Annotated in this window: 55 protein-coding genes and 4 pseudogenes (1 of these 59 cut by a window edge); 37 read left to right on the top strand and 22 right to left on the bottom strand. The window is 33.3% G+C overall.

Translation table 11 applies throughout. The features are described from left to right. A partial coding sequence (locus tag ADIWIN_RS04045; RefSeq protein ID WP_051155400.1) for a phosphatase PAP2 family protein occupies window positions 1-894 on the top strand: 894 nt, incomplete at its 5' end. Between the two features lie 197 nt (window positions 895-1,091). Here ADIWIN_RS04045 and ADIWIN_RS04040 read toward each other — a convergent pair. The 6 genes from ADIWIN_RS04040 to xrtF all read right to left on the bottom strand — a co-directional run bounded on the left by ADIWIN_RS04040 (window position 1,092) and on the right by xrtF (window position 6,029). Beyond that, complete coding sequence (locus ADIWIN_RS04040) at window positions 1,092-1,418, bottom strand: DMT family transporter (RefSeq protein WP_020895395.1); 327 nt, start codon at window positions 1,416-1,418, stop codon at window positions 1,092-1,094. Window positions 1,419-1,806: 388 nt separating this feature from the next. Then, window positions 1,807-2,178 carry a heavy-metal-associated domain-containing protein gene (locus tag ADIWIN_RS04035; protein ID WP_020895394.1) on the bottom strand — a complete coding sequence of 124 codons (372 nt, stop codon included), beginning with the start codon at window positions 2,176-2,178 and terminating at the stop codon, window positions 1,807-1,809. Window positions 2,179-2,283: 105 nt separating this feature from the next. Beyond that, window positions 2,284-4,521, bottom strand: a complete 2,238-nt coding sequence (locus ADIWIN_RS04030) for a TonB-dependent receptor (RefSeq protein ID WP_020895393.1) — start codon at window positions 4,519-4,521, stop codon at window positions 2,284-2,286. 72 nt (window positions 4,522-4,593) lie between these two features. Further along, on the bottom strand, window positions 4,594-5,007 hold the full coding sequence (locus ADIWIN_RS04025; RefSeq protein WP_051155399.1) for an HYC_CC_PP family protein: 414 nt from the start codon (window positions 5,005-5,007) through the stop codon (window positions 4,594-4,596). A gap of 49 nt (window positions 5,008-5,056) precedes the next feature. Continuing rightward, the gene (locus ADIWIN_RS04020; RefSeq protein WP_040756481.1) at window positions 5,057-5,485 is read right to left on the bottom strand and encodes an exosortase F system-associated membrane protein; all 429 of its coding nucleotides are present in this window, start codon (window positions 5,483-5,485) and stop codon (window positions 5,057-5,059) included. Continuing rightward, complete coding sequence (gene xrtF, locus ADIWIN_RS04015) at window positions 5,478-6,029, bottom strand: exosortase family protein XrtF (protein WP_020895391.1); 552 nt, start codon at window positions 6,027-6,029, stop codon at window positions 5,478-5,480. The genes ADIWIN_RS04020 and xrtF overlap by 8 nt, the downstream gene beginning before the upstream one ends. Window positions 6,030-6,121: 92 nt before the next feature. On the opposite strand from xrtF, the gene ADIWIN_RS04010 reads away from it, so the two are divergent. Next, window positions 6,122-6,580: an XrtF-associated fRMsr-like GAF protein gene (locus ADIWIN_RS04010; RefSeq protein ID WP_020895390.1), complete on the top strand. Its 459-nt coding sequence runs from the start codon at window positions 6,122-6,124 to the stop codon at window positions 6,578-6,580. A gap of 89 nt (window positions 6,581-6,669) precedes the next feature. Here ADIWIN_RS04010 and ADIWIN_RS04005 read toward each other — a convergent pair whose 3' ends face one another. Beyond that, window positions 6,670-7,923 (bottom strand): ABC transporter permease, encoded by a 1,254-nt coding sequence (locus tag ADIWIN_RS04005; RefSeq protein ID WP_040756505.1) that lies wholly within the window; start codon window positions 7,921-7,923, stop codon window positions 6,670-6,672. 144 nt (window positions 7,924-8,067) lie between these two features. Here ADIWIN_RS04005 and purH point away from each other — a divergent pair, with 144 nt between their 5' ends. The 6 genes from purH (at window position 8,068) to rodA (ending at window position 15,418) form a co-directional block, all read left to right on the top strand. Further along, window positions 8,068-9,597, top strand: coding sequence for a bifunctional phosphoribosylaminoimidazolecarboxamide formyltransferase/IMP cyclohydrolase (gene purH / locus ADIWIN_RS04000; RefSeq protein ID WP_020895388.1), 1,530 nt, complete (start codon window positions 8,068-8,070; stop codon window positions 9,595-9,597). A 225-nt stretch (window positions 9,598-9,822) separates the two neighbouring features. After that, window positions 9,823-10,851, top strand: coding sequence for a rod shape-determining protein (locus ADIWIN_RS03995; RefSeq protein ID WP_020895387.1), 1,029 nt, complete (start codon window positions 9,823-9,825; stop codon window positions 10,849-10,851). Window positions 10,852-10,861: 10 nt separating this feature from the next. Next, entirely contained in the window at window positions 10,862-11,683 is an 822-nt protein-coding gene (gene mreC, locus ADIWIN_RS03990; protein WP_020895386.1) for a rod shape-determining protein MreC, read from the top strand. Then, window positions 11,676-12,182: a rod shape-determining protein MreD gene (mreD, locus tag ADIWIN_RS03985; RefSeq protein WP_020895385.1), complete on the top strand. Its 507-nt coding sequence runs from the start codon at window positions 11,676-11,678 to the stop codon at window positions 12,180-12,182. Before mreC ends, mreD begins: the two co-directional genes overlap by 8 nt. Next, window positions 12,179-14,131, top strand: coding sequence for a penicillin-binding protein 2 (gene mrdA / locus ADIWIN_RS03980; RefSeq protein ID WP_020895384.1), 1,953 nt, complete (start codon window positions 12,179-12,181; stop codon window positions 14,129-14,131). Before mreD ends, mrdA begins: the two co-directional genes overlap by 4 nt. Window positions 14,132-14,137: 6 nt before the next feature. After that, complete coding sequence (gene rodA, locus ADIWIN_RS03975; protein ID WP_020895383.1) at window positions 14,138-15,418, top strand: rod shape-determining protein RodA; 1,281 nt, start codon at window positions 14,138-14,140, stop codon at window positions 15,416-15,418. 91 nt (window positions 15,419-15,509) lie between these two features. Here rodA and ADIWIN_RS03970 read toward each other — a convergent pair. After that, window positions 15,510-18,142, bottom strand: a pseudogene (locus ADIWIN_RS03970) (valine--tRNA ligase). A 187-nt stretch (window positions 18,143-18,329) separates the two neighbouring features. Between ADIWIN_RS03970 and ADIWIN_RS03965 the strand changes: the two are divergent. From ADIWIN_RS03965 to ADIWIN_RS03945, 5 genes are all read left to right on the top strand, one after another. Then, entirely contained in the window at window positions 18,330-18,755 is a 426-nt protein-coding gene (locus tag ADIWIN_RS03965) for a DUF1573 domain-containing protein (RefSeq protein WP_020895381.1), read from the top strand. Window positions 18,756-18,876: 121 nt separating this feature from the next. Then, a complete protein-coding gene (locus ADIWIN_RS03960) occupies window positions 18,877-20,067 on the top strand; it encodes a pyridoxal phosphate-dependent aminotransferase (protein ID WP_020895380.1) in 1,191 nt (396 codons plus the stop codon). Further along, window positions 20,067-21,080: a UDP-N-acetylmuramate dehydrogenase gene (murB, locus tag ADIWIN_RS03955; RefSeq protein ID WP_020895379.1), complete on the top strand. Its 1,014-nt coding sequence runs from the start codon at window positions 20,067-20,069 to the stop codon at window positions 21,078-21,080. Before ADIWIN_RS03960 ends, murB begins: the two co-directional genes overlap by 1 nt. A gap of 199 nt (window positions 21,081-21,279) precedes the next feature. Continuing rightward, window positions 21,280-21,813, top strand: coding sequence for an RNA polymerase sigma factor (locus tag ADIWIN_RS03950; protein ID WP_020895378.1), 534 nt, complete (start codon window positions 21,280-21,282; stop codon window positions 21,811-21,813). A gap of 11 nt (window positions 21,814-21,824) precedes the next feature. Then, window positions 21,825-22,631: an anti-sigma factor gene (locus ADIWIN_RS03945; protein ID WP_020895377.1), complete on the top strand. Its 807-nt coding sequence runs from the start codon at window positions 21,825-21,827 to the stop codon at window positions 22,629-22,631. Window positions 22,632-22,703: 72 nt separating this feature from the next. Here ADIWIN_RS03945 and aqpZ read toward each other — a convergent pair whose 3' ends face one another. After that, the gene (aqpZ, locus tag ADIWIN_RS03940) at window positions 22,704-23,390 is read right to left on the bottom strand and encodes an aquaporin Z (RefSeq protein ID WP_020895376.1); all 687 of its coding nucleotides are present in this window, start codon (window positions 23,388-23,390) and stop codon (window positions 22,704-22,706) included. Window positions 23,391-23,612: 222 nt separating this feature from the next. Here aqpZ and ADIWIN_RS03935 point away from each other — a divergent pair, with 222 nt between their 5' ends. The 7 genes and pseudogenes from ADIWIN_RS03935 (at window position 23,613) to ADIWIN_RS22105 (ending at window position 29,768) form a co-directional block, all read left to right on the top strand. Then, window positions 23,613-23,816 carry a hypothetical protein gene (locus tag ADIWIN_RS03935; protein ID WP_020895375.1) on the top strand — a complete coding sequence of 68 codons (204 nt, stop codon included), beginning with the start codon at window positions 23,613-23,615 and terminating at the stop codon, window positions 23,814-23,816. A 185-nt stretch (window positions 23,817-24,001) separates the two neighbouring features. Further along, window positions 24,002-24,934: a glycosyltransferase gene (locus ADIWIN_RS03930; protein WP_316929623.1), complete on the top strand. Its 933-nt coding sequence runs from the start codon at window positions 24,002-24,004 to the stop codon at window positions 24,932-24,934. Further along, a complete protein-coding gene (locus ADIWIN_RS03925; RefSeq protein ID WP_020895373.1) occupies window positions 24,925-25,470 on the top strand; it encodes an RNA polymerase sigma factor in 546 nt (181 codons plus the stop codon). The genes ADIWIN_RS03930 and ADIWIN_RS03925 overlap by 10 nt, the downstream gene beginning before the upstream one ends. A 140-nt stretch (window positions 25,471-25,610) precedes the next feature. Next, entirely contained in the window at window positions 25,611-26,483 is an 873-nt protein-coding gene (gene lipA, locus ADIWIN_RS03920) for a lipoyl synthase (RefSeq protein WP_020895372.1), read from the top strand. Further along, window positions 26,483-27,478 (top strand): type I glyceraldehyde-3-phosphate dehydrogenase, encoded by a 996-nt coding sequence (gene gap, locus ADIWIN_RS03915; protein WP_020895371.1) that lies wholly within the window; start codon window positions 26,483-26,485, stop codon window positions 27,476-27,478. Before lipA ends, gap begins: the two co-directional genes overlap by 1 nt. Window positions 27,479-27,528: 50 nt before the next feature. Beyond that, window positions 27,529-29,246: pseudogene (locus tag ADIWIN_RS03910) on the top strand (tetratricopeptide repeat-containing sensor histidine kinase); the annotation flags it as partial. A 114-nt stretch (window positions 29,247-29,360) separates the two neighbouring features. Then, the gene (locus ADIWIN_RS22105; RefSeq protein WP_020895369.1) at window positions 29,361-29,768 is read left to right on the top strand and encodes a response regulator; all 408 of its coding nucleotides are present in this window, start codon (window positions 29,361-29,363) and stop codon (window positions 29,766-29,768) included. Here ADIWIN_RS22105 and lpxK read toward each other — a convergent pair. After that, window positions 29,761-30,759: a tetraacyldisaccharide 4'-kinase gene (gene lpxK, locus ADIWIN_RS03905; protein ID WP_040756478.1), complete on the bottom strand. Its 999-nt coding sequence runs from the start codon at window positions 30,757-30,759 to the stop codon at window positions 29,761-29,763. The genes ADIWIN_RS22105 and lpxK overlap by 8 nt on opposite strands. 40 nt (window positions 30,760-30,799) lie before the next feature. Between lpxK and ADIWIN_RS03900 the strand changes: the two are divergent. The 3 genes and pseudogenes from ADIWIN_RS03900 to msrA all read left to right on the top strand — a co-directional run bounded on the left by ADIWIN_RS03900 (window position 30,800) and on the right by msrA (window position 33,498). Then, window positions 30,800-31,893, top strand: a pseudogene (locus ADIWIN_RS03900) (Nif3-like dinuclear metal center hexameric protein). 2 nt (window positions 31,894-31,895) lie between these two features. Continuing rightward, entirely contained in the window at window positions 31,896-32,681 is a 786-nt protein-coding gene (locus tag ADIWIN_RS03895; RefSeq protein ID WP_020895365.1) for a zinc ribbon domain-containing protein, read from the top strand. Window positions 32,682-32,835: 154 nt separating this feature from the next. Then, window positions 32,836-33,498 (top strand): peptide-methionine (S)-S-oxide reductase MsrA, encoded by a 663-nt coding sequence (gene msrA, locus ADIWIN_RS03890; protein ID WP_020895364.1) that lies wholly within the window; start codon window positions 32,836-32,838, stop codon window positions 33,496-33,498. Between the two features lie 59 nt (window positions 33,499-33,557). Here the strand turns inward: msrA and ADIWIN_RS03885 are convergent, their stop codons facing one another. The 3 genes from ADIWIN_RS03885 to ADIWIN_RS03875 all read right to left on the bottom strand — a co-directional run bounded on the left by ADIWIN_RS03885 (window position 33,558) and on the right by ADIWIN_RS03875 (window position 35,311). Further along, entirely contained in the window at window positions 33,558-33,770 is a 213-nt protein-coding gene (locus tag ADIWIN_RS03885) for a hypothetical protein (protein WP_040756476.1), read from the bottom strand. A gap of 41 nt (window positions 33,771-33,811) precedes the next feature. After that, a complete protein-coding gene (locus ADIWIN_RS03880) occupies window positions 33,812-34,447 on the bottom strand; it encodes a carboxypeptidase-like regulatory domain-containing protein (RefSeq protein WP_020895362.1) in 636 nt (211 codons plus the stop codon). A 63-nt stretch (window positions 34,448-34,510) separates the two neighbouring features. After that, window positions 34,511-35,311 (bottom strand): class I SAM-dependent methyltransferase, encoded by an 801-nt coding sequence (locus ADIWIN_RS03875; RefSeq protein WP_020895361.1) that lies wholly within the window; start codon window positions 35,309-35,311, stop codon window positions 34,511-34,513. A gap of 40 nt (window positions 35,312-35,351) precedes the next feature. Between ADIWIN_RS03875 and ADIWIN_RS03870 the strand changes: the two genes are divergently transcribed. Continuing rightward, window positions 35,352-36,041 (top strand): hypothetical protein, encoded by a 690-nt coding sequence (locus tag ADIWIN_RS03870; protein WP_020895360.1) that lies wholly within the window; start codon window positions 35,352-35,354, stop codon window positions 36,039-36,041. 166 nt (window positions 36,042-36,207) lie between these two features. Here ADIWIN_RS03870 and ADIWIN_RS19375 read toward each other — a convergent pair whose 3' ends face one another. After that, window positions 36,208-37,590 (bottom strand): sensor histidine kinase, encoded by a 1,383-nt coding sequence (locus tag ADIWIN_RS19375; protein WP_051155398.1) that lies wholly within the window; start codon window positions 37,588-37,590, stop codon window positions 36,208-36,210. Window positions 37,591-37,743: 153 nt separating this feature from the next. Between ADIWIN_RS19375 and kynU the strand changes: the two genes are divergently transcribed. The 12 genes from kynU to ADIWIN_RS03805 all read left to right on the top strand — a co-directional run bounded on the left by kynU (window position 37,744) and on the right by ADIWIN_RS03805 (window position 48,234). Beyond that, entirely contained in the window at window positions 37,744-39,021 is a 1,278-nt protein-coding gene (gene kynU, locus ADIWIN_RS03860) for a kynureninase (protein ID WP_040756502.1), read from the top strand. Between the two features lie 299 nt (window positions 39,022-39,320). Then, a complete protein-coding gene (locus ADIWIN_RS03855) occupies window positions 39,321-40,721 on the top strand; it encodes an FAD-dependent oxidoreductase (protein WP_020895357.1) in 1,401 nt (466 codons plus the stop codon). Between the two features lie 421 nt (window positions 40,722-41,142). Next, complete coding sequence (locus ADIWIN_RS03850; protein ID WP_020895356.1) at window positions 41,143-41,580, top strand: RidA family protein; 438 nt, start codon at window positions 41,143-41,145, stop codon at window positions 41,578-41,580. A gap of 72 nt (window positions 41,581-41,652) precedes the next feature. After that, on the top strand, window positions 41,653-43,092 hold the full coding sequence (locus tag ADIWIN_RS03845) for an aldehyde dehydrogenase (protein WP_020895355.1): 1,440 nt from the start codon (window positions 41,653-41,655) through the stop codon (window positions 43,090-43,092). Window positions 43,093-43,128: 36 nt separating this feature from the next. Further along, complete coding sequence (locus tag ADIWIN_RS03840) at window positions 43,129-43,446, top strand: GIY-YIG nuclease family protein (RefSeq protein ID WP_020895354.1); 318 nt, start codon at window positions 43,129-43,131, stop codon at window positions 43,444-43,446. 35 nt (window positions 43,447-43,481) lie between these two features. Beyond that, complete coding sequence (locus tag ADIWIN_RS03835) at window positions 43,482-44,264, top strand: SDR family oxidoreductase (RefSeq protein ID WP_020895353.1); 783 nt, start codon at window positions 43,482-43,484, stop codon at window positions 44,262-44,264. A 99-nt stretch (window positions 44,265-44,363) separates the two neighbouring features. Next, window positions 44,364-44,900 (top strand): 3-hydroxyanthranilate 3,4-dioxygenase, encoded by a 537-nt coding sequence (locus ADIWIN_RS03830; protein WP_020895352.1) that lies wholly within the window; start codon window positions 44,364-44,366, stop codon window positions 44,898-44,900. Between the two features lie 151 nt (window positions 44,901-45,051). Further along, a complete protein-coding gene (locus ADIWIN_RS03825; protein WP_040756474.1) occupies window positions 45,052-46,140 on the top strand; it encodes an amidohydrolase family protein in 1,089 nt (362 codons plus the stop codon). Between the two features lie 36 nt (window positions 46,141-46,176). After that, window positions 46,177-46,389: a hypothetical protein gene (locus ADIWIN_RS03820; protein ID WP_040756473.1), complete on the top strand. Its 213-nt coding sequence runs from the start codon at window positions 46,177-46,179 to the stop codon at window positions 46,387-46,389. Window positions 46,390-46,420: 31 nt separating this feature from the next. Then, window positions 46,421-47,062, top strand: coding sequence for an O-methyltransferase (locus ADIWIN_RS03815; RefSeq protein WP_020895349.1), 642 nt, complete (start codon window positions 46,421-46,423; stop codon window positions 47,060-47,062). 10 nt (window positions 47,063-47,072) lie between these two features. Beyond that, window positions 47,073-47,852, top strand: a complete 780-nt coding sequence (locus ADIWIN_RS03810) for a HipA family kinase (RefSeq protein WP_020895348.1) — start codon at window positions 47,073-47,075, stop codon at window positions 47,850-47,852. After that, the gene (locus ADIWIN_RS03805) at window positions 47,842-48,234 is read left to right on the top strand and encodes a DUF3037 domain-containing protein (RefSeq protein WP_020895347.1); all 393 of its coding nucleotides are present in this window, start codon (window positions 47,842-47,844) and stop codon (window positions 48,232-48,234) included. Before ADIWIN_RS03810 ends, ADIWIN_RS03805 begins: the two co-directional genes overlap by 11 nt. Here the strand turns inward: ADIWIN_RS03805 and ADIWIN_RS21165 are convergent. The 7 genes and pseudogenes from ADIWIN_RS21165 to ADIWIN_RS19360 all read right to left on the bottom strand — a co-directional run bounded on the left by ADIWIN_RS21165 (window position 48,231) and on the right by ADIWIN_RS19360 (window position 54,828). After that, window positions 48,231-49,223, bottom strand: a complete 993-nt coding sequence (locus tag ADIWIN_RS21165) for a S8 family peptidase (protein WP_020895346.1) — start codon at window positions 49,221-49,223, stop codon at window positions 48,231-48,233. The two genes, ADIWIN_RS03805 and ADIWIN_RS21165, sit on opposite strands and share 4 nt — an antisense overlap. 197 nt (window positions 49,224-49,420) lie before the next feature. Then, on the bottom strand, window positions 49,421-49,804 hold the full coding sequence (locus ADIWIN_RS21160) for a hypothetical protein (RefSeq protein WP_051155397.1): 384 nt from the start codon (window positions 49,802-49,804) through the stop codon (window positions 49,421-49,423). A 115-nt stretch (window positions 49,805-49,919) separates the two neighbouring features. Further along, window positions 49,920-50,195 (bottom strand): Sec-independent protein translocase subunit TatA/TatB, encoded by a 276-nt coding sequence (locus tag ADIWIN_RS03795; RefSeq protein WP_200859784.1) that lies wholly within the window; start codon window positions 50,193-50,195, stop codon window positions 49,920-49,922. Window positions 50,196-50,312: 117 nt separating this feature from the next. Further along, window positions 50,313-52,609, bottom strand: a pseudogene (locus ADIWIN_RS03790) (M1 family metallopeptidase). Between the two features lie 62 nt (window positions 52,610-52,671). Next, on the bottom strand, window positions 52,672-53,178 hold the full coding sequence (locus ADIWIN_RS03785; RefSeq protein WP_040756472.1) for a DUF6702 family protein: 507 nt from the start codon (window positions 53,176-53,178) through the stop codon (window positions 52,672-52,674). Between the two features lie 47 nt (window positions 53,179-53,225). Then, window positions 53,226-54,023: a peptidase associated/transthyretin-like domain-containing protein gene (locus ADIWIN_RS03780; RefSeq protein WP_020895340.1), complete on the bottom strand. Its 798-nt coding sequence runs from the start codon at window positions 54,021-54,023 to the stop codon at window positions 53,226-53,228. Then, complete coding sequence (locus tag ADIWIN_RS19360) at window positions 54,010-54,828, bottom strand: peptidase associated/transthyretin-like domain-containing protein (protein ID WP_020895339.1); 819 nt, start codon at window positions 54,826-54,828, stop codon at window positions 54,010-54,012. Before ADIWIN_RS19360 ends, ADIWIN_RS03780 begins: the two co-directional genes overlap by 14 nt. A 232-nt stretch (window positions 54,829-55,060) precedes the next feature. Here ADIWIN_RS19360 and pepE point away from each other — a divergent pair, with 232 nt between their 5' ends. Then, a complete protein-coding gene (pepE, locus tag ADIWIN_RS03770; protein ID WP_020895338.1) occupies window positions 55,061-55,768 on the top strand; it encodes a dipeptidase PepE in 708 nt (235 codons plus the stop codon). A gap of 116 nt (window positions 55,769-55,884) precedes the next feature. Here pepE and ADIWIN_RS03765 read toward each other — a convergent pair whose 3' ends face one another. Further along, window positions 55,885-55,989: the 3' portion of an ankyrin repeat domain-containing protein gene (locus tag ADIWIN_RS03765; RefSeq protein ID WP_020895337.1), read on the bottom strand. The gene runs 291 nt beyond the window's last position; 105 of the gene's 396 nt are visible here — the last part of the coding sequence; the start codon falls outside the window, past its right edge — the gene reads right to left on this strand; its stop codon occupies window positions 55,885-55,887.

Raw genomic sequence — 55,989 nt, 5'->3', positions numbered from 1 at the left:
GCCTTTGATGAAAATCAAAGGCTTTATTATGTATTACATTTAAATTCTACAGCTTTTCAAATGAAAAACATCATAATTCTCTATTTACTATCATTAGTATCGATCCCCACTTTTTCTCAAACAGACTCCACCTCAACCCAAGTTAATAACACTTGGAGTAATTTTAAGTCTGATATTAGCGTTACACTTAAGAGTGTTGGGCATTCTTTTACAAGTCCACTACATTGGAAAAGCGATGATTTCTTAACTGCTGGAGGTGTTTTTGCAGGAACTGGTTTATTGTATTTAAGTGACCAAGAAGCTAATGGTATCTTTTTAAAACAAGGAAGTGGTGCCCCAAAGGTTTTCAAAGACTTTGGTCGTTATTTTGGAAGCCCTCAAAACTTCTTTTTAGTATCCACTGGTATTTATGGTTTTGGGCTATTTACCGATAATGAAAAAGTACGCCATACAGGCATATTGATATTTTCTTCAGCGATAACAACTGGAGTCATTCAATCGATATCTAAAACCGTTGTAGGAAGAGCAAGACCTAACAGTGGTAACCATAACAAATTTGAGCCATTTAGTAAAGAAGCTGGTTTTCACTCATTTCCTTCTGGTCATAGTGTTTTATCTTTCACCATGGCACACGCTGTAGCTAAGCAATTTGAGGATTTTTGGGCTAAAGCTAGCATTTATACAATTGGTGCCATTGCTCCTATTTCAAGATTATGGGCAAACGCGCATTGGTTGAGCGATGTTGGATTAGGGATGGCTCTAAGTGTAGTCGTTGTAGACGGTATTGACAATTTTATGAATAAAAATAAATTTTATACTGATTCTAAACCTAAAACTATAAGCTGGCGTATAAGCGCAGGCTTAGGTACTATTGGTATGGTAGGTACATTTTAAAAACCTTGACAGCGCTTAATTAAACATTTAATGATAAGAAAGATACCACAAATCATGGATAAAAAGTTGTGACATTACTCATTATTGAGATTGATTCAGTTTTAAAATAAATTTAAAACATAGCGTCATTAATTCTAAAAAAATCTTTTAGTAAGCTTTTAGTAAAATATCATCAGTAAGAATTCATATTTATACGTTTAATGCGAAACTACCTTCAGACCAACAATTGAGGCAATTAATGTTGTAATGAAAAATAGCCGCCATAGTGTTGCTGGTTCTTTAAAAACCAAAATACCAACCAATACAGTTCCGACCGCACCGATACCCGTCCAAACCGCATATGCTGTACCAATAGGCAATACTTGTGTCACTTTTATAAGAAGCAACATACTTACGACTAAACAAACTAAGAAACCGATATACCAATAGGTTGATTCAGTTCCTGTTGCCTCTTTAGCTTTTCCTAAACAAGCTGCAAAGGCCACTTCAAAAAGTCCTGCAATTATTAATAGTATCCAATTCATTCTTGATTTTTTTTAAATGTTTTTACAGCTAAATCCAACTTTAAATGTCCCGGTTTAAAAAAATATTATTAAAGGTCAAATATCTTAAACAATTTAAAGAGATCGTTTAATTAATGATAAAAATGACATTTAGTTTCAATTATCGACGCTTTTATTAAGTGTTTCGATTTAATTGTTAGGGGGTAAATATCATCAATAATTTGGTCTATTTCCATATAGCAATACTCTATTCTTAATAATTCAAAAATAGTTAATTCTAACCTTACAAGAACTTCACGAATTTCGTTGGAAATTTCTAAACTATCGAATGACCATAAAAGATTTTTCATTTTTATAAGAATAAAAAAAGAACATAAAAAAAGCCTGAATCTAAATTCAGGCTTCTATTTTATTTTCCGTCTTCTTTTCCTTTTTCATGGTCTTTCTTAACATCTTCATCTCGGTAAAGACAGCAAGCATGCACAGAATGATATTGTTCATCAGTTGCTTTAATTTCCTTGGTATCATGGCCAACAGTAGCTACACTTTTAGAAATGGTTTTCACATCTGTTTTACGCTCATCGAAGATCAATTTTAACTCGTGTGTATCAACATTCCATACTGCAGATTTTACACCTTTGGTTCTAATGGCTGCTTTTTCTATGCGTTCTTTGCACATACCACACACACCATCTACTTCTATGCTTGCTTTTTTGTTTTTGTCTTGTGCAAAAGCTAATGTCATTACTAATAATGTAAATATTAAAATTACTTTTTTCATCTTGTTTTGTTTTTTGTCATTCCTGCAGAAGCAGGAATCTATTCATATTAAATTTAATTTCTATTTATAATCCCGAATTTTCAGGGACACTTCTTCTGCAATTCGCTACTGTATTCTAAATCGTAAGCCTGCATAATATAGACTTCCAAAAATTGGACCATACACAAAATTACTATCAAAATTTGAACCAAATGGATTATCTGGACTTACAATAGGGTCGTCTTGTCTCACATTGGTTACATTTTCCCCTCCTAAATATACTTCAAATTTTGGAGAAAACACTTTGGTGACTTGCAAGTTTAACGTTCCTACAGTTGGTGTTTCATCAGCCAGTTGAAATTGAGGAGTGCTTAATTGCGTATTTGGAAAACGCTGCGCACTTAACCAATTATAGGTGGCGTCAAATTTCCAATGTGCACCGTTAGTTTTGACTTCAGTCTCGTAAGACGTATTTGCAAATAAACGATGCTTTGGCACTAAAGGCTTTTCTAATTTACCAGAAGTATAATCCGTTTGAATATCATAATACTTGTAAGCCATTCGTAAATCGAAATGTTCAAAAACATTATAATTAAATTCAAATTGAAAACTATTAGCATAACTATCTCCTTCTAAATTATAAAAATTGACTTCATACTGATTCTCCCAATCTACAACAACTTGGTTTTGAAAATCAGTTCTATAAAAATCAAAAGTTACATCTGCCTTTCTATCAAACAGATTAAAACCTTGTAAATAGCTTACACCATAATTCCATGCAATTTCTGGATCTAATCCATAAATTTTCCCACCTGAATTTAAAATGTTGATTTGTCTCGAGCTCGCAAACATATTTTGGTTTTCAGCGAAAATATTAGCACTTCGCTTCCCTCTTCCTATTGAGAATCTTAAGGCTGACTTTTCCCAAGGCGTATATCGTAAATGAAAACGCGGTGTTACAAAAAAGCCTAATCTATTGTGCTGATCCACACGCACACCAGCCGTCATGGTTAGTTTATCTAAATTATCGTATGCATACTCAAAGAAACCTCCAACAGAGTTCTCTACTCTTTCAAAATTAGTAGTGTTTACAAGCTCATCAAAATGATCATAGGTAAAACTTAATCCTGTTTTTACCTTGTGACGAGAATCTCCAATAATGGAACTATAAATTAAATTGGAATAAAAACTATTATGTTCAATATCATAAAGATTCAACCCAAAATATGAGTCTTGATTATGGTGGCTAAATGCCATTTGAAGCCCAAGATTTTGATACGGAATTTCAGGATTCACGTAACCTAATTTTGTAGTTACCTCAAAGCGTTCTGAATTAATTTCACTTCCCCAGAAATTAGTTGTTCCGCGATCTGTTTCAGGATTAAAATTGACTTGACCAGCTTGTTTTTCATCATTTAAGTATTTCAAATTAATAAAAGAAACGAAGCCTTTTTCAGGATTGGTGTATTGCCAACGGTTCATTATATTAATCTGGTTATAGATTGGCATATCCATAAAACCATCATCATTAACATCGTGCTTTTTTTGATGTGTATTTCCGTGTAAATACAACCCTGTACTCCACTTCTCAGATACTTTGGTGTTGAAATGTGTGTTAAGTTCTAAGCGTTCGTTAGAACCACCATAAAGATTCACAAATAAGTTATCATCTGTTGTAGGTTTAACGAGCTCTGCATTTATTTGTCCTGCAATACTTTCAAAACCATTAACGACACTACCTGTACCTTTGGTAATTTGAATACTTTCTACCCAAGTCCCAGGAATAAAACTTAAACCATAAGCTTGAGATGCTCCTCTAATAGCCGGAATGTTCTCGGTTGCAATTAGTATGTAAGGTGAGGTCAAACCCAACATTTTTATTTGTCGAGTCCCAGTAACAGCATCGGCAAAGTTAACGTCGATTGACGGGTTAGTTTCAAAACTTTCAGCCAAGTTACAACATGCTGCTTTTAATAGTTCATCGCTTGTGACGGTAAACGTATTTGATGCTTGTAAGTACGATTTTCGTGTCGCTTGCTTACGCGATGTAATCTCTACAGCATCTAGCTCATCACTTGCTTGGAGAACATGTTTAATAAACTTGTTTTCATCTACGATTACCGTATCCGTTTTAAACCCCACATAACTAATAACTAATTCGTTATATGAAAACTTATATGGTAAAGTAAAGGTGCCATCTTCAGCAGTAATGGCTCCTATTGACGAATCTAACCAATATACATTTGCGCCAGATAATGGCATTTCTTTTCCGCTGCTTGTTTCTAAAATGACGCCTTTTAATTGCTCTTGCGCAGATAACACTAGCGACAAGAACATAAATTTTATAAATAAATATTTTTTCATTTGTTTGAATTTCAGGTATAACTATTTACACATAAATATGTGCATCCTTTTTTATTAAGGGTTATAACTGAATCAAATAAGGTAAACTTCATCTAAGAGATGAATATCTTCAACTAATGTTGGTGGTAAGTAATCACTATGAGGGATGACCAAGCTTGGCAATCCTTCAAAAAGATTGATGTAAGAATAACTATAGGCAAATAAGACCTGTTGTAAACTAAATTCTAGGTCTTCAAAAGAATTGATAGTTAAATCTGAAGGGCCTTCAATGACATCTATTTCATTTTTACAACAGCTTTTTTCAATGACGTCTGTCTGTTCCGTTTTTGAAATATCCATTCCACAATTTTTACTTTCGGAAAAGATTGCAACATCAATTAAAACATCGCCACAAAAATGCTTATCAATAGTTAATGATAATGTAGAGAACAATACCAAAAATGATAATGCGAAAGAAATTGTTTTATGTAGGTATGAAAATTTCACAGCACGAATTTACGAAAATATTGAATTATAATATGCTATTGATAAATTATTAACGATTCAATTTATAGTAATAGAAAGCCGGAAAAAGTAGAATTAAGCCAATAGGTTGAATTAAAAAACGTCTAATATTGAAGAACAGATAGTAATCTTCCTGATTAGGGTTTATAACAAAATATAAAAATGGAATCAGCAATAAAACATAAGCCACGGCAAAAATCAATACAGAAAACTTGACAATACTTTTATCTTTAAAAATGAGATACAAAATCCCCAAAGAGATTATAGTATTTAAAACATAACGTATAGTTGTAAACAAGACTAGCTTTGCTATTTCTCGTCTTGGACTATCCAAATACAAATAATCATTTTCAAAAAACGTTAAATACGGATCGTAAAATAGCACGTCTTCATAAGCCCTAATTAAGATTAAGAACAGTAGCAATACTCCGACGAAACTATAGGTGATTAATTTACGCATTCGACTTCGCTTTTTTAGAAAATCGATTCACCCAAACCATCCAAAGCAAAAAAACAGTACCATAAATTAACATTGGAAAAATAACGGTATGCAAAATCTCTCTTCTCCAAGGGTAATGATAGAGTCCTACTGATAAAATTACAATTCGAATTAAATTGAAAGCATAAATAATAATACTACCAGCTAACCCATATAATAAAGTGGTTTTAAGCTTGCCTGCAAAAGCGACTATAAAAGATAAAAACAAAATGATAATACTTATAGCGTTACAACCTTCTATAACACGAGCTACGTATTTTCCATTGATAATAATTTTCATTGAAGGTTCATTGGGATGTGGCGTAATACTCGCTTCATAACCCAAACCATTTAATAAAGCATTGGTTTGTTCCGCTACCAAATTGGTTAAATAATCTGGGTAAAACACAGAACCATGAGATACATTTAAGTACACATTATAACCAATAGTCAAAACACCATATACCGCCAAAAAAGTAACGATAAAACGGATTACAGATTTATATTTTACTAAAAGCGCCTTCAAAAATTCCTAATGTTAGTTTGTTGTTAAATTTATAAAAACCGCATTTTAAAACAGTGTATTTTAGATACTTTTGCAAAAAGTTTTTTACACCTATGAATTTACACGACTTAAAACCTGAAATAAAATCGATTGTAGCACAAGACAACCTTAGTGTTGATCAACGCCTATTAAAGATTTGCGAAACTCTCGAAGCAAATATAAGTTATTATAATTGGGTTGGTTTTTACTTTAAAAATGGAGACAAAGACGAATTAAAATTAGGACCATACGTTGGTGAGCCAACAGATCATATCATAATTCCGTTTGGAAAAGGTATTTGTGGGCAAGTGGCTATAAGTAATCAAAATTTTGTGGTTCCAGATGTGACTGCTCAAGATAATTATATCGCTTGTAGTATTACAGTTAAAGCTGAAATTGTGATTCCTATTTTTCTAAATAATGAAAATGTAGGTCAAATAGATATTGACTCTAATACACCAGATCCTTTTACAGAAGCAGACGAGCGCTTTTTAGAGTTTGTTTGTAAAGAAGTTTCTTCTTTATTAAAATAAAACCATAATAACAATAGTTAAACTGAGTAAAGGTTATCCAATAAAGATTCTTTTAGAAATTATATATTAAATATTGAGGTCGTACGAAATTACATTCCAGTTCGTATAGCCTCTACAGGATCTAATCGTGATGCCGTTAATGCAGGTATCACTCCAGAAATCAAACCTATTATAGAAGATATAAAAAATCCAAGTGCCATATTTTGAGGTGAAAGCACAAATTCAAAATCTTCGGTAAGATTACTTCCAATTATAGTTCCTATCCACACTAAAAACAATCCTACCAATCCACCAACTACAGCGAGTATAACCGCTTCAAATAAAAACTGAAATAGTATAAACTTATTCTTAGCACCTAAGGACTTCTGAATACCTATAAGATTAGTACGCTCCTTAACGCTTACAAACATAATATTGGCAATTCCGAAACCTCCAACTAAAAGAGAAAAACCACTAATAACCCACCCGATTAAGTTTAGACTTCCAATAATCGTATCTATAACATCTTGTAAACCAGAAATAACACTTATAAAAAATGTATCTATTTCATCTGGCTTTAAGCCTCTTTTATTACGCATTACTTGAGTAATTTCAGCTTTTACACCTTCAATATCAGCATCTTTTTCTGGCTTAATTATAACGATATACTTCATAAATGGATTATTATCTCCATATCTATTTCTCACATAATTAGCAGGAAGAAAAATAGAAACATCATTACTATCTCCAAATAAGCCTGAGCCTTCTTTTTTAACGACTCCAATAACCGTAAATTTCTGACCATAAAGGCGCACTTTTTTTCCAATAGGCTCAAGTTCTCCAAAAAGTGATTTTGAAATCTCAGAACCAATAACTACAACAGGTCTTCCAGAATTAGATTCGGATTCGTTATAAAAACGGCCTTTTTCAAATTCCATAACCTGAATATCGATAAACTCATGTGATACCACAACCGTATTAACACTACTTACCAATTCCGATTCGTATCTAATATTTTCACGTTTTACAAATAACTGTAAAGCCACATGCTCTGCATCAGCTATAGACAATTTTATAGTTTTGTATTCATTAAAAGACACCTCATCAAAGGTTTCTCTTTGCCAACGTGGCACATCTGTTGGTCCAAAAGACATATTAGCCAAATACATGGTATTACTATCCAACGAACTTAATTGACCTTGAATGGTTTTATCAAGTGAATCTACGGCTGCCAACACAGCTATAATAGAAAATATCCCAACCGTAACTCCTAAAAGCGACAAGAATGTCCTGAGTTTATTAGTACGAAGTGCATTTATAGCGAATGAAAAACTCTCTTTTAGTAAACGTAAATAGACCAGCATGCAAGGTTTGTTTTTAAACATTTTAAAGATAGGACGTTTTCAACACTATATTGTTACAAAAAACTTAAAGAAACTAGTTTTTGCATCGAGATTTTCTTTTTGAATATCCGTACTTTTGCAGCATCTAAACCACAACACAACATTATGAATAACAAAACCATTTCATCAGCACTAATTTCTGTATTTAGTAAAGATGGATTAGCACCAATCGTAAAAAAATTAAACGACCTCAACGTTACGATTTATTCCACAGGAGGCACTGAGAAATTCATTAAAGACTTAGGCATCAACGTCGTACCAGTCGAAGATGTAACATCGTATCCGTCTATACTTGGCGGACGCGTAAAAACATTACATCCTAAAGTTTTTGGAGGTATTTTGAACCGTCAGAACCACGAAGGTGATATTGCTGAATTGAAAGAATTTGATATTCCACAAATCGACGTAGTAATCGTTGATTTATATCCTTTTGAAAAAACAGTTGCTTCTGGAGCGAGCAACCAAGATATTATCGAAAAAATTGATATTGGAGGTATTTCTCTAATTAGAGCAGCAGCTAAAAACTATGCCGATGTTACTTGTGTTTCTTCTGTTGATGACTATGCTGATTTTTTAGAGTTATTAGAAACTAAAAACGGTGAAACATCAGAAGATGATAGAAAACAATTTGCGGCAAAAGCATTTAATGTATCGTCTCACTATGATTCTGCAATTTTCAATTACTTCAATAAAAACCAAGAAATTCCGACTTTAAAAATATCAGAAAATAATGGTAAAGTTTTACGCTATGGTGAAAACCCCCATCAAAAAGGCTTTTTCTTCGGAGATTTTGATGAAATTTTCACAAAATTACATGGAAAGGAATTAAGCTACAATAACCTTTTAGATGTTGATGCGGCCGTAAACTTAATGTTAGAATTTAAAAACGATGCACCAACATTTGCTGTTTTAAAACACAATAACGCTTGTGGTTTAGCTCAACGCGACACCTTACACCAAGCTTATGTAGATGCTTTAGCAGGCGATCCTGTTTCAGCTTTTGGAGGAGTTTTAATTAGTAATTCTGAAATTGATGTAGCCACTGCTGAAGAGATTCATAAATTATTCTGTGAGGTCGTAATCGCGCCTTCATTTGCACCTGAAGCTTTAGAAATATTAAAAGGAAAGAAAAACAGAATCCTTTTAATTTTAAAAGATATAGAGATGCCACAAACCAACGTTAGAAGTTGTTTGAATGGTGTTTTAGTTCAAGATAGAAACAATATTACAGACACACTTGAAGGTTTAAAACCAGTTACAAAAACAACGGCAACTTCAAATGAGTTAGACGATTTAATATTTGCATCAAAAATTTGTAAACACACAAAATCTAATACAATCGTTTTAGTAAAGAACAAACAGTTATGTGCTAGCGGAACAGGTCAGACCAGTCGTGTTGATGCCTTAAACCAAGCGATTCACAAAGCTCAATCCTTTAAATTTGATTTAAAAGGATCGGTAATGGCGAGTGATGCATTTTTCCCGTTTCCAGACTGTGTAGAGATTGCAGATAATGCTGGTATAACTGCAGTAATACAACCAGGAGGTTCTATAAAAGACCAATTAAGTATAGACTACTGCAATGAAAATAACGTAGCTATGGTTATGACAGGAACACGTCATTTTAAACATTAGAAAACTTCATTTTAGAACCCAAAATAGAGATGCAAACCATCTTAATTTTGGGTTCTTTTTTTTTGCCAAAGCCCTTATCTAATTTATTTTATAAGTAAAGTGAAAGAAAAATAAAAAAAGTTTAGCAATAAACATCTTTAAACATATAAATAACGTATATTTTACTACTTTTACAGATAGTCTTTAGAATAAGATACAAATAACCCAAATAATTAAGAATAGCACATGGGATTTTTTGATTTCCTAACGGAAGAAATAGCCATAGATTTAGGAACCGCAAATACACTGATAATCCACAACGATAAAGTTGTTGTTGACAATCCATCGATAGTAGCCAGAGACCGCATAAGCGGAAAAATTATAGCAGTTGGTAAAGAAGCCAACTTAATGCAAGGAAAAACGCACGAAAATATTAAAACTATTCGTCCGTTAAAAGATGGCGTTATTGCAGATTTTGATGCTTCTGAGCAAATGATCAGCATGTTTATTAAAAACATTCCTGCATTAAAGAAGCGCTGGTTTAACCCTGCTTTACGAATGGTTGTTTGTATTCCCTCAGGGATTACTGAAGTAGAAATGCGTGCGGTAAAAGAATCGTGTGAACGTGTAAACGGAAAAGAAGTATACTTAATTCATGAACCAATGGCTGCAGCTATTGGTATTGGTGTAGATATTATGCAACCAAAAGGAAACATGATTGTGGATATAGGTGGTGGTACCACTGAAATTGCAGTTATTGCACTTGGTGGTATTGTATGTGACAAATCTGTAAAAGTTGCAGGTGATGTGTTTACAAACGATATCATCTATTACATGAGAACACAACATAACTTATATGTTGGAGATAGAACTGCTGAAAAAATTAAAATTCAAATTGGTGCAGCAACTGAAGATTTAGAATTACCTCCAGAAGACATGAGTGTTCAAGGACGTGATTTATTAACAGGAAAACCAAAACAAGTTCAGATTTCATTTCGTGAAATTGCAAAAGCTTTAGATAAATCTATTTTACGTATTGAAGATTCTGTTATGGAGACCTTATCTCAAACTCCTCCAGAATTAGCGGCAGATATTTATAATACCGGAATTTATTTAGCAGGTGGAGGATCTATGTTAAGAGGTTTAGACAAGCGATTATCTCAAAAAACAGACTTACCTGTTTATATTGCAGAAGATCCATTAAGAGCTGTAGTAAGAGGTACAGGTATCGTGCTTAAAAACTTACCTAAATACAAAAGCGTATTGATTAAATAAGACGTAAATAATGCAACAAATTTTTAATTTTGTTATAAGAAACAAAACATTTCTGTTGTTTTTATTGCTTTTTAGTATTGCCTTAGCTTTAACCATTCAATCGCATTCTTATCATAGGAGTAAATTCATAAATTCAGCCAATTTTTTAACTGGCGGTGTTTATGGTACCATGAATTCTGTTGACCAATATTTTGATCTGAAAACTAAAAATGATATTCTCGCTGAAGAAAATCAACGTTTAAGAGAGCAATTGCTTAATACGAATACGACTATAGATTCTACATTTATTGACAGTACGTATGCAAAAGAAAAATATAGAGTTACTGTAGCCAATGTTTACAAAAACAGTTATTCCTCAACGAACAACTATCTTACTTTAAACAAAGGTGAAAACGATAGTATAAAACGCGACTTTGGCGTGATTACTTCTAATGGAATTATAGGCATTATAGACAACACATCAAAAAAATATTCCACAGCATTATCTATTCTAAATGTAAAAAGTAAAATTAATGCGAAAATTAAATCCACCAATCACATTGGCTCTTTAACTTGGAATGGTAAATCACCTATTTATGTACAATTAGAAGATGTATCTCAATTTGCACCTGTAAAAGTTGGAGATACGATTCAGACGGGTGGCGAATCTTCAATTTTCCCTAAAGGAATTGGCATAGGAATTATTACTAGTTTTAAAAGTGATATTAGTGGAGATACGTATACGATACAAGTAAAATTATTTAATGACATGACGAACATTGGAACCGTTTATATTTTAGAAAATATAGATCGTACCGAAATTAGTTTATTAGAAGAAAGCAATAATGAATAGTGTTGCAGGCATAAATATCGTTAGATTTATTCTACTACTGTTAGTACAGGTTTTGATATGTAATCATATCGATTTCCTAGGTTACATTAATCCATACATCTACATCATATTTATTTTTCTATTTCCTATACGAGAAGAACGATTAGCACTTTTATTATTCAGTTTTATGTTAGGTATGTTAATAGATCTGTTTTCTGATTCGGGAGGAGTTCACGCGGCAGCAGCTGTTAGTTTAGCATATATAAGACCTATTCTATTAAAAAGCTCATTTGGTATGCTGTACGAGCATCAAAGTATAAAATTTAGCACTACAGATATTGGTAGTTTAATCACTTATATTTCATTAGGTACCGTAATTCATCATTCAATCTTATTCTCATTAGAAATATTTAACATCTCTAGCATACTTTTAGTTTTAGAAAAGACGTTATTCTCTAGTATTTTCACTATAATACTAAGTGTACTGATTATAATTCTTTTTAGCCGAAACCGAAAATGAGAAAACTACTACTTTTAACTACTGTGATCCTTGTTGGTCTCGTTTTCATTGCACGCCTATTTTATCTTCAGGTGTATGATAACACTGCCTACAACATCTTTGAAGACAATGCCATTAGAAAAGTATATAACTATCCTAAACGGGGCTATGTGTACGATAGAAACGGGAAATTATTAGTAGCCAACCAACCATCCTATGATGTTATGGTTATTCCTAGAGAAGTTGCTCCTTTAGACTCTCTACAAATTGAAGAGTTCTGTAATCTTTTAAAAATAACAAGAGAAGATTACGATAACAAATTAGAAAAAGCAACACATTATTCTCCGAGACTGCCATCTCCTTTTGTTCCGCAACTTTCTAAAAAAGATTATGCTGTTCTTCAAGAAAAGATTAGAAAATTCGAAGGCTTCTACATTCTAAAACGTTCACTTCGTTCTTACCAAACAAATATCGGTGCCAATGTTCTGGGTGATCTTGGTGAGGTGAATCGGAAAACTATTGAAAATGACGCTTATTATACATTAGGTGACCTTATCGGAAAACAAGGTATTGAAAAAACCTATGAAGAAACCTTAAGAGGTGTTAAAGGCATAAAGTTTATACAAAAAGACCGATTTAATAAAAACATAGGCCCTTTTAAAGAAGGAACTCTAGACACCTTACCTCAACCAGGAAAAGACGTAACTATTACCATTGATTCAGATTTACAAGCTTATGGAGAGCTATTAATGAAACATAAACGAGGTGGTATTGTTGCTATAGATCCAAGCAGCGGTGAAATACTCGCTATGGTAACAGGTCCAAGTTACAATCCTAATTTATTGGTTGGAAGAGAGCGTAACAAGAATTTTTCAAGTTTATTCTTAGATAAAGTTAACAAACCCACTTTTGATAGGGGTTTACAAGCGCAATATCCTCCTGGATCCCCTTTTAAAGTCATCAACGCTCTAATAGGATTACAAGAAAATGTTGTTACAGTTGACGAAAAGTTCACTTGTAGAATGGGTTATTATTATGGCAGTAGACGCTTAACGGGTTGTCACCACCATAGAAGCCCAATTGCTATGAATGGTGGTATTGCACAATCTTGTAATGCTTATTTTGTAAATGTATACCGTCGTATAGTCGATAAATATGATGATGCTGGAGAAGGCATGAACGTTTGGGCAAATCATGCTAAAAGTTTTGGCTTAGGAAATTTTTTGAATAATGACTTATCCGTAGGGCAACCTGGTCGTATTCCTGATGGTGATTATTACGACAGACAGTATGGAGATAATCGTTGGGGATCTACATACATTGTTTCGAATGCAATTGGACAAGGAGAAGTTGAAGCGACACCAATTCAGTTAGCAAATATGGTCGCTGCTATTGGTAATCGTGGTTATTACTACACGCCACATATCATAAAAAATATTGAAGGAGAAACAATAGACAGTAAATACACTACTCCAAAATACACAACTATTGACAAGAAACATTTTGAACCAGTTGTACAAGGTATGTTTGATGTTTATAACGAAGGTACAGCAAAACACATAAGAATTCCTGGCATTGATATTTGTGGAAAAACGGGTACTGCCGAAAATTTCATAAAAATAGATAGCGTCAAAACACAACTTACAGACCACTCTATATTTGTAGCATTTGCACCTAAAGATAACCCAAAAATTGCGATTGCTGTTTTTGTTGAAAACGGATATTGGGGAGGTCGTTTTGCCGGAAAAATGGCAAGTTTAATGATAGAAAAACATATTAAAGGTCATATTACAAGAACGGATTTGGAAAAGTGGATTTTAACCCACAGTTTAGAGGACGAGTACAAGAAACCATACTCTGGAGAACCTTTCAAAATTAACGGAGAGAGCAGACTTCAGGTCATCGAAAATTATGCTACTGAAGAAAATTATCCTTTAAAAAATCAGAACCAAATCGACGTAAAATTGTAATCCTTCATGTTAAGAGAAAATCAAAGACACTTTAAATTCGATTGGATTACCGTTATTCTATTTTTACTATTACTTGGTTTTGGGTATTTTAATATCATGTCAGCTTCTCATGTTGGCGAAATAACTAGCTATTTCGACACCGATCAACTTTACGGCAAACACCTTATATTTATTGGACTAACCTTCGCTCTTATTGTTATAATCCTTTCGTTTGAAGCTAAGTTCTATGAACAATTTGCTAGTGTCATATATTTGGTCGCCATGCTAGCTTTAATAGGTTTGTTCATTTTTGGAAAAGATGTAAATGGAGCAAGATCCTGGTATGGAATCGGTAGTATGACGATACAACCTAGTGAATTCGCTAAATTCGCTACTGCTTTGGCTGTTGCTAAATATATAAGCGACCTTCAAACCAATATGACGACTATAAAAGACCAGCTTAGGGTTGCTGCTATAATCTTTATTCCGGCTTTATTAATCTTACTTCAAAATGATGCAGGAAGTACCATCGTTTATTTGGCCTTTTTCTTCGTTTTTTATCGTGAAGGCTTACAACAAGTCTATTTAATTATAGCTTTATCGTTAATCATATTGGCTGTTTTAGCATTAAAATTCGGCATTTTAATAACAGCAATTGCGGCGGCTGTTATTATAACTATCGTTTATCTGTTTAGGAAGAAAAAAAGAGGTGCCGTATTACAACATATTATTGTACTCATCTTCACAGTCGCGTTTTCTTATGGAGTAAAGTTATTCTATGAACACGGTTTAAAAGCACATCAGCAAAATAGAATTAGCCTTTGGTTACGATTAGAAAAAGATCCAGCCAAATTAGAGCGCATGAAAAAAGTAGAAGCGTATAATCTTATCCAATCAGAACAAGCCATAAGTTCTGGTGGTATCTCAGGAAAAGGCTTCTTACAAGGCACAAGAACCACGGGGAAATTTGTACCAGAACAACATACCGATTATATTTTTAGTACTGTCGGAGAAGAATGGGGTTTTGTAGGCACTAGCTTTGTTGTCATCTTATTTGTACTTCTTATTGTGAGAGTTTTATATTTAGCCGAAGCTCAAAAATCACAATTTAGTCGTGTGTATGGCTATGGAGTGGCTTCCATTCTTTTTGTACATTTCACCATAAACATAGGTATGGTTATGGGGTTAATTCCAACCGTAGGTATCCCACTACCCTTTTTTAGCTATGGTGGCTCCGGACTTTGGGGCTTTACTATTTTACTATTTATTTTTGTGAAGCTGGATAGTAATAAGATTAATGAGTGGTAACTAAAAAAGACCACCTTTTACAGTCGTCTTTTTTATATAATCTTAAAAACAAAAAACTACAAGGTTTTATAAACCTTGTAGGTTGTAAACATTACTTTAAACTAGCTAAACTAGATTTTATAGTTTCAATCTTAGCCAACGCATCAGCTTCTTTTGTTTTTCGGAAGCGACTACTTGCTCAGGTGCACCAGCAACAAAACGTTCGTTAGATAATTTCTTTTGAACAGATTTTAAAAAGCCCTCTGTATATTTTAATTCTTCTGTCAGCTTTTCAATTTCAGCCTCTATATCAATACTGCCTTCCATTGGAATAAAGTACTCATTCGATTTTACACGATACGTCAACGCACCTTCAACAGCTTCTGTTACATAATCGAAGCTCTCTAGGTTTCCTAATTTTGAAATCACTTCATCAAACGTAGTATTTACATTTTCGTTATTCACTACAGAAAAACCAATCGCATCTTTAAACGCAATATTCTTTTGCTTTCTTATGTTTCTTAATCCAGAAATAACTTCTGAAGCAAATTCAAATTCTGAAATCAACATTTCATTTATTGGTTTCGCTTCTGGCCATTTCGAAATAATTAAGGCTTCTTCTGGAGAACGCTCCTTAATGTAATGCCAGATTTCTTCAGTTAAGAATGGCATAAATGGATGTAAAATCTTTAAAATATCTTCAAAAATAGCATTAACACTTTCTAATGTTTTGGCATCAATCGGTTGTTGATATGCTGGTTTTATAATCTCTAATAACCATGATGCAAAATCATCCCAAATTAACTTATAAGTAGACATTAACGCATCACTTAATCTATACTTACTAAAATGATCTTCAATTTCTAAAAGTGTTTTCTGAAATTTAGACTCAAACCATTCTAAAGCAATTTTGCTCGATTCTGGTTGACTAATAGAATTATCAACCTCCCAACCTTGTACTAATCTGAAAGCATTCCAAATCTTGTTAGCGAACTGCTTTCCTTGCTGACACAAATCTTCATCAAACATTAAATCATTTCCAGCCGCTGAACTTAATAAGAGTCCAACTCTAACTCCATCGGCACCATAATCTTCAATCAATTTTAAAGCATCAGGCGAATTCCCTAAAGACTTCGACATTTTACGTCGTTGTTTATCCCTAACTAACCCTGTTAAGTAAACATTCTCAAAAGGTTTTTCATCTCTATATTCATAACCCGCAATTATCATACGTGCTACCCAGAAAAATAAAATATCCGGACCAGTCACTAAATCGTTTGTTGGATAATAGTACTTTATTTCTTCGTTTTCAGGATTTCTAATACCATCAAACACGCTCATTGGCCAAAGCCATGATGAGAACCATGTGTCTAGTGCATCGGTATCTTGCTTTAAGTCATTAGTTGTTAGTTGTTGGTTGCTAGTTTTCTTTTTTGCTAAAACTAAAGCGTCATCCAAGCTTTCAGCCACTACAAAATCTTCCTTTCCATCTCCATAGAAATACGCAGGAATTTGTTGTCCCCAAAGTAGCTGACGTGAAATATTCCAATCGCGAATATTCTCCATCCAATGACGATACGTATTCTCAAATTTCTTAGGAAATAATTTCACATCTCCAGTTTTTAAAACCGCATCAATAGCAGGCTGTGCTAAATCTTCCATTTTTAAGAACCATTGATCACTCAATCTTGGTTCGATCACCGCTTTAGTACGTTCTGATGTTCCTACTTTATTGATATGGTTTTCAGTTTTCACTAAAATACCAGCCTCTTCCAATTCTTTAGTAATCGCTTTTCTAACTACAAAACGATCTTGACCTTCGTAATGCATACCAAAGCTATTTAAACTCGCATCCGCATTAAAAATATCTACAACTTCTAATTGATGCTTATCCCCTAAAACTTTATCATTCTCATCGTGCGCAGGTGTTACTTTTAAACATCCTGTACCAAATTCAACATCAACATACGCATCTTCAATAATAGGAATGACACGTCCACAAATAGGAACAATAGCTTTCTTACCTTTTAAATGTGTAAAACGCTCATCATTTGGATTGATACAAATAGCAGTATCTCCAAAAATAGTTTCTGGTCGTGTGGTTGCAATGGTTAATTTTTCGTCACTACCTTCAACTTTATATTCTAAATAATAAAGTAAACCTTGTTTTTCAAAATGAATGACTTCTTCATCAGATAAGGTGGTTTTTGCTTCCGGATCCCAATTCACCATTCGGTAACCTCTATAAATAAGACCTTTATTGTATAAATCAACAAATACTTTAATTACAGCTTCAGACATATCGTCATCCATTGTAAATTTAGTTCTGTCCCAATCGCAAGAACAACCTAATTTTTTAAGTTGCTCTAAGATGACTCCACCGTATTCTTCGGTCCACTCCCAAGCATGCTCTAAAAACTCTTCACGCGATAAATCATTTTTATCAATGCCTTGCTCCTTTAGTTTGGCAACAACCTTAGCTTCTGTTGCTATTGAGGCATGGTCTGTACCAGGCACCCAACACGCATTTTTACCTAATAAACGTGCACGACGAATTAAGACATCTTGAATCGTATTATTCAACATATGTCCCATGTGTAATATCCCCGTAACGTTTGGTGGAGGAATTACAATGGTATAAGGTTCTCTTTCGTCTGGTTTAGAATGAAAGTACTTGTGCTCCATCCAGTAGTCGTACCACTTATTCTCTATTGAAGACGCATTATATTTAGAAGGAATTTCCATGTTTGGTATTGTTTTTGTAATATAACTGCCAAAAGTACTTATAATTCCTTTTTCGAAAAATTATTAGTGTAAGAATATAGGTTTTAAAGCCAAAAATTCTGTTAAATGAAGTGTATTACATCTAATAAATTTTGTTACAAGGGAAAAAGTAACTAGTTTTGACTAATCAATTTTAAAATTAAAAATGATGAAAAATTTAATAGCAGTATTATTTGTCGGATTAATGAGTCTAGGTTCTTTTGCTCAAGAAAAAGTAGCAAAAATTGAATTTAAGACCGACGTTATAGATTATGGTACCATTGAAAAAGGTGCAGACGGAGTAAGAGTATTTGAGTTTACAAATACAGGAGATGCTCCATTGGTAATTTCTAATGTAAAATCGACTTGCGGTTGTACAGTACCTAAAAAACCTAAAGGACCTATAATGCCAGGCGAAACAGGTGAGATAGAAGTAAAATATGATACAAAAAGAGTAAACCCAATTAGAAAGACCATTACTGTTTTTTCTAATGCGGAAACTCCAACAGTAGCATTAAAAATAAAAGGACTAGTCGTAGATTCTAATAAGACTAGCGTTTTAGAAAAGAAAAGTAAAAGTATGCTTGAGCAATAATTGAGCATCCTCATATAAATTTAAAGAAATGAGCTTTCAATTTGAAGGCTCTTTTTTTTATACTTTTTTACCTTTAAACTTTAAGAATTTTCAGAACTTAGCATTTTAAAACCGAGACACAATGCCATCAATATCAAATAAAGGCATCCACATGCCAGAATCGCCAATTAGAAAATTGGTTCCTTATGCTGAAGAAGCTCAAAAGAAAGGAAAAAATATTTACTACCTAAATATTGGTCAGCCCGATATAAAAACGCCACAAGTAGCATTAGATGCTATAAAAAATAACACACTAGAAACTATAGCCTATAGCAGATCTGAAGGTGCGGAGAGCTATAGAATAAAAATTGCCGACTATTACAAACGAAATTCAATAGAGGTTTCACACAATGACATTATTGTTACCACAGGAGGAAGTGAAGCGCTTTTATTTGCTTTTGGTAGCATTATGGATGAAGGTGATGAAATTATCATTCCGGAGCCATTTTATGCTAATTACAACGGCTTTTCAACAGCTTCTGGCGTGAATGTAGTCCCTGTTATTTCCAAAATTGAAGATAATTTCGCATTACCTCCAATTGAAGAGTTTGAAAAATTAATTACACCAAAGACTAAAGCTATATTAATTTGCAATCCAGGTAATCCTACAGGTTACTTATATTCAAAAGAAGAAATAAAACAACTTGCAGCCATTGTAAAAAAACACGATTTATTTTTAATCGCTGATGAAGTGTATAGAGAATTTGTTTACGATGGTGTAGAACATTATTCAATTTTACAAGAACCAGGTTTAGAGGAACACGCTATTATTATTGATTCTGTTTCTAAACGCTACAGCATGTGTGGTGCACGAATTGGCTATTTAGTATCAAAAAATAAAGACTTTATAAAAACGGCTTTAAAATTTGCGCAAGCACGATTGAGTCCACCTACTCTAGCACAAATAGCAAGTGAAGCTGCATTAGACACTCCACAAAGTTATTTCGATGATGTAAAAGAAGAATACGTAAAGCGTAGAAATACTCTAATTTCAGCATTAGAAAAAATCGAAGGTGTAAAAGTTGCAAAACCTAATGGAGCATTTTATTGTATTGCCGAGTTACCGGTAAAAAACTCTGATCATTTTGCAAAATGGCTCTTAGAATCTTTTGATTACAATAACGACACTGTAATGGTAGCACCTGCGGCTGGTTTTTATTCGACTCCTGGCGTTGGCTTAAACCAAATCCGTATTGCTTATGTTTTAAATAGCGAAAGTTTAAAAATTGCTGTTAAAATTTTAGAAGAAGCATTAAAAGTATATAAAGACTAATGACGATTATCAGCAATGCTTCTTTAAAACTATTTAATACCTTTGGTATCGCTGCTAAAGCACAATCCTATTGTGATATTAGCTCTATAGAAGACCTTAGTACTGTTTTAATAAATAATGATAAAACTCCTTTATTTATTTTAGGTGGAGGAAGCAATATGTTGTTAACAAAAGATATTGAAGCCTTAGTGCTTCATATTAATTTAAAAGGCATTGAAGTTCTTAGTGAAACTGAAAATTCAGTAATTATTAAAGCAATGGCTGGTGAAAACTGGCACAATTTTGTGCTATGGTGTTTGGAGCACAATTTTGGAGGTATAGAAAACTTATCCTTAATTCCTGGTAATATTGGAACCGCTCCGATTCAAAATATTGGTGCTTATGGTGTTGAGCTTAAAGATGTCTTTGTGAGTTGTGAAGCACTAAAAATAGACGATCAATCTGTAAAAATATTTTCAAAATCTGATTGTAATTTTGGTTATAGAGAATCTATTTTCAAACAAGATTTAAAAGGGCAATACATCATTACAAGTGTTAATATTGAGCTAACAAAGTCTAAGCATAACTTACACACAGATTACGGCGTTATTAAAAACGAATTAAACGCTAATGGAATAACTGAACCAACAATTCAGGATGTTTCAAATGCTGTTATTGCGATAAGACAAAGTAAGTTACCAGATCCAAAAGAGATTGGTAATAGTGGTAGCTTTTTTAAGAACCCTATTATTTCAGCTAAAGCGTTTATTGAATTAGAGCGTGATTTTCCAGATGTCCCTTCTTATAAAATATCAGATGAAGCTATAAAAATCCCTGCTGGATGGCTTATTGAAAAAGCCGGATTTAAAGGTAAACGCTTTAATGACTATGGTGTTCATAGTAAACAAGCCTTAGTTTTAGTTAATTACGGTAATGCCAGTGGGAAAGAAATTTTTGAATTAGCACAATTAATTCAAAAAACAGTAAAGCGATTATTTAATATTACAATCGAAACTGAAGTAAATATCATATAAAACAAAAGTCACAATAAAAAATTGCGACTTTTGAATTTAGAATAATCTTTTATTTGAAAACGCTATTAATCAACCTCTTACGAAGATAAAATCATTCTAATACTATATATTGAGCACCTATAAGGTGTATTTAATTATATTTACGTTCAGAAAATTGATTTGGACGTTTAAAACATCTAAGACTTAAGACTTTAACACTTTGAGTATAACACCTACAGAACAAACTATTATCGCTTATCTTCAAAAAGGGGATAAGCGCGCTTTGAATTTACTTTATGAAAACTATTCTAATAGTCTTTATGGTGTCATCTTAAAAATCACAATTAATGAAGAAGTTGCGCAAGATGCCTTGCAAGAAACCTTTATTAAGGTATGGAAGAATGCTTCAAAATATGATCCTTCTAAAGCAAAACTCTTTACTTGGTTGTTTCGTATTGCAAGGAATACAGCTATAGATAAATTACGAAGTTTTAATAATCGATTTCATAAGGAAGTCCAAATTGAAACATCTAACGTATATATCTTACCAACAACAAACTTTAATCAAGATGTCATGGACATCAAAGAACATGTTGGGAAACTAGAAGAAAAATATCAAATTGTGTTAGACGCCTTGTTTTTTCAAGGGATGACACAACAAGAAGCAAGTGATGAATTAGACATTCCGCTTGGTACTATTAAATCTAGATTAAAAATAGGATTGCGAGAACTGAAAAAAGTCTATAATCCATAAATTATTTGATCATGGAAAACAAATTACACAACTTTTTAAATTCTAACCTACTTAATAAGTATTTGGTTGGAGACACTTCTTTGGAAGAATCTAAAGAAGTTGAACACTTTATTTCTACTTATCCAGAGGTCGCTCAAGCATACGAAAAACTTCAAGATAATTTAGAAATTGTAACAAAAGCAGGAGCTATTGAAGTTCCTAAAAACATTTTAGAAGACATTTTAGAATCCTTAGAAGAAACTAATCAGACTAAAGCAGAAGAAACTAAGGTAATTTCATTAGTACAAAAGCGAAAAACGGCTTGGTATAGTGTTGCTGCGAGTGCAGCAGCTATATTATTTGCCGCAACTTCGTTTATGCTTTATCAAAAAAACATACAACTAAATAGTGAAAACAATGTTGTTGTTGAAGAAATTTATGACCTAAGAAGTGATATTGAAAGCAACAATTCTAAATTAGACGAGCTATCTAGAGAATTATTGAAACTTAACAATCCAGATTCAAGAAAGTATGTTATTAATGGTAATGAACGTGCTAAAAACTTAAAAACAGTAGCGTACATTAATCCAGTTGAAAAAACATCTATGATTGATGTTATTACATTACCTCAATTACCAAAAGAACAACAATATCAAATTTGGGCAGAGTTACAAGACCGAATGGTTAACTTAGGTATTTTAGACGAATCTGATCGTAAGTTGAAACAAATTCCATACATGGAAGATGCATTAGCTCTTAGTATTAAAATTGGTACTAAAGGAGATAACACAAATGAAAACGACACTGAAGTGGCTGAAATTTCTTTAAAAGGAAATTAAATTTAGTTAATTAATCCAAAAAAAGAGGCGCAATTAAAATTGCGCCTCTTTTTTGTTCAAAATCGAAAAAGGTTACGCTTTCTCAAATAAGGTTTTGTGGATGACACCACCGATAATAGCACCTGCAATTGGAGCCACCCAAAACAACCAAACTTGCGATAAATAAGCACCATCAGCAAATATAGCCTGACTTAATGATCTTGCAGGATTCACAGATGTATTTGTTATTGGAATACTTATTAAGTGAATTAACGTTAGAGCCAATCCAATAGCAATTGGAGCAAAACCCTTAGGAACTTTCAAACTTGTACTTCCTAAGATAACAATTAAAAAGAAAGCTGTTAAAACAACCTCTGCTACCAAAGCAGACATCATACTAAAGCCACCTGGCGACAACTCATCATAACCATTGGCAGCAAAACCACCTACTCCATCAAAACCTGTTTTACCCGACACTATTAGATATAAAACACCAGCGGCAGCAATAGCCCCAACCACTTGGGCAATGACATAACCTAATACATCTTTAGCTTCAAACTTTCCTCCGGCCCAAAGACCTATTGATACAGCAGGATTAAAATGACCTCCAGAAATGTGACCAACAGCAAAAGCCATTGTTAATACTGTAAGACCAAATGCTAAAGCAACACCTAGAAACCCGATTCCTAATTCAGGGAAGCCAGCAGCGAATATAGCACTACCACAACCACCAAATACAAGCCAAAATGTTCCGAAGAACTCAGCGAATAATTTTTTCATAATTCTTTGTTTAATCAGTTAGTAAAAAATATTTATTTAGTAATAAGACACAGATTCAACAAGTTAAGTCACACCAAAATAAGTATAGAATAAATGTAAAAGCATTATCTTTGCACTAAATTGAAACATTGACGTGAAGCATCTTTAATTTCAGATTAAGAATCAAACTGGAATTGTTAAAGATGTTCCATCTGGAAATTAATAAATATTAGATCTGAACAGATGAAATTACTATTACTTACATTAGGATTATTAGCTTTAGCCGTAGCAGGAATCGCAATAAAAATATGGGCAAAAAAAGACGGTAAATTTGCGGGTACTTGTGCGAGCCAAAACCCAATGCTAAATAAAGATGGTGAAGCTTGTGGTTTTTGCGGAAAATCACCTGAGGAATATAAAGACTGTAGCGAACCTCAACATTCTTAGGCATTAATGACCATTCCCTCAATACTATGTTATGCATTTATTGCAGTTGTTAGTATTCAAGTTACATATTATCTTAGTTTTCTTTTCGCTTTCAGCATCAAACCTGCCGAAACGCGACTCAAAAAGCATATTCCAGTTTCTATTATAATTTGCGCAAAAAATGAAGCTGAAAATCTAAAAAAAATATTCCATTAATATTAAATCAAGAGTATTCAAATTTCGAAATTGTTTTAGTTAACGATAGTTCGTTTGACGATACACTAGAAATCATGAAGACTTTTGAGGCTGAAAACGATAATATTAAGCTCGTTGATGTAAAAGTTAATGAGGCCTTTTGGGGAAATAAAAAATATGCACTGACTTTAGGCATAAAAGTCTCTAAACACGATTTCTTAGTATTTACGGATGCTGATTGTACACCAAACTCTAAAAAATGGTTAGAGCAAATAAGCAGTAATTTTTCTAACGAGAAATCTATTGTTTTAGGTTATGGAGCTTATGCTAAAAAGAAGTTTTCACTCTTAAACAAACTGATACGGTTTGAAACCGTAATGACTGCTTTACAGTATTTTTCGTACGCCAATGTCGGATTACCTTATATGGGAGTTGGTCGCAATATGGCATATAGAAAAGACTTATTCTTTAATAATTGTGGGTTTAATAGTCATATGTCTATTAAATCTGGTGATGATGATTTGTTTATTAATGAAGTCGCTAACACATCAAACACATCGCTTTGTTTCACAAAAGAAAGTTTCACTGTTTCGGAACCTAAAACAACGTTTAAAGCATGGATTCTTCAGAAAAGAAGACATATTAGTACGGCTAATTTTTATAAATTGAATCATAAAGTCTTATTAGGGGTATTCTATATCACGCAATTATTATTCTGGATTTTTGGAATTTCACTTTTAATCATAGGGTTTTCTTGGCCATTAATTGTATCATTAATCGGCTTACGCCTTATTATTCAATGGTTCTGCTTCGGGTTTACAGCAAAAAAGTTTGAAGAAACAGACCTCATTATCCTTATGCCAATTTTAGAATTATTTCTTATTACTACACAATTAAGTATCTTTATAGCTAATCTGATATCTAAGCCAAAACATTGGAAGTAAAAGAAGCCATAAGTAAAGCCAAAGACAACAACCAAATTGCATTCAATTTTCTCTTAGACACGTATTGGAATGACGTTTATGCGTTTCAACTAAAACGTACCTTAAATGAAAATGACGCTGAAGATATTACCATTCAGACATTTTCTAGAGCTTTTGATAAGATTGACACGTATAATGAAGATTATAAATTTAAAACTTGGCTTATAACAATTTCTAAGAATATTCATATTGATTTAGTTCGAAAACAGAAAAACACAATCAATAATACTTCTAAAGATAATGAAGACCATTATTTTGATATTATTGATAATTCGCCCACTCCTGAAGATAAGATTATAACAGAACAAAATCTTGCCAATCTTTTACGAGACATAAAAAAGCTAAAACCCCATTATCAGGAAGTTATAAACTTAAGATATTTTAGAGAATTAAGTTACAAAGAGATTTCGGAAGAACTCAACGAACCTATTAATAACGTAAAAGTAAAACTTCTTAGAGCAAAAAAATTATTAGCTGCTATTATTACTAAAAGCTAATGCTCTTAACACATAACCACATTGACTAATTTATCGATTTAAGTCGCAATTAATTTGTGTTTCATATTTCCCTCTCTCCCTTTCAAAAGACTATTTTAATTATTTACTTTGTATCTTTGTTTCTTGAAATTTATAATTGCATGGAAACGAAAGTTGCTTCAAATATTTTACCAGAACGAAAGCCCAAATGGTTAAGAGTAAAATTACCTACAGGCAAAAAATACACAGAACTTAGAAGTTTAGTAGATAAATATAAACTAAATACCATTTGTACGTCTGGAAGCTGCCCAAACATGGGAGAATGTTGGGGAGAAGGCACAGCTACCTTTATGATTTTAGGAAACGTATGTACACGTTCTTGTGGATTTTGTGGTGTAAAAACCGGACGACCAGAGACGGTTGATTGGGATGAGCCAGAAAAAGTAGCACGTTCTATAAAACTAATGCAAATTAAGCATGCAGTTTTAACAAGTGTAGATCGCGATGACCTTAAAGATATGGGAAGTATTATGTGGGAAGAAACTGTAAAAGCAGTACGACGCATGAATCCGGAAACCACATTAGAAACACTTATTCCTGATTTTCAAGGTATAGAAAAACACATTGATCGTATTATAGATGTTGCTCCAGAAGTCGTTTCTCATAACATTGAAACCGTAAGACGTTTAACTCGAGAGGTTAGAATACAAGCAAAATATGACCGTAGTCTTGGGGTTTTAAAATATTTAAAATCACAAGGGCAACGCAGAACCAAATCTGGTATTATGTTAGGTTTAGGAGAAGAACGCGAAGAAGTAATTCAAACACTTCACGACTTAAGAGACCATGACGTTGATGTTGTTACTATTGGTCAATATTTACAACCAAGTAAAAAGCATTTACCTGTAAAACAATTTATTAATCCAGATCAATTTAAAGAGTATGAAGAAATTGGATTAGAATTAGGTTTTAGACATGTAGAAAGTAGCGCGTTAGTAAGATCTTCTTACAAAGCTCAAAAACATATTAATTAATGATTACTATAGCCATTAACGGTTTTGGTAGAATTGGTCGTCGTGTTTTTAGGCTAGCCATGGAGCATCCGCAAATACAAGTCGTTGGAGTAAATGATTTAGCTGATACAAGAACCTTAAGTCATTTATTAAAATATGATAGTATTCATGGGGTTTTAAAAGAGCCTGTTTCATTTGATGAAGATCATATTATTGTGAATGGCATTTCAATTCCGTTATATAGAGAATCACATCCAAAAACGTTAGACTGGTCAAAAGTTCAACCCGACTTTGTTATAGAATCTACAGGGAAATTTAAAACAAAGGCAGAACTTGAGCATCATATTACAAATGGTGCTAAACGTGTTATTTTATCGGTTCCTGCTCTTGAAGATGATATTAAAACAATTGTATTAGGCGTAAACGACCATAGTATAGATGGCACAGAAACCATTTTATCTAATGCGTCTTGCACAACTAATAATGCTGCACCAATGATTTCCTTAATACAGGAGCATTTAGGCATAAAGCAAGCATATATAACGACAATACATTCTTACACTACAGATCAAAGTTTACACGATCAGCCTCATAAAGATTTAAGACGCGCAAGAGCTGCAGGCCAATCCATTGTACCAACAACTACTGGAGCCGCAAAAGCTTTGACAAAAATTTTCCCAGAGTTATCAGATGTTATTGGAGGCTGTGGTATTAGAGTGCCTGTTGCAAACGGTTCATTGACCGATATAACCATAAATGTTAACAAATCTACCTCGATAAAAGAGGTTAACGAGATCTTTAAAAACGCTGCCGACAATGAACTAAAAGGCATCTTAGAATACACTGAAGATCCTATTGTGTCTATTGATATTGTTGGTAATCCGCACTCGTGTATCTTTGATGCACAGATGACCTCTGTAATAGGCAATATGGTAAAAATAGTAGGATGGTATGATAATGAGACTGGTTATAGTTCGAGGATCCTAGATTTAATCTGCAATTTAACCGACAAATAATCACTTTTATCGAATAAATAATTATATTTGCTCAAATCAAACTGAGCTTAATGTCCCAGATCAAATACTACATATTTGTTTTTTTTGCATGTTTTTGTAGTGTAATTTTCTCACAACAAAATGACGTAGAAGATGAAGACATACTTGTGTTACGGCTTCAAAATCGTTTAGACCAAGCTACATTAGACAATGATCGCGGCAACTACTATAACGCTAAAGACAACTTAGACAAAGCGCTAGCTATTGCAGAAAAAATTGACGATAAATCTAGTCAAGGTAAAATTCACACCAAAATTGCTAAAGTTCAATTCTTAGTTAACGAGAAAGACCAAGCTAATATTTCAATTAGTAAAGCCATTCAACTTCAAAGAGATAACAATGATTATGGTAATCTTGCCATAACTTACAATATTAAAGGTGTAATTCATAGTACTGAAAGAGAATACGAAAATGCATTAGAATATTTCAATTCCGCAAAAAACCTATTTGAGCAAGAAAACTTAGAAGAATACACTTCTGAAGTCACATTAAACGAGGCCAAGGTTTTCATCTTGCTAAAACGTTACGAAGAAGCTAAAACAAAGCTTGAAAAAACGATTATTATAGCTAAAAAATACGATCAAAATCGTCGACTTAGTAGTGCATTAATTCAAAGCGGAAAAGTTTATTACGCACTAAAAAATCCAAAGATGGCACTATCTCAAACTGAAGAAGGTTTAGCCATAGCGCAATCACTAAAAAATATAGAGAATATAAATGAGGCATATTTAACGCTAAGTGATATTCATGAAAAAAATGAAGATTACAAAAATTCTCATTACTATATTAAAAAGCACATTCATTTATCAGACTCAATATTAAACATTAAGCGCGAAAACTTAGTGCCAGGAATATCTGGTCAAAATATTAGCAATTATAATGATGCTAAAAATGCACAATTAAAAGCACAAATTGATGAAGTAAAAGCAGATAGTGCATTTACCAGGATTACAACAATACTAAGTATTGCATTAATTACTATCTTATCATTATTAACATTATCCTTATACAAGAACAATAACATAAGACTGAACACCAACACTATGCTTCATAAAAAGAATGATGAGCTTATTGTTGCAAAAGAAAAAGCAGAATTAGCCTCTAAAACGAAAGCTAATTTCTTATCTACAGTTACCCATGAGTTACGTACACCATTGTATGCTGTAACAGGACTTACTAATATGTTATTGGATGAAGAGCCTAAGGAACATCAAATTCCACATTTGAAATCCTTAAAATTCTCAGGAGAATATCTATTAACTTTTATTAATGATATCCTTCAAATTAATAAAATTGAAGCCAATAAAGTTGAAATTGACCCTGAACATTTTAACCTTAAAAATAAATTAGAAAATGTAATCTCAGCACTTAGTAATTCAGCAAAAGATCAGGATACTCAAATTCATTTTGAGTATGAAAATGGTTTACCAGAAACATTTGTTGGTGACCAATTAAAGATTTCCCAAATCTTAATTAACCTACTTGGAAATGCTATTAAATTCACAAAAGATGGTGACATCTGGGTGAGAGCGTACAAAGTTGATCTAAAAGACAATATGTACAGTCTTCGCTTCGAAATTGAAGATAATGGTATTGGTATTACAAAAGAAAACAAGATCACATGTTTGAGAGTTTCTCTCAAGGCTCTGTACAAATCAACAGAAAATATGGCGGAACTGGTTTAGGCTTATCTATTGTAAAAGGACTAATTCAGATTCTTAAAGGAAAAATCTACTTAAAGAGTGAGCTAGGTAAAGGCACAACATTCTTTTTTGAAATTCCTTTAGAATATGATAAAAATGTCGACAAACCCGAGGTAGTAGAAGTTAAAAAAGTAAATAAGATGGAAGGATTGGATTTAAGTAACGTTAAGATTCTCATTGTAGAAGACAACAAAATCAATCAAATGATTACTAAAAAGATTCTAAATAAAATGAATCTATATTGTGATGTCGTTGATAATGGAGAAGCTGCAGTAGAAATAGTTAAAGAAGTTACATACGATATTGTTTTAATGGATATTCATATGCCAGGTATTAGCGGATTAGAAGCTACAAAAATCATAAGAACATTTGACAAAGAGCTTACCATATTTGCACTAACAGCTGTGACCTTAGAAGACAAAATGCACGAGTTTGGTGATGCTGGTTTTGATGATATTATTTCAAAGCCTTTTAAACAAGATGATTTTGAAGATAAATTGCACGCAGCACTTTCTGGAGAAAAAATAATATCTAGCTTCTTTAGTTAACAAAGCCTCTAACAGCGGCATTAAATTGCGCTGCTTTATCTATTTTAATTTCTATAGGTAAGTAATATAATTTTTCTTCTAAACTTCTATAATTGCTTAATCGCACATAATCCTTTTCCGTTGTAAGTATTAAAGTCTTTGATTCTAAATTTTTGATATCAGACACTCTAAAATCATAATGATCACTAAATTCTAGATGGTCAAATTCCAACCCCTTTTCAACTAAAAAATCAACTAAGGGTTTTGCGTTGGCTATTCCTGTGACCAATGTAAATTTCTGAAGTTTACTTAACTCTTTAGAATCCAATTCCGATAGCACTTCTAAAGCATAATCCACATAACTAAAAAATAAGAGTTGATTCTTTTTAATATTTAACCTAGAAGCAATCATTTCCTTTTCAGTTTCCGAAATACTCTTTTTACATTTAGTAACCACAATTAAATCTGCTCGTTTAGCACCAGATCTTGGTTCTCTCAAATTACCTGTTGGCAAAACGATATCCTTGTAATAAAGATTATTATATGCCGTTAAAAGGATATTAAAACCCGCTTTTACTTTTCTATGTTGAAAAGCATCATCTAACAAGATAACCTTGGGTTGTGACTTTAAGGCTCTAAGCTTAGAAATACCAGCTTGTCGGTCTGCATCAACTGCTACAGTAATACCATTAAATTTCCTATAAAACTGAAAAGGTTCGTCACCAATAGTATCTGCGCTTGCGCTTTCATTTGCTAAAACAAAGCCTTCAGTTTTACGTTTATAACCTCTGCTTAATGTCGCAAGTGAATTTTCGTCTTTTAAAAGTCGAATTAAATACTCTATCATTGGAGTTTTACCCGTTCCACCCGTACTGAGATTCCCCACACAAATCACAGGAAAGTCATAAGATTTAGACGATTTATAACCAACATTAAACAACCAATTACGCAAGCAAGTAATTAGGTAATAAAACGGAACAATAGGAAACAATATGATGCGTATAAACTTCACAGCAGCTAAATTATATTATTTTTGAAACAAATATACACTTATGATTATACAAGACGTAATTAATCACTTGCACAACTTAGCTCCGTTAGCTTATGCTGAAGATTTTGACAACGTTGGACTTTTAGTTGGAGATAAAAATCAAAATGTTTCTGGTATTCTTGTTACATTAGATACGCTTGAAGCAGTCGTAGATGAAGCCATTGAAAATAATTGTAATCTTATTGTGAGCTTCCATCCTATTATATTTTCAGGTTTAAAAAACTAACTGGTAAAACTTATGTAGAACGCGTAGTTATAAAAGCCATTCAACATAATATCGCCATATTTTCTATTCATACGGCATTAGACAATGCGTTTCAAGGTGTTAACTCTATTATTTGTGATCAATTGGGATTAACTAATAAAAAGGTTTTAATACCACAATCTGGCACTATTAAAAAGCTACAGACTTATGTTCCAAAAGCAAATGCAGAAGAGCTAAGAACAGCTTTATTTAATGTTGGAGCAGGAAGTATTGGCAATTACGAATCGTGTAGTTTTAATGTTGAAGGAGAGGGCACATATTTAGGAAATGAAGATTCTAATCCTGTAATAGGTAAAAAAGGTGAGTTACATACGGAAAAGGAAGTGGCAATTTCTGTGACATTCAAAAAACATCTAGAGTCTAAGGTTTTAAAAACGCTTTTTGATGCACATCCTTATGAAGAGGTAGCTTATGAAATTTCAACCTTAGAAAACACAAATCAGCATATAGGTATCGGTATGGTTGGAGAGCTAAAAAATGCTATGGAAACCGAAGATTGCCTTAATTTTATAAAAATTAAAATGCAAACGGAGTGCATAAGGCATTCAAAACCCTTAGATAAACCCATAAAGCGAATAGCCGTTTTAGGCGGCTCAGGAAGTTTTGCTATATCTGCCGCAAAAGCTGCCAACGCTGATCTTTTAATTACTGCAGACCTTAAATATCACGATTTTTTCAGTGCAGAAAACGCTATTGTATTGGCAGATATTGGACATTATGAAAGCGAACAGTTCACAAAATCATTTTTAGTAGACTATCTCTCGAAAAAAATCACTAATTTTGCAATCATTTTATCAAAGACAAATACAAATCCGATAAAGTATCTATAATTATGGCAAAAAAAGCTGAAGTTTCTGTTGAAGAGCGGTTAAGAGCACTATATGATTTACAATTAATTGACTCTAGAGTAGACGAAATAAGAAACGTCAGAGGAGAACTTCCTTTAGAAGTTAGAGACTTAGAAGACGAGGTTGAAGGACTTAACTTAAGAATGGAAAAGCTAAATGATAGCCTAACTATTATTGATGATGAGATTAAATCTAAGAAAAACTTAATCGAAGAAGCTAAGACTTTAATTAAAAAATATAGTGAGCAGCAGAAAAATGTTAGAAATAACAGAGAATACAACTCACTGACTAAAGAAATTGAATTTCAGGAATTAGAAATTCAATTGGCTGAAAAGCACATTAAAGAATTTAAAGTTCAGATAGAGCAGAAAAAAGAAGTTATTTCTGAAACTAAAGATCGTTTAAAAGACCGTACTGCGCATTTAAAGCATAAAAAAGGAGAGCTTAATGAAATTTTGAAGGAAACTGAAAAAGAAGAAGAAGCACTTAATAGTAAGTCTGAGGATTTTAAGAAGAAGATTGACGAGCGTTTAGTTAATGCTTACCAAAGAATTAGAAACAACGTTAAAAATGGTTTAGCTGTTGTTGCTATTGAGCGTGGTGCATCTGGAGGTTCATTCTTTACAATTCCACCACAAGTACAAGTAGAAATTGCTTCTCGTAAGAAAGTAATTACTGATGAGCATAGTGGACGTATCTTAGTTGATGCCGCTTTAGCTGACGAAGAAAGAGTTAAAATGAATAAGTTATTTGCTAAACTTAGCAAGTAAACATTCACTACATAAAATATCTAAGCCTTTGCAATTGCAAAGGCTTTTCTTGTTTAAACAGGTCTAACTGTATTTCTTTTAATATAATTTTAAAACTATTACACTTAAGGAAATGTAACTTTATACGACTACTTAAATAAAGAAAAATTAAAATATGAAAAAGTTTCTAAGCATTTTAGCCATTACAATACTATTCAGTTGTCACAATCAAGCACAGACAAATACTAAACAAAAAGCCGTAATAGATGCAGAACCCGTAGTGGTGCCGTTAAAAGATGGTAAAGCAAGAGCTTATTTTGCCAGTGGCTGTTTTTGGTGTGTTGAAGCTATTTTTGAAAGCGTAAAAGGTGTTGAAGAATCCATTTCTGGTTATGCTGGCGGACATACAGAAAACCCAACTTACGAAGCAAGCAATACTGGTAAAACAGGACATGCAGAAGCTGTTGAAATTATTTACAATCCTGAAGTCATAAATTTTACAACTTTAGTTGATATCTATTTTGGATCACAAGACCCCACACAAGCTAATGGACAAGGACCAGATCATGGCTCGCAATATCGTTCTATTATATTTTATCAAAATGACGAACAAAAGAAAATCATACAAGATAAAAAAGCGGCATTAGCAAAAGAATTAGATACTAAAATAGCAGCTGAAGTTTATCCCTTTCAAAAATTTTGGATAGCTGAAGATTACCATCAAAATTATGAGCGCCTACATCCTAATCAAGGTTATATTAGAAACGTTTCTATTCCTAGATTAAATAAATTTAAAACTAAGTTCCCTCAGTTGTTAAAGGACGATAAGAAGCATTAAAACTTAAGACCTGTCAGGTTTTTTTAAAATCTGACAGGTCTTAAAATATTTTAAAAAACTTATTCCAAAACATACTCCACTTCAATACCAATCATAGGGTTTAAAACTCCCACTTTGGTACGTTTTGGATTTTTATACTCAATAGATCCATCTCTCCAACCCGAGTTGTGATAATTAGACCAAGTCTGCAACATCTTATCCTCTGTAAATGTATATCTATACATGGGACCAAAATAAGCGTACTTTTTAACCTTACCATATGTATTAACCATTTCTACAGCTACACATATTCCATTTTTAGGAAAGGGAATACCTAGATCTTCAACATTAACCCATAATCTGTATTTTTTATTTTAGGTTGAACGTATATATTTTCATTATACACTAATTTTCCTGGTGTATTAGCAATAGAATCAACCTGATAAAATCTCACATTAAAAGTGGCTATATATTCGGCATCTTTTCTCTTTTTTAGGTTGATGTAAACTCCATTTACTTTTCCTATTTTGTTTTTAGGATTCTCAATTAAAACAGCCGTTTCATATCCTATTAAAGACGTCACACTCTGATTCCCCTCGCGCTGTTCTCCTAAAATTTCCTTTTCACCATATTTTAGCTTTTTATTAGAAATAAGAACCTCATCTAAACCTTCCGTTTTAGGCGCTAATAAAACTTTATAAATCAAGTTATTTTTAAACAAATTGACTGGTATAACTTTAGACTTATAACCTATTGTCGAAATTTTTAAAGTATCAGTGTTAATGTTTTTTATATTCAACTTAAAGCTTCCAGATTCATCTGAGTAGGTTCCTTTCCCGTTCTTTAAAAGAATATTAGCATACGCTATGACTCCTCCTGACAAAGAATCTTTTACAACACCATTAATGGTTTGAGCATTACTAATACTGATATTAAACAAAAAGATTAAAAGTGTAATTATTTTCAACATTGTATGTTTAATTTTTATTGATCCCAGGCTTTTTTAAACTGAAAACACCGGAAGAGTGACTAACTAAATTTTCGTCGCCTTCAATTCAAAAATCATAGGAAACAATTGATTATTCATCTTATACATTCCTGATTCGGTTTTTACTAAACCTGGAAATACGTCATAGGGACTTTCATCAAATTCATTGAGGTATTCAATTTGTAAACCGGCTTCAATAAGTGAATTAACAACTTCGCTTAAGCCATGATTCCAACCATACTCCTTACTCACCATTTTTGAATCTTGATTCGCATACGTACCTTCATATTCTTCATAAATCACATCATCCTGACTATAATGATATGTCATTTTAGGTTGTCCATCTACATAATCAAACATCCATGCAATAGGATGAAACTCTACAATGTAAAATATTCCTCCAACTTTTAAGCGTTCTGAAATCATTTTTGCCCAAGGCCTTAAATCTGGCAACCAACCAATAGTTCCGTAACTTGTAAACACAACATCGAAGGTTTCAGAAACATGCTTAGACGTATCTAAAACATTACAGCATACAAACTCTGCATCGAGTTGTAAATTGGTATTTAATTGCTTTGCTAATTTCACACCTTCATCACTCAAATCTACTCCGACACACCTCGCTCCCATTCGGCTCCAACTCAACGTATCTTGACCAAAATGGCATTGTAAATGCAATAACAACTTCCCTTTTACATTTCCTAAAGCTTTCAACTCATAAGGCATCAAAGAGGTTTTTCCTTTCTTAAAAGCGTCAAGATTATACATCTCACTTTGTGCATGTATACCTACTTTTTTATTCCAAGTTTCTTTATTAACTTCAAAATAATTCGCATCCTCTTTCATGGTTGATTAATTTAGCATGTAATTTAAAACAACTTTTATTATGAAATCATTATATATTGGCTTAATCTGTTTGGTATTTGTCTCAAATTGCAAATCTGATCCAGAGCAAGCGACCTTAAAAGTTGATAAACAAGAATTATCCATAGCTGAAAAGATTGCGAATGCCCATGGTTTTGAACATTGGAAAAATGTTTCAGAGGTCAAATTCACCTTTCAAGTAGATACCGATTCTAGAAGTGCTAAAGGACGCGCTTGGTCTTGGTTTCCTAAAAGCAATGAAGTGCTTTTTGAATCTTTATATGGAGAAAAGAAATATTCGAGAAGCGATATGGACAGTACACAAATAGCCAATGACAGAGGTTTTATTAATGATAAATTCTGGCTTTTCGTTCCTTTTCAATTGGTGTGGGACACCTCTGCTACCATTTCAGAATCAAAAAAAGCACAAGCTCTAATTAGCAAGACAGAACTAAATATGATAACACTTACCTATCCTAACGAAGGTGGCTACACACCAGGAGATGCTTATGATATTTTTTATGATAATGACTACATCATTAGAGAATGGATTTACAGAAAAGGAAACGTCAAAGAACCTTCGTTAATAACGACTTTTGAAAATTACAAAGATTACAACGGCATTAAAATTGCGACAGAACACAGACAAGAAAATGGCAGTTGGAATTTGAATTTCACTGATGTCAGTATTACTTTGGATGATCAGAAATAAGACTGTATTTTTGTAACCTATAATGTAAGATTCGTGTTCTAGGTTTTAACTTAAAAACGCATAGCTTACATTTTCCGCCTTAGGGCGTCTATTATATATAAAGCACTCCAACAATTATGTTAGAGTGCTTTTTTTTAAATAGAATATTAAAATTAGACCTAATGTTTTATATTTCAGTTGAGATATAGAATTTAAAAGACGTCCCTGCGCCAATTTCACTTTCTAATACCAAATTACCACCCAACATTTCAATATAGGCTTTGGATATAGACAACCCAATACCAGATCCATGAAGCCCTTGTTTATTACCAACATCGACTTGATAAAAAGGATTGAAAATTGTTTCTTTTTTGTCTTTAGGAATACCAACACCTGTATCTTTTATAAAAAACTCTAATTGAGAAGTATTCTTATCTACACTACAGCTAAATAAAATACTATCTCCTTTTGAAGTGTATTTTATTGCATTTTCTATCAGATGCTTTAGCACTGCTGTAAGTTTATCGCTATCCGAATTTATTTTACTGTCCTTTTCAGAAATAAAATTACTTAAAGTAAACTGAACATTCTTTATTTCTGCTTCTGGCAAAAACAACTTATAAACAGCTTTAACAAGATCATTAACATTAAATAACGATTTTCTAACAGTCATAAGACCAGTTTCAATCTTAGATATATTTAAAATATCCGTAATAACATCTAAAAGTTCGTTTCCGCTACCTTCAATTACTTTAACATATTCTTGGTACTCATCATCTTCTGGGTGGTATGCTTTTAAAAGTTCAGCACTACCTAAGATACCATACATTGGTGTTCTAATCTCATGACTCATATTAGTCAAAAAAGCAGATTTTAACTGATCAGATTCCTCTGCACGTTCTTTTGCAATAATCACATTCTTATGTTTCTCAAGAAGCTCTTCTTGCAATTCATTTTCTTTTAATAACGCATTATGCAAACGATCTATTAAAAACGAAACTGAAAGAACTGTAAGCAAACCAAAAAGTACATTATTTATAAAAACAACAAATAATACTTCTATTAGAGACTCTGAAAAAAACCGAAGATCTATCCACTTAGTATAATCAATAAACAATATAAGACCATAAAATACCGCAGACACTATAACAGAATTAACACCAGCTTTTTTCCCACTATAAAGCGTTATTAAAACACTTAGCATAAAGAGTAGAATAGTTCCATTACCATTAAGCCCTAAATCAATAATTAAAGCAAAAGATAACATAAACAAGTTGATAGAGAATATGGTTTTCTTTGTGGTTAACCGCATTCGTTTATTCAAAACCAAAAACAACATAACCAAAACGGCTACACTATCTATAACAAAAACAAACCATTTATCTAGTGCAACGGCCATACCTGCACTAGGGATATAAGACAATAAGCTTAAAGCAAGTGTTAATATTAAAATTGAAACAAACAATTTATCTCTAAAATATGATAAATTGTCTTTTTCTTTTTGATCATTAGAGAAACCACTATACCTAATATACCATTGGCGATAGGACAACCAAAGTTTTTTTAGCATCTATAAAATAATTATTGACTATAAATTTAGCCAGAAAAATATGCGCAAAACTATTTAATTCTTTTTAATTCCCTACTACTTTCTAGATTAATCGATTAACGGAAATATCATATAATTATGCTATTTTTGTTTCAAACCGAAAAACCTTTCAAATTGTCCAACTATAAACCTGGTCTTGAATACGCAAAAAAACAAGACGCTTTAGACGAATTATCCCAGTATAGAACACAATTTCATATCCCAAAAGACAAACATGGAAATGAACTTATATACCTCTGTGGAAATTCACTTGGCTTGCAACCAAAATCCACCAAAGACTATATAAATCAAGAATTAGAAGATTGGGCAAATTTAGGTGTTGAAGGTCATACAGATGCAAAAAATCCTTGGTTACCTTATCATGAATTTTTAGCTGAAGCTACAGCAAAACTAGTTGGAGCAAAACCTATTGAGGTCGTGACAATGAATTCCTTAACGGCTAACCTTCATTTTATGATGGCTTCCTTTTACAAACCAACAAAGGAACGTTATAAAATTCTGATTGAAAGTGACGCCTTCCCATCAGATAAATATGCTGTAGAATCGCAATTAAGACATCATGGTTATGATGATAAAGAAGGATTAATTCTTTGGAAACCAAGAGAAGGTGAAGAATTATTAAATTATGAAGATTTAGAAGCTATCTTAAAAACACACGGTAACGAGATTGCATTAATAATGATTGGAGGTGTCAATTATTACACGGGTCAGTTTTTCGACTTCAAACGTATTACAGACCTTGGCCACAGTTATGGTTGCAAAGTCGGATTCGATTGTGCACATGGCGCCGGAAACGTTAATTTAGATTTGCATAATTCTGGAGCCGATTTTGCCGTTTGGTGTACTTACAAGTACATGAATTCTGGACCCGGAAGTTTATCGGGTTGTTTTGTTCATGAGCGACATGCTTACGATAAAGACCTCAACCGATTTACAGGTTGGTGGAGCCACAACAAAGACACACGTTTTAATATGCGACATGAGTTTGATGTGTTACCAGGAGCCGAAGGTTGGCAATTGAGTAATCCTCCAATTTTATCAATGGCTGCGATTAAAGCGTCTTTAGATATGTTTAATGAAGTTGGTATTGATAAGATCATTAAAAAATCAAAAAAACTAACTGGTTATTTCGAGTTTTTATTAAAAGACTTAGGCGAAGACACCATAAGAATTATCACACCTGAGAATCCTGACGAACGTGGCTGTCAGTTATCTATTCAAGTTTTAAAGGCTGATAAATCATTACACGATAAATTAACCGAAGCCGGAGTCATTAGCGATTGGAGAGAACCAGATGTTATAAGATGTGCACCTGTACCACTGTATAATTCATTTGAAGATGTTTATTTGATGGTTGAAAAAATGAAAGAAATATTAAAGAGCTCAACATAATTCTCTAATAATATAGATGCCGTTGAGAATATAGATTTAGAAAGGAACGAAAATCCGTTTGAATAATTATTAACTAAATATTCAAGTCCTAAATCAATTCAAAGAATTGAACATCAATCTGCAGAAATAAAGAGCAAAAAAGTGGAACTGCGAAGCGAAGCTTCAAGCATGAACCTTTGAAAGCAAATGTTCCGAAGGGATTTCCTCAGATTGATTGTGATTTTTTGGTTCGTTTTGTATCAAGACAAAATGAACAGAACTAAAAAAATTCTGATACAAGTTCAGATTGAAAAAAACTTATGAGCAACAAACAACAAAACATACTAATCATCGGAGCAGGACTCTGCGGAAGCCTATTAGCATTAAGACTAGGCCAAAGAGGCTACAACGTCACTGTGTACGAAATGCGTCCAGATTTAAGAACCACAGATATTTCTGCAGGTCGCTCCATCAATTTAGCATTTTCTGATCGTGGAAACAAAGCCATGAAACTCGTTGGTATTGAAGATAAAGTGAAAGCTTTGTGCATTCCTATGAATGGCAGAATGATTCACGATAAAGAAGGCAATACGTTTTTATCTAATTACAGCGGAAGAGATTATGAATATATCAATTCCATTTCTAGAGGTGAACTCAACGGTTTACTTTTAACAGAAGCCGAAAAGCACGACAATGTCACCATTCATTTCAACAAGAAATGTAACTCTGTAGATTTCGAAAAAACCACTGCGACATTTCAAGATTACAATTCTAAAGATGAGTTTATTGAAGATGCAGATTGCATTATCGCCACAGATGGAGCTGGCTCTGCATTACGAAAAAGCTATTATTTAAGTCATAAATTCCTTTTCAGTTTTTCGCAAGAGTATTTAAGTCACGGTTATAAGGAACTAACCTTTTTACCAAAAGAAGATGGTGGTTACAAAACCTATAAAAACGCTTTACACATTTGGCCAAGAAGTAGCTTTATGCTTATCGCTTTGCCAAATTTAGACGGTAGTTTTACAGTCACTTTATTTTTAAGTTACAGCGAAGGCGAATACAATTTTAATAATTTAACCACACCAGAAATCGTAACGGAATTCTTCCAAAAAGAATTCCCAGATGCTTTGGAAATCATGCCGAATTTGGTGGATGATTTTTTCGAAAATCCAACAGCCGCTTTAGGAACCGTAAAATGTTCCCCTTGGCATTATAAAGGCAACACCTTATTAATGGGAGATTCAGCACATGCTATAGTGCCATTTTATGGTCAAGGTATGAATGCTTCGTTTGAAGATGTCGTTGAATTTGATAAAGTACTAGACCAAAATCTTGACAATTGGGAAGCTACATTTGAAGCTTACGAGAAAAACAGGAAGAAAGATACAGATGCCATTGCCGATTTAGCTATTGACAATTTCCATGAAATGAAAGGTCATGTTGCGAATCCAATATTTCAAGAAAAACGAAAAATTGAAATGGCTTTAGAAAAAGAATTTCCTAGTGCGTATTCATCAAAATATAGTTTGGTTACCTTTAACGAAGACATTGGTTATAGAGAAGCCATGTTAAAAGGACGAGCACAAGACAAGGCTATTTTAAATATGTTAACGGATAACATTATGTCATCCGATGATGATTTAAAAGACATTTTAGAAAAAGTAAACGTAGAAACGGAAGCGATTTTAGAAGATGATCGGATTGCGGGATTGCATTAGCTGTTAGTTGTTAGTTGTTAGTTGTTAGTTGTTAGTTGTTAGTTGTTAGTTGTTAGTTGTTAGTTGTTAGTTGTTAGTTGTTAGCAAAAAATTAAAAACTTGGGATTGAAAACAATAATTAGTAAATAAGAATGTCCCAAATCAATTCAAAGAATTGAACATCAATCTGTAGAAATAATGAGCGAAGGAATGTAGATGCGAAGCGAAGCTTCAAGCACGGAATTCTGAAAGCGAATGTTCCGAAGTAATTTCCTCAGATTGATCGTGATTTTTGGTTCGTTTATTCGCAGATACTTATTTTATGGAGCTCATGATGTGCTTCGCAATTTGTATCAAGACAAAATGAACGTATAAACAAAGAAAAACAGATTGCCACAGCAAATGAATAGATTTGCTTCGCAATGACGATAAGATTTAAGTTATGAGTAATAAGGACAATAAGATTCCTGCTTCTGCAGGAACAGGAGTAACACCAAGAGGAGCCTATCCACATGTAAAACAAGTAGGCGATTTTATTTTCGTATCAGGCACAAGTTCTCGTCGGCCAGATAACACCATTGCAGGCGTCGATATTATAGACGACATGGGAACAAAACGCCTCAATGCCTATACCCAAACCCAAGAAGTTTTAAAAAACATCGATAAAAATCTTCAAAAAGTTGGGGCGAGCTTAAAAGATGTGGTGGATGTTACCTCATTTTTAGTCAACATGAATGACTTTGCCGATTACAACAAAGCCTACGCAGAGTTCTTCCAAAAAGAAACAGGACCAACTAGAACAACAGTTGCTGTGCATCAATTACCACATCCTGATTTGGTGGTTGAAATTAAGGTTATGGCTTATAAGAAAAAAGATTAAAGAACCTAGAACCAAGAATTGTAGACTTATAAATCTTGACTCTATTATCTTGGTTCTTTTATCTGAAACCACATGAACATAAAAAACTACATAAACGGCAATTTCCATAATCCAGCTCAAAACAATTGGATTGACAATTACAACCCTTCCAATGGAGAGGTTTATGGGCAAATTCCAAATTCTTCAAAAGAGGATGTAGAAAGCGCATACAAAGCAGCAAAATCTGCTTTTCTAACTTGGAGTAAAACGACGCTAGAAGAACGAAGTAGAATCTTAATTAAAATTTCAGAATTACTAGAAGCCAACTTACAGCGTTTTGCAGAAGCCGAAAGTAAAGACAATGGTAAACCTGTTAGTTTAGCAAAAGCAGTTGATATTCCTAGAGCAGCAAGTAACTTTAGATTCTTTGGAAATGCCATCACGCAATTTGCAAGTGAAAGTCATGAATCCGTAGGACAAAACGCCATCAATTACACTCTGCGTCAACCTATTGGTGTTGTGGGCTGTATTTCACCTTGGAACCTTCCACTCTACTTGTTTACTTGGAAAATTGCACCAGCTCTAGCAGCCGGAAATTGTGTGGTTGCGAAACCAAGTGAAGTCACACCAATGACCGCTTATTTATTAGGCGAAATTTGTAATGAAGCAGGTTTACCAAAAGGCGTGTTAAATATTGTTCACGGTTTAGGAACCTCAACAGGACAAGCCATTATTGAACATCCAGATATTAAAGCCATTTCATTTACAGGTGGTACAGCAACAGGAGCGCATATTGCGAGAGTCGCTGCACCAATGTTCAAAAAGCTATCCTTAGAATTAGGTGGAAAAAATCCAAATATCATTTTCGCAGATTGTGATTATGAAGACATGCTGAATACAACGGTTCGTTCTTCTTTTGCTAATCAAGGGCAAATTTGTTTATGTGGCAGTCGCATTTTTGTGGAAGCCTCTATTTATGAAAAATTTAAAACCGACTTTGTCGCTAAAGTGAAAGCATTAAAAGTTGGACATCCTTCGAATGAAGATACCAATATTGGAGCATTAGTATCTAAACCTCATTTAGAGAAAGTAAAGGAATATATTGAAATCGCTAAAGAAGAAAACGGAACTGTGTTATGTGGTGGTAATGAAGTTACTGTTAAAGGTTATGAAAACGGTTATTATTTAGAACCTACGGTTATTGAAGTTCCTAATGACAACTGCAGAGTGAACCAAGAAGAAATTTTTGGACCTGTCGTCACCATTATGCCTTTTAATACTGAAGACGAGGTTTTAGAAATGGCAAACAAAGTTAAATACGGACTTTCAGCGACATTATGGACCAATGATTTAAAACGCACCATGAAATTAAGTCACCAACTGCAAGCAGGAATTGTTTGGGTAAATACTTGGATGATGCGCGATTTAAGAACACCCTTTGGGGGCGTAAAAGCTTCTGGCGTTGGACGTGAAGGCGGCTTTGAAGCTTTGCGTTTTTTCACGGAAGCTAAGAATGTTTGTATAAAGTATTAATTAAATGTCACCTCGAGCGCAGTCGAGAGGTAGCTTATGAAAACTTATTATGTTTACATATTACAATGCTCAGACAACCTCACTTATACAGGAGTAACAAATAACATTTCAAGACGTTTTGAAGAACATCAAAAAGGATTAAACAAAAATTGTTTCACATATAAAAGAAGACCTTTAAAATTAATATTTCATCAAGAATTTAACGATATTGAACAAGCAATATTCTTTGAAAAGAAAATAAAAAAATGGAGTGCAAAGAAAAAATATGCTTTAGCTAAAGGAGATTATGATTTGTTACAAATTCTATCTGAATGCAGAAATGCAACACACTCAAATTATAATCCCAAAAACTAGGCAGGTCTCGACTGCGCTCGACCAGACAAAATATTATGGATTTACAATTAAACAACAAATACGCACTAGTTTGCGGAAGCACAGCAGGAATAGGAAAAGCAACAGCACTAGCTTTAGCAGCAGAAGGAGTACAAGTAACCTTAATTGCTAGAAATGAAGATAAATTAAAAGCTACATTAGCCGAGTTACCTCAACAAAGACAACACGATTATATTGTCGCTGATTTCTCAAACCCTACGGAATTGAAAGCCAAAGTATCAGACTATGTTTCTAAACATCATGGATTTCATATTTTAGTAAATAATACTGGCGGCCCAAAAGGAGGTCCTGTTTTTTCAGCAGACGTAGACGAATTTGAATCCGCTTTTACGCAACATTTAAAATGTAATCATGTATTAGTTCAAACGGTTGTTCCGTTTATGAAATCTGAAGGTTATGGTCGTGTAATCAACGTGATTTCAACCTCTGTAAAACAACCTTTAGATGGTTTAGGAGTGAGTAATACGATTCGTGGTGCAGTGGCTAACTGGAGTAAAACGTTAGCCAATGAATTAGGGCAATTTGGTATTACAGTGAATAATGTTTTACCAGGAGCCACAGGTACAGAACGTTTAGCAGAAATCATTAAAAACAAATCAGCTAAAACGGGTAACACTGAAGAAGAAGCAGCCAATGCTATGAAAAGTGCCGTACCAGCCAAACGTTTCGCAAAACCAGAAGAATTAGCAGATGCTATTACTTTTTTAGCAAGTGAACGCGCTGCTTATATTAACGGAATTAATCTTCCTGTTGATGGCGGAAGAACAAAATCTTTGTAACTTTATGACTTGTCATTCCTGCGAACGCAGGAATCCAAAATAAAAGCAATAATAACATAGATTCCTGCCTACGCAGGAATGACAAAAAACAACATAGCCATGAGTAAAATATATCCTCCCATTAATTTTAAAGCGTGGATTGATGAAAACCGTCATTTATTAAAACCACCTGTTGGTAACAAAGTGGTTTGGAAGGATGGTGATTTTATTGTTATGGTCGTTGGTGGACCTAATAGTAGAAAAGATTACCACTATAATGAAACACCAGAGTTTTTCCATCAAATTGAAGGAGATATGGTTTTAAAAATCATTGAAGATGGTGAACCTAAAGACATTCATATTAGAGAAGGTGAGATTTTTCTTTTACCACCAAAAGTTCCACATTCTCCTCAGCGTAGAGCTAATACTGTCGGTTTGGTTATTGAGTATCCTAGAGAAAAAGGTGTTCAGGATGCATTACTTTGGTTCTGTGAAAATTGTACTACCAAATTGTACGAAGAAGATTTCACTGTTGAAAATATTGAAACCGATATGCCTATAATCTTCGACAAATATTATGGAGACAAGGATAAACGTAAATGTCCGAATTGTGGTGAGGTAATGGAACCACCAGAAAAGGTGAAGATCGATAATTAAAGGTCGGATGATTTTCCGAAAAGGAAAAACTCTAAATTCATAAAACAGAACTAACTAAAGGGTTCAATAATAAGTTGAATTCCAATTAATAAGATTCCTGCTTTCGCAGGAATGACAAAACGAGATGCTTCGACTGCGCTCAGCATGACATATGACAAACAAACGTAAACTTAGAATAAACGGCCACTCACATTTACTTCCTTATCCAGAGGAAATCCCTCAATTTATGCAAGATAAAGGGATTTTTTGGGTGGATAAAGACCGCAAATTCATGCTTCAAAAAGATTGGAATCGTCCAATTACAGATTCTAGTTTTTTCCTAAATGAAAAGTTAGCATGGATGGAGCGTTTTAATATTGACCATGCGGTTGTTTTAAATCTATCTCAACTTTACGGAAACGGATTACGTGTTGAGGAGATGAAACAAGCCTTACGTTTTCAGAATGATTTTAATGCCAAAATTCAACATAATCACCCGAGTAAATTTACCTGTGGATTTGTTGTTCATCCTGGGTTTGTTAGAGGAGCATGTTGGGAAATTGAGCGTTGTGTAGAAGTTTTAGGATTACAACTTTTATGTTTACCTACCCATTATATGGATACTATTGGAACATGGCGTTGTATTTTTGATGAGGAAAACGAGCCTATTTTCGAATTAGCAAATAAATACAATCTTGCTGTTGAAATTCATCCTTACGATGGAGAAAAATTTATAAAACTAGAAAACACGTCTTGGAGATTTCACTTAATTTGGATGTTAGCACAATGTGCTGATGCATATCATTTCTTAACTTTAAATGGGTACCAAGACAAATATCCTAATATGCGAACTTGCTTTGCACATGGAGGACAATTGGCACAAATAAACTTAGGAAGACGTATTCAAGGTTTTGATGGTCGTCCAGATTTATTTGAAGGAAAAAGCCATCCAAGAAAAGCGGTTGGTCATAAAAACATATTCTTTGACACACTTGTACACGACACAGGTGGCCTAGAACTATTAATTAGAAATCAAGGCTCTAAACAAGTCTTAATGGGATTAGATGATCCTTACCCACTTGGAGAAATGGAGAGTGAAAAGCAATCGTCTTATCCTGGAAAAATATTAGACTTAGCCGTAGACAGAAAGATTATAACGGAAACCGAATGTGATGCCATTTGGGAAGACAATGTGATACAGTGGTTGTGTGGGGATGATGAAGCCGCGAAACAGAAATTAGTTTCACGCATCCTATCTTAAATCGTTTATATTAAAAATCTTTCAACCAAAATAGTTATGAAAAGAATTGGCGCTTACCTAGCTTTAGCTGGCATCCTACTGATTGTATTACCTTACTTTAATCTTACAATTATGTTTTTAAGTCAGATTGATGAATTAGGCGAAAACACAGCTTTGGCTATTAAAATTGGTCTTATAATCATAGGTGTAATTTTGTTTTTTATGGACAAATTCACAACAAACAACAATAACCACAAAAGCGTAAGTTGATTCATTCAACACTTTTACAATAGAACTATTTATGTATTTCTTACCTGAGGATTTAGATAATTATATCGTTGCCCATTCTGAGCAAGAGCCAGATTTATTACAGCAACTCACCAGAGAAACGTATCAAAAAATATTGCAGCCCATTATGCTTAGTGGCCCTTATCAAGGTCGCGTATTGAGCATGATATCAAAGTTAATTAAACCTCAATCTATTTTAGAATTAGGGACTTTTACTGGCTATGCTACGCTATGTTTAGCGGAAGGACTTCAAAAAAACGGCAGTCTTCATACCATTGATATTAATGAAGAATTGGTTAATTTTCAACGGAAATATTTTGACAAGTCTGAGTATGGACAACAAATTATTCAGCACACAGGAAGTGCTTTAGATATTATTCCGCAATTAGATGAGACATTTGATTTGATTTTTATTGATGCCGACAAACCCAATTACAGTAATTATTTCCATTTAATAATAGATAAGCTAAACCCAGGAGGCATCATACTTTCTGATAATGTATTATGGCATGGAAAAGTAGTTGAACCTGTTGGAGAAAAAGATATTTCAACACAATCTATTTTAAATTACAACCAACTTTTAAAGTCAGACAAAAGAATAGAAACCGTTGTACTCCCTATTAGAGACGGCTTAACCATTAGTAGAAAATTATAATCTACCCAACATGAGTGAAATTGATATAAGAACTGTAGATGTTGTTAAATACATCACTCCCTTAAGAGAAGGCGGTTCGCTTCCCGCTATTGTAGAGGCTAGTGATGGGTTCCTTTATGTTCTAAAATTTAGAGGAGCTGGCCAAGGCACAAAAGCATTAATATCCGAATTTATTGGTGGAGAATTAGCACGAGCCATTGGTTTAAAAGTTCCGGAATTAGTTTTTATGACTTTAGATGATTCCTTTAGTAAAACTGAACCCGATGAAGAAATACAAGATTTACTAAAATTTAGTGTTGGTTTAAATTTGGGATTACATTACTTAAGTGGCTCTATAACTTTTGATCCTTTAGTTTCAGTTGCTGACGCTTTAACGTCTTCTAAAATTGTGCTTTTAGACAGTATCATTAGTAATATAGACCGCACAGTTAAGAATACCAATTTACTAAATTGGAATAAGGAATTGTGGGTTATAGACAATGGTGCAAGTTTCTATTTTCATCACAATTGGGACACATGGAAAAATCATCTCACTAGGACGTTTCCGCTTATTAAAGATCATGTTCTTTTAGAACGTGCGTCGCTTTTAAGTAAGGCTTCTAAAACCATTGTTAATGCGCTTAACGAAAGTACAATTGAAGATATTATTTACAAAATACCTGAAGACTGGCTGACAAATGAATCGGATTCTCTGACACCAGAAGAAATGCGAAGAGCCTATATTGAATACTTAAATTCAAGACTTTTAAAAATTGACACCTTAGTAAAAGAAGCTGAAGATGCACGATAAAGTTACTTTTGAATATGCCATTATTAGACTTGTCCCTAGAGTTGAGCGCGAAGAGTTTTTCAACATTGGAGTGATTTTATTCTCTAAACGAAAGAGATTTCTAGGAGTAAAATTTAAAGTCGACCAACAAAAATTGAATGCATTTTCATGCGAATTAGATTTAGACGCCATAAATAGTTATTTGAAATCTTGGGAATTAATTTCTAAAGGAGAGACCTCTGGAGGAGCTATTGCTCAGTTTGAATTGTCAGACAGATTTAGATGGTTAGCAGCTTCACGAAGCACCGTTATACAAAGTTCTAAAACGCATTCTGGCTTAACGGAAAACCCAGAACTAGAATTACAATCTATTTTTGAAAAACATGTTTTAGACGCTGATTAACATAACGTTTTATATAAAAAAAGCCTCATTATTACTAATGAGGCTTTTGCTTTTATTAAACAATTCTGATTACTGCACAGCTTGTAAAGCATCAATATTACCATAACCAAAACTGCTATTTTATTTGGATAGAATTCAGCAGATTGTTTTAATCTATTAAGGACTTGTGTGCGACTCCAACTTGGGTATCTGGACCATATTAAAGCGGCTATACCAGCCGTAGTTGCTGTCGCGACAGAAGAACCACCTGTATAACGTCGCTGACCATCATTAAATCCTAATACTGGAGGAGCTTTACTTGTAGTATTATCTCCTTCCATTATAATGGTAAAGTCTATTTTATTGCCGCTATGACATGTCTCACAACGCTCATAATTACTTCCATCATTTACACCTGTAACAGCCACAGTTTCGCTCATGGTTGCTGGGAATATAACACCAAATCCATTGGTAAAACTCGTTGATGTTCCGCCTGCAGCAAATATCAATTTATCTTTACTGTAAGCATACTTTACCGCATCTTTAATATTACCAATTGACCACACATAACCTATGGACATAGAAATAATTTTCACATCACTTCTATTACCTAAATCTGTTAAAGCCTGAGACACACCTTTTCTTTCATGATAATCGTTTAATAACACGTCTTCTGTTGCTCTGTAAGCTACTAAATTCGCATTATAGGCAACACCAACCGGCATACCATTATCGTTTCTTGGAGACGCCATGGTAGACCCCATTGCTGTTCCGTGACCACATTTGTCGTGTGGACCATCGTAATTACTGGACCACCACCAATTAGAATCTATAAACGTGCCATATTTCTGAACAAAACGACCAGAGGAATATCCATCGTTAATTCCCACTGAATTTAGTAATGATTGTGTTTTTGAAACTCCAGTATCTATTAAACCAATCGTAACACCAGAGCCTGTAGAAAAATTCCATGCACTTTGAATATTATGTTCATTAAAATGCCAAGACACTTGTGCATTATTAGGAGCTATAGTTGAATAATGTGCTGAACTAATAGAATCTCCACTCGTATCACATCCTGAGCTCGATTTTTCTTGAACCTCACCAGTATAATGATTATAACCATTTGGCTCTAAATACCTAACATTAGCGCTTTCTCTTAAAGCAATAATGGTTTCAAGTTTAGTTACTTCTGCATCAAAAACAGTTAGAATATCATCTTCTTTAAGTTTAAAGTCTGCTTTAGAAACTTTTTCTTCAGTAAGAATAGTAGCGAGTAAACTCTTTTTTTATTTTGAAGATCGGCATCTCCTGCTTCACCAAAACTCTGACCTTCATTTCCGTAACCTACAGTCAGCACATTTTGCCCATGCATTAAGGCGCTCCATAAAAAGTGTGCATTTTCATTATTCCAATCAAAATCTCCTGTAGTTCTAATACTCTCGCTAATTCTTTGATTAATTTGTTCAATAGTTAAAGGATTCTCAGAGAACTCAGCGCTTTCTGCTTCAGTTTCATTAACAGTATCTTTAGAACAAGATACTATGGTAATCGCTATTAGAAGCACTACCAAGGTGTACATTTTTTTCATATAATAAAATTTAGACGATTATTAACTCTCTAAATATATTAAATAAAATGCACTAATTGGTATCAGAATTTATGGTTGTTTCAAAAAGGGAAGTGTAATTTTAAGAAATACGCAATTACTTGTTGCGTTTTAATGATCCTGTAAAGTCTTCAAGATCGTCTTTTACTTTTTTCAATTCATCGGTAACATTTTTAGTTACGTCTGTATCTATAATGTTACTTTCCTTAGCACTTTTAGTCACTTCGTGCTTTATATCGTTAGTTGCATCTTTTAATTGACGCATACCTTTACCTAAACCACGTGCGATTTCAGGTAATTTATCTGCACCAAATACTAATACCACTATTAATAGTATTACCATTATTTCGGCAGCTCCGATAAACAATATTATAAGTTGATGTATCACGATGCAAATATATAGTGAGTTTGTGGATTATACCACTTCAAATTAAAAATAAAAAAAGCCGACTTTAAATAAAGTCGGCTAAATTATATAACAAACTAATTACTAATCCTTTACGGCTTCCTTAAATTTATCGAAATCACTTTCTTTAACTTCTTTAGGCCAAGTATTATTCGTTGTATCAACATCTGCAGTTTCTAAATCTGGATCGACTTGAATTGATACAATTTCCTTGTCGCTAGCAATAGCCTTCGTAACTTCTTTATCATTCAGTCTCCAAACTTGCGCAGGATAAGTTTCTCTAGAAGTGGTACCATCTGCATACGTAAATTTTACGATTAGCGGCATCACCAATCCACCTGGCTTATCAAATGTAATTTGATAAAAATACTTCGGAGCAATTTTCATTTCCTTCTGTTCTTTTGGCGTAAAATTATCCATGATATATTCTTTTACTGTAGGTAAATCGTCTATTGATGCATTTGTTTTTATAGCATCTTCATACCCTTCAGCACCTTCTTCAATAAAATATACTAAGCTTTTAGGATCTCTATTATAACGTTCAGCTAATCGTTTTCCATTTTCATTTGGAGTTCCTGTTACTGCAAAACGCTTTACTTCTTTTATACCAATATCTGTATAATCTGTGGTATAGAACCAACCTCTCCAAAACCAATCTAAATCTACCGCAGATGCATCTTCCATTGTACGAAAGAAGTCTTCTGGAGTTGGGTGTTTAAATTTCCAACGGTTTGCGTATTCTTTAAATGAATAATCAAATAGGTCTCGTCCCATTACCGTTTCTCTTAAAATATTTAAGGCTGTAGCTGGCTTACTGTAAGCATTATTTCCAAATTGGTATGTATTTAAACCTTTGGTCATTATAGGCGCAATATAGTCTTGATCTCCTCCCATATACCTTACGATGTTTTTAGCAGGGCCTCGTCGTGATGGAAATGCTTTATCATTAGGTGATAATGCACCAGGATACCATTTTCCAAAATCTTGTTCCGCAACATATTGTGTAAATGTATTTAAACCTTCATCCATCCATGTCCATTGGCGTTCATCACTATTTACAATCATTGGGAACCAGTTATGCCCAACCTCATGAATAATAACTCCAATCATTCCATATTTTGTTCTATCTGAATAATTTCCTTCTTTATCAGGACGACCAAAATTAAAACAAATCATTGGGTACTCCATACCCATTGGTGCATGTACTGAGATTGCTTTATGGTAAGGGTAATCAAATGTCATTCTTGAGTATGTTCTTAAAGTACTCGCAACAGACTTTGTTGACCATTGCTCCCAAAGTGGATTTCCTTCTTTAGAATATAAGGACACCGCCATTACGTCTTTTTCTCCTAATTTCACAGCCATCATATCCCATAAAAATTTACGAGAGGTTGCAAAACCAAAATCACGAACCATCTGAGCAGACAGTTTCCATGTTTTTTTATTTTACTTTTAGATTTCTCTGTAACTTCTGCTTCTGCTTGTGTTACAATCATTACAGGTTCATCGTAAGATTTTTTAGCCTTATTAAAACGCTTCATCATATCTTTAGTAAATACCTCTTCTCGATTTACTAAATGCCCTGTACCATCTAATATATGATCTGCAGGCACAGTAATGTTCACATCAAAATTACCAAATGGTAACGCAAACTCATCACGTCCCCAAAATTGAGAATTTTGCCAACCTTCTACATCATTATAAACAGCCATACGTGGATAGAACTGAGCCATTACATAAATACGGTTATCGTTTTCTTCAAAATACTCATATCCTGAACGTCCACCATCCTTTACATGGTCATTAATATTGTACCACCATTTTATCTTGAACGAAAATTTCTCACCAGATTTTAAAACCTTTGGCAACTCTACGCGCATCATTGTGCGGTTTATAGTATGAGGCAAATCCTTACCATTAACATCCTTAACATGCTCTATATTAAAACCACCATCAAAAGATTCTTTTAAATACGAGTTTACAGCTCTAGAAGATACTGTAGCAGGAGAAATACCAGAACTACTAATAAGTGGTGTTTTAGAATCTCTTGCACGCATATTCTGATCCAATTGCACCCAAAGATACCTTAAGTCATCTGGCGAATTATTGGTATACGTAATCGTCTCGTCACCATGCAATTTTGCATTGACATCATCAATTTCAATATCCATTTTGTAATCTGCCTGCTGCTGATAATATCCAGGTCCCGGAGCTCCAGAACCGGTTCTAAAAACGTTAGGAGTAGAAAACTCTTCGTACAACTGCTTGAATTTGTTTTCATTAGTATGACCCTGTTGGCGTTCTGCCTTTGCGTCATCTTGAGCGTATGTGCTAAACGACGTAAAAAGAAGAGCACATAGGAAAAATTTAAAGATTTTCATAAAAGATTTTTGTTGTTAAAGTGGTGACTAAAGTATGAATTTATAATGGCTTTGATATTGTATTACTTAAAATTTAACACGCAAGTATCATTCTCTGGCACCAATAAAAAGCTCTTGTTTTTACCTAAAAGTTTTAATCTAACAATATTTTGTTGGTCTGAAAACACATCGAATAAAACTTGATTGGTAATCGCGATAGATTTAATATTTGCAACATTTTCTACTTCTAAATAGCAGTACGTAATATCGTCTTTGTATTCCTTTCCTATAAATTTAAAATTTACCTCAGCACCATTGACTTTAATTTTCAATTTATCAGTTACATACCTATTCATGTAGGTTTCTACTGATTCTGATTCATCTTCACTATTAAGTGTTATGCTTTCATCATATCGTTTTCGTAATAAAGTTTCAAAATCATCAATAAAAATCTGACTTATAATTTGAAGTGACTTTTGCTCTTTAGCATATTCCACTTCTGTTACACTGACGTAATATTCGTGTGAATTAGAATTGGAGATTAAAAATGGAAGTGTAAAAAGAAGGATTAAAAAGTATCGTAATTTCATGTTTTATTTTTGGGTTGTATTATGCGTTTAGAAAACGCATTCCAAAGTTAGTCTTTAGTTACCGATTTTCTATTTTCTTGATATACTTTTAGCTTTGTTTGTAAAAATTCTAGCATTGTTATATCATCATTTTTATTGCATAATGTTAAGAATTCATCGTCTTCTTGACAAAATAGAAAATACTCAGCACGTAGATTTTCAGCTAAAGAATCATTTTCAAAAATATAATTTTCATAGTTATTTTTCATGTGATCTATACATGCACTACGATCGTCTAGTTCTACAATAGCTTTTAACTTTTTTGTTCGACCACTAATGGTATTTAACACTTTAAAGAAATTAACACTAAACCCCAAACCTACACTACCCCAAGATCCACCATCTGCATCGTATAATTTTCGTTCATTTTGGGTAAGTTGTTTTCCTTTATAACCTGGTATTCCGAGATCGTAGAAATTAATTTCGGGTTTAACTTTAAGATTTTGAAGATCGGATTCTAAGCTTCCGGTTAAGATTTTACCGACAATGACTTCATTTAACTTGTTTACACTCTCAATCATTTGAACGTATAACTCACCTAAACTCATTACAGTTTCAGAAATAACAACCTCTTGTGTTTGATATTTTACTCCAGAAATCACCAAAGTATCTAGAGCTTTAGCAAGAATCACAAAACTTCCATCTTCATTAGAAATGGTATATTTTGCTGCAGTTTTGTTTTGAATATGAAGTCCTTCGACCTCATCGTTAGCAATTAACTTACCGTTTAAATCGCTCCGCTGTGCATTAACAAAAACCACACTTAAAAAGGCAGTGAAAACATATAGAATTTTACTCTTTTTCAACAGTATCTTTTAAAAACGCTTTACTTAACTGAGAAATACGTTCTAAAAGTAGCATTTCCTTATTTTCTTCAAATAAGCTATCATCTATGCCTTCTTTATCTGCATAATCAATAAATGACTCTACCTGATCTAAAGGTATATCAAAATTATTGTGAATATAATTTATACTATAGGTATCTAAAGCTTTCTTAAAAGGTGTTTTTTCTAACATAACATCTTTCTTACTTTTAAATTTGATTTTACTAAAATCAACCACGTTTTTAATTAAAAATCCTGCTACATTAACCAAATCCACCATATCTCCCATATGCGGATTGTATTCGTTAAAAGCCAAATTATCTGCTTTGGTCTTATAATCTGCAGAGAATTCAAAATCCTCAATATTATCTAAACCAAAATAAACGGCGTCTAAGCTTACGTTATAGGTTCTAACGCTTTCTAGATCGGCTCCCAAGTTGCCCGTTAGGTCAAATGGAAGTAACACCACTTCATCTAATTTATTGACTTCTTCAACAAGAATAACCGTTAAACGTTTAGACAATATAATCTTGTCTGTAATTACAACGTTAAAATCTTTAAATTGAAGCGCCCCAAATTCTACAACATCATTGAGTGCTACTTTTATTTCAAAATTTCCCTCTTCGTCTGTATATGTTCCTTTATTTGAAGACGAATTATAAACAGCAACGCCTTCTTTATCTTCGGTTGACACGACGATTCTACCGTTTACGGCAACCCTTTCAACATCTTGACTAAAAGCAGTTAAAGTAGCAATTCCGAATATTAAGAGTAGTATTTTTTTCATATGTTTTAACTATTTTTTTATTATTGTCACATGCTGTTAGCGATTAATCATTTCCTTAACTGAAAACAATTTTAACATGCTCATTTCACGATTTTATTTCTTGTACTAAATTTCGGGTATATTCTTCAATTCTCATAGGAATTGACTAGTAAATGTTTGTTAAATTAGAAAATAGAAGAATTCATAAAGATTAACGTTCTTTGTAAAACTGTATAATTAAAATATTACTATTTTGAAATCAATTATTATTGCAAGTACTTCTACAATCCATGGCAGTGGTTATTTAGACTATTTATTAGATGAACTTCAAGGTCATTTTAAATCTGTAAATGAAATTCTATTTATTCCTTATGCCAGGCCAGGTGGAATTTCGCATGATGATTACACAAGTATAGTTTCTAAAGCTTTTAATACCATTGGAAAAACAGTAAAAGGCATTCACCAATTTGAAAATGCAGAAGAAGCCGTTAAAAACGCACAAGGTATTTTTGTTGGCGGAGGTAATACGTTTGTACTGGTTTCACAGCTTTATAGAAATAAAGTATTACTACCTATAAAAGAAGCCGTTAAAAACGGAACACCCTATTTAGGTACAAGTGCAGGTAGTAATATTTGTGGTTTAACGATGAATACCACTAATGATATGCCAATTGTATATCCTCCGAGTTTTAAAACTTTAGGATTAGTACCTTTTAATATCAATCCGCATTATTTAGATCCTATGGAAGGTAGTACGCATATGGGTGAAACGAGAGAAACTCGAATTAAAGAATTTCATGCCTATAATAATCAACCTGTTATTGGTTTACGAGAAGGAAGCTGGATTGCTGTTGAAGGAGACAAACTTACGTTAAAAGGAACTTTAAAAGCTCGGATTTTTCAACACAATAAGGAGCCTTATGAAATTGCCACTAATACCGATTTAGGCTTTTTAAAATAGTTTCAGACCCTATTCATATGCAATAATTAAAAAGTGGAAAACAAATCAGTTATAGAAACAAAAAAGCGTCCTTTGGACGCTTTTTTCAACTAACTAACTCAAATAATTGTCTACTCCTAGACATCTTTGTTTTTAAAACGTTTAAGAAACATCTCTGCTTCTTTCGCATTAGATTTTTGTGCATGTCTTACTGCTGTATAGCCCATATCACAAGATTGGTG

Source organism: Winogradskyella psychrotolerans RS-3 (assembly GCF_000427335.1).
In the GTDB taxonomy this organism is placed as follows: domain Bacteria; phylum Bacteroidota; class Bacteroidia; order Flavobacteriales; family Flavobacteriaceae; genus Winogradskyella; species Winogradskyella psychrotolerans.
This window is presented reverse-complemented; position numbering and strand designations above follow the sequence as displayed.

Excerpts from the sequence above, each read along its gene's own strand:
- lipA (WP_020895372.1), top strand. The coding sequence starts at position 25,611 with ATGGAAACGAAAGTTGCTTCAAATATTTTACCAGAACGAAAGCCCAAA.
- rodA (WP_020895383.1), top strand. The coding sequence starts at position 14,138 with ATGTTAAGAGAAAATCAAAGACACTTTAAATTCGATTGGATTACCGTT.
- ADIWIN_RS03810 (WP_020895348.1), top strand. The coding sequence starts at position 47,073 with ATGAGTGAAATTGATATAAGAACTGTAGATGTTGTTAAATACATCACT.
- ADIWIN_RS03995 (WP_020895387.1), top strand. The coding sequence starts at position 9,823 with ATGGGATTTTTTGATTTCCTAACGGAAGAAATAGCCATAGATTTAGGA.
- ADIWIN_RS04040 (WP_020895395.1), bottom strand. The coding sequence starts at position 1,418 with ATGAATTGGATACTATTAATAATTGCAGGACTTTTTGAAGTGGCCTTT.
- ADIWIN_RS19360 (WP_020895339.1), bottom strand. The coding sequence starts at position 54,828 with ATGAAAAAAATACTACTCTTAATATTCGGAATTGCTACTTTAACTGCT.
- ADIWIN_RS03830 (WP_020895352.1), top strand. The coding sequence starts at position 44,364 with ATGAGTAAAATATATCCTCCCATTAATTTTAAAGCGTGGATTGATGAA.
- ADIWIN_RS03870 (WP_020895360.1), top strand. The coding sequence starts at position 35,352 with ATGAAATCATTATATATTGGCTTAATCTGTTTGGTATTTGTCTCAAAT.
- ADIWIN_RS21160 (WP_051155397.1), bottom strand. The coding sequence starts at position 49,804 with ATGAAAAAAATGTACACCTTGGTAGTGCTTCTAATAGCGATTACCATA.
- ADIWIN_RS03935 (WP_020895375.1), top strand. The coding sequence starts at position 23,613 with ATGAAATTACTATTACTTACATTAGGATTATTAGCTTTAGCCGTAGCA.
- ADIWIN_RS03875 (WP_020895361.1), bottom strand. The coding sequence starts at position 35,311 with ATGAAAGAGGATGCGAATTATTTTGAAGTTAATAAAGAAACTTGGAAT.
- ADIWIN_RS03885 (WP_040756476.1), bottom strand. The coding sequence starts at position 33,770 with ATGGTTAATACATATGGTAAGGTTAAAAAGTACGCTTATTTTGGTCCC.
- ADIWIN_RS03805 (WP_020895347.1), top strand. The coding sequence starts at position 47,842 with ATGCACGATAAAGTTACTTTTGAATATGCCATTATTAGACTTGTCCCT.
- gap (WP_020895371.1), top strand. The coding sequence starts at position 26,483 with ATGATTACTATAGCCATTAACGGTTTTGGTAGAATTGGTCGTCGTGTT.
- ADIWIN_RS03965 (WP_020895381.1), top strand. The coding sequence starts at position 18,330 with ATGAAAAATTTAATAGCAGTATTATTTGTCGGATTAATGAGTCTAGGT.
- ADIWIN_RS04010 (WP_020895390.1), top strand. The coding sequence starts at position 6,122 with ATGAATTTACACGACTTAAAACCTGAAATAAAATCGATTGTAGCACAA.
- ADIWIN_RS03960 (WP_020895380.1), top strand. The coding sequence starts at position 18,877 with ATGCCATCAATATCAAATAAAGGCATCCACATGCCAGAATCGCCAATT.
- ADIWIN_RS03815 (WP_020895349.1), top strand. The coding sequence starts at position 46,421 with ATGTATTTCTTACCTGAGGATTTAGATAATTATATCGTTGCCCATTCT.
- ADIWIN_RS03945 (WP_020895377.1), top strand. The coding sequence starts at position 21,825 with ATGGAAAACAAATTACACAACTTTTTAAATTCTAACCTACTTAATAAG.
- ADIWIN_RS03785 (WP_040756472.1), bottom strand. The coding sequence starts at position 53,178 with ATGAAATTACGATACTTTTTAATCCTTCTTTTTACACTTCCATTTTTA.
- ADIWIN_RS22105 (WP_020895369.1), top strand. The coding sequence starts at position 29,361 with ATGGAAGGATTGGATTTAAGTAACGTTAAGATTCTCATTGTAGAAGAC.
- purH (WP_020895388.1), top strand. The coding sequence starts at position 8,068 with ATGAATAACAAAACCATTTCATCAGCACTAATTTCTGTATTTAGTAAA.
- ADIWIN_RS03895 (WP_020895365.1), top strand. The coding sequence starts at position 31,896 with ATGGCAAAAAAAGCTGAAGTTTCTGTTGAAGAGCGGTTAAGAGCACTA.
- ADIWIN_RS04035 (WP_020895394.1), bottom strand. The coding sequence starts at position 2,178 with ATGAAAAAAGTAATTTTAATATTTACATTATTAGTAATGACATTAGCT.
- ADIWIN_RS03840 (WP_020895354.1), top strand. The coding sequence starts at position 43,129 with ATGAAAACTTATTATGTTTACATATTACAATGCTCAGACAACCTCACT.
- ADIWIN_RS03850 (WP_020895356.1), top strand. The coding sequence starts at position 41,143 with ATGAGTAATAAGGACAATAAGATTCCTGCTTCTGCAGGAACAGGAGTA.
- ADIWIN_RS03820 (WP_040756473.1), top strand. The coding sequence starts at position 46,177 with ATGAAAAGAATTGGCGCTTACCTAGCTTTAGCTGGCATCCTACTGATT.
- mreD (WP_020895385.1), top strand. The coding sequence starts at position 11,676 with ATGAATAGTGTTGCAGGCATAAATATCGTTAGATTTATTCTACTACTG.
- ADIWIN_RS04020 (WP_040756481.1), bottom strand. The coding sequence starts at position 5,485 with ATGCGTAAATTAATCACCTATAGTTTCGTCGGAGTATTGCTACTGTTC.
- ADIWIN_RS03825 (WP_040756474.1), top strand. The coding sequence starts at position 45,052 with ATGACAAACAAACGTAAACTTAGAATAAACGGCCACTCACATTTACTT.
- msrA (WP_020895364.1), top strand. The coding sequence starts at position 32,836 with ATGAAAAAGTTTCTAAGCATTTTAGCCATTACAATACTATTCAGTTGT.
- mrdA (WP_020895384.1), top strand. The coding sequence starts at position 12,179 with ATGAGAAAACTACTACTTTTAACTACTGTGATCCTTGTTGGTCTCGTT.
- ADIWIN_RS04005 (WP_040756505.1), bottom strand. The coding sequence starts at position 7,923 with ATGCTGGTCTATTTACGTTTACTAAAAGAGAGTTTTTCATTCGCTATA.
- ADIWIN_RS03855 (WP_020895357.1), top strand. The coding sequence starts at position 39,321 with ATGAGCAACAAACAACAAAACATACTAATCATCGGAGCAGGACTCTGC.
- ADIWIN_RS03845 (WP_020895355.1), top strand. The coding sequence starts at position 41,653 with ATGAACATAAAAAACTACATAAACGGCAATTTCCATAATCCAGCTCAA.
- aqpZ (WP_020895376.1), bottom strand. The coding sequence starts at position 23,390 with ATGAAAAAATTATTCGCTGAGTTCTTCGGAACATTTTGGCTTGTATTT.
- ADIWIN_RS04030 (WP_020895393.1), bottom strand. The coding sequence starts at position 4,521 with ATGAAAAAATATTTATTTATAAAATTTATGTTCTTGTCGCTAGTGTTA.
- ADIWIN_RS03835 (WP_020895353.1), top strand. The coding sequence starts at position 43,482 with ATGGATTTACAATTAAACAACAAATACGCACTAGTTTGCGGAAGCACA.
- ADIWIN_RS03880 (WP_020895362.1), bottom strand. The coding sequence starts at position 34,447 with ATGTTGAAAATAATTACACTTTTAATCTTTTTGTTTAATATCAGTATT.
- murB (WP_020895379.1), top strand. The coding sequence starts at position 20,067 with ATGACGATTATCAGCAATGCTTCTTTAAAACTATTTAATACCTTTGGT.
- ADIWIN_RS19375 (WP_051155398.1), bottom strand. The coding sequence starts at position 37,590 with ATGCTAAAAAAACTTTGGTTGTCCTATCGCCAATGGTATATTAGGTAT.
- mreC (WP_020895386.1), top strand. The coding sequence starts at position 10,862 with ATGCAACAAATTTTTAATTTTGTTATAAGAAACAAAACATTTCTGTTG.